43 protein-coding genes and 1 pseudogene (2 of these 44 only partly in view) are annotated in these 57,671 nt (G+C 71.5%); 16 read left to right on the top strand and 28 right to left on the bottom strand.

The features are described from left to right. Positions 1-2,270, bottom strand: partial view of a penicillin acylase family protein gene (locus WMF22_RS11850; protein WP_438035817.1) — the 5' portion only. 712 nt of this gene lie to the left of the window's left edge; the window shows 2,270 of its 2,982 coding nt (coding positions 1-2,270); the start codon lies at positions 2,268-2,270; its stop codon lies beyond the left edge, outside the window. Between the two features lie 308 nt (positions 2,271-2,578). After that, positions 2,579-3,484, bottom strand: coding sequence for a hypothetical protein (locus WMF22_RS11845; RefSeq protein WP_437299208.1), 906 nt, complete (start codon positions 3,482-3,484; stop codon positions 2,579-2,581). A gap of 567 nt (positions 3,485-4,051) precedes the next feature. On the opposite strand from WMF22_RS11845, the gene WMF22_RS11840 reads away from it, so the two are divergent. Continuing rightward, the gene (locus WMF22_RS11840) at positions 4,052-4,732 is read left to right on the top strand and encodes a hypothetical protein (protein WP_438035816.1); all 681 of its coding nucleotides are present in this window, start codon (positions 4,052-4,054) and stop codon (positions 4,730-4,732) included. Between the two features lie 29 nt (positions 4,733-4,761). Here WMF22_RS11840 and WMF22_RS11835 read toward each other — a convergent pair whose 3' ends face one another. Beyond that, entirely contained in the window at positions 4,762-5,853 is a 1,092-nt protein-coding gene (locus WMF22_RS11835) for an SDR family oxidoreductase (protein ID WP_438035815.1), read from the bottom strand. 42 nt (positions 5,854-5,895) lie between these two features. Between WMF22_RS11835 and WMF22_RS11830 the strand changes: the two genes are divergently transcribed. From WMF22_RS11830 to WMF22_RS11820, 3 genes are all read left to right on the top strand, one after another. Then, positions 5,896-6,867 carry a LysR family transcriptional regulator gene (locus WMF22_RS11830; protein ID WP_438035814.1) on the top strand — a complete coding sequence of 324 codons (972 nt, stop codon included), beginning with the start codon at positions 5,896-5,898 and terminating at the stop codon, positions 6,865-6,867. A gap of 419 nt (positions 6,868-7,286) precedes the next feature. After that, positions 7,287-8,771, top strand: a complete 1,485-nt coding sequence (locus WMF22_RS11825) for a glucuronyl esterase domain-containing protein (protein ID WP_438035813.1) — start codon at positions 7,287-7,289, stop codon at positions 8,769-8,771. Between the two features lie 20 nt (positions 8,772-8,791). Further along, positions 8,792-9,862, top strand: coding sequence for a hypothetical protein (locus WMF22_RS11820; protein WP_437299202.1), 1,071 nt, complete (start codon positions 8,792-8,794; stop codon positions 9,860-9,862). 387 nt (positions 9,863-10,249) lie between these two features. On the opposite strand, the pseudogene WMF22_RS11815 reads toward WMF22_RS11820, so the two are convergent. Then, positions 10,250-10,444, bottom strand: a pseudogene (locus tag WMF22_RS11815) (metalloregulator ArsR/SmtB family transcription factor); the annotation flags it as partial. Positions 10,445-10,686: 242 nt separating this feature from the next. After that, entirely contained in the window at positions 10,687-10,851 is a 165-nt protein-coding gene (locus WMF22_RS11810; RefSeq protein WP_438035812.1) for a hypothetical protein, read from the bottom strand. Positions 10,852-11,056: 205 nt separating this feature from the next. Between WMF22_RS11810 and WMF22_RS11805 the strand changes: the two genes are divergently transcribed. From WMF22_RS11805 to WMF22_RS11795, 3 genes are read left to right on the top strand one after another with little or no spacing between them, the layout of a single operon-like run. Next, complete coding sequence (locus WMF22_RS11805; protein WP_438035811.1) at positions 11,057-12,094, top strand: efflux RND transporter periplasmic adaptor subunit; 1,038 nt, start codon at positions 11,057-11,059, stop codon at positions 12,092-12,094. Next, positions 12,091-13,035, top strand: coding sequence for an efflux RND transporter periplasmic adaptor subunit (locus WMF22_RS11800; RefSeq protein WP_437299198.1), 945 nt, complete (start codon positions 12,091-12,093; stop codon positions 13,033-13,035). Before WMF22_RS11805 ends, WMF22_RS11800 begins: the two co-directional genes overlap by 4 nt. Continuing rightward, the gene (locus WMF22_RS11795; RefSeq protein WP_438035810.1) at positions 13,032-15,248 is read left to right on the top strand and encodes a peptidase domain-containing ABC transporter; all 2,217 of its coding nucleotides are present in this window, start codon (positions 13,032-13,034) and stop codon (positions 15,246-15,248) included. The genes WMF22_RS11800 and WMF22_RS11795 overlap by 4 nt, the downstream gene beginning before the upstream one ends. A gap of 364 nt (positions 15,249-15,612) precedes the next feature. Here WMF22_RS11795 and WMF22_RS11790 read toward each other — a convergent pair whose 3' ends face one another. Both WMF22_RS11790 and WMF22_RS11785 read right to left on the bottom strand, forming a co-directional pair. Further along, positions 15,613-16,557: a hypothetical protein gene (locus WMF22_RS11790; RefSeq protein ID WP_438035809.1), complete on the bottom strand. Its 945-nt coding sequence runs from the start codon at positions 16,555-16,557 to the stop codon at positions 15,613-15,615. Between the two features lie 6 nt (positions 16,558-16,563). Next, entirely contained in the window at positions 16,564-16,902 is a 339-nt protein-coding gene (locus tag WMF22_RS11785; RefSeq protein ID WP_438035808.1) for a hypothetical protein, read from the bottom strand. A gap of 76 nt (positions 16,903-16,978) precedes the next feature. Between WMF22_RS11785 and hflX the strand changes: the two genes are divergently transcribed. Then, positions 16,979-18,319: a GTPase HflX gene (hflX, locus tag WMF22_RS11780; RefSeq protein WP_438035807.1), complete on the top strand. Its 1,341-nt coding sequence runs from the start codon at positions 16,979-16,981 to the stop codon at positions 18,317-18,319. 117 nt (positions 18,320-18,436) lie between these two features. Here the strand turns inward: hflX and WMF22_RS11775 are convergent, their stop codons facing one another. Next, positions 18,437-18,826, bottom strand: a complete 390-nt coding sequence (locus WMF22_RS11775; RefSeq protein ID WP_438035806.1) for a hypothetical protein — start codon at positions 18,824-18,826, stop codon at positions 18,437-18,439. 224 nt (positions 18,827-19,050) lie between these two features. On the opposite strand from WMF22_RS11775, the gene WMF22_RS11770 reads away from it, so the two are divergent. The 3 genes from WMF22_RS11770 (at position 19,051) to WMF22_RS11760 (ending at position 21,554) form a co-directional block, all read left to right on the top strand. Continuing rightward, entirely contained in the window at positions 19,051-19,719 is a 669-nt protein-coding gene (locus tag WMF22_RS11770; RefSeq protein WP_438035805.1) for a class I SAM-dependent methyltransferase, read from the top strand. A gap of 114 nt (positions 19,720-19,833) precedes the next feature. Continuing rightward, complete coding sequence (locus tag WMF22_RS11765) at positions 19,834-20,682, top strand: AraC family transcriptional regulator (protein WP_438035804.1); 849 nt, start codon at positions 19,834-19,836, stop codon at positions 20,680-20,682. A 26-nt stretch (positions 20,683-20,708) separates the two neighbouring features. Further along, positions 20,709-21,554 (top strand): NmrA family NAD(P)-binding protein, encoded by an 846-nt coding sequence (locus WMF22_RS11760; protein ID WP_438035803.1) that lies wholly within the window; start codon positions 20,709-20,711, stop codon positions 21,552-21,554. A gap of 463 nt (positions 21,555-22,017) precedes the next feature. Here the strand turns inward: WMF22_RS11760 and WMF22_RS11755 are convergent, their stop codons facing one another. The 11 genes from WMF22_RS11755 to WMF22_RS11705 all read right to left on the bottom strand — a co-directional run bounded on the left by WMF22_RS11755 (position 22,018) and on the right by WMF22_RS11705 (position 36,884). Further along, positions 22,018-22,596 carry a Uma2 family endonuclease gene (locus tag WMF22_RS11755; protein WP_438035802.1) on the bottom strand — a complete coding sequence of 193 codons (579 nt, stop codon included), beginning with the start codon at positions 22,594-22,596 and terminating at the stop codon, positions 22,018-22,020. Positions 22,597-22,768: 172 nt separating this feature from the next. Then, positions 22,769-24,577: an ABC transporter substrate-binding protein gene (locus tag WMF22_RS11750; protein WP_438035801.1), complete on the bottom strand. Its 1,809-nt coding sequence runs from the start codon at positions 24,575-24,577 to the stop codon at positions 22,769-22,771. Further along, on the bottom strand, positions 24,567-25,289 hold the full coding sequence (locus WMF22_RS11745; protein WP_438035800.1) for an SCO family protein: 723 nt from the start codon (positions 25,287-25,289) through the stop codon (positions 24,567-24,569). Before WMF22_RS11745 ends, WMF22_RS11750 begins: the two co-directional genes overlap by 11 nt. Positions 25,290-25,296: 7 nt before the next feature. Then, positions 25,297-25,914: an SCO family protein gene (locus WMF22_RS11740; protein WP_437717017.1), complete on the bottom strand. Its 618-nt coding sequence runs from the start codon at positions 25,912-25,914 to the stop codon at positions 25,297-25,299. Then, positions 25,911-28,154 carry a YncE family protein gene (locus WMF22_RS11735; RefSeq protein WP_438035799.1) on the bottom strand — a complete coding sequence of 748 codons (2,244 nt, stop codon included), beginning with the start codon at positions 28,152-28,154 and terminating at the stop codon, positions 25,911-25,913. Before WMF22_RS11735 ends, WMF22_RS11740 begins: the two co-directional genes overlap by 4 nt. Positions 28,155-28,173: 19 nt before the next feature. Beyond that, on the bottom strand, positions 28,174-32,886 hold the full coding sequence (locus WMF22_RS11730) for a copper oxidase (protein WP_438035798.1): 4,713 nt from the start codon (positions 32,884-32,886) through the stop codon (positions 28,174-28,176). A gap of 331 nt (positions 32,887-33,217) precedes the next feature. Then, positions 33,218-33,688, bottom strand: a complete 471-nt coding sequence (locus WMF22_RS11725; RefSeq protein WP_437299185.1) for a DUF3574 domain-containing protein — start codon at positions 33,686-33,688, stop codon at positions 33,218-33,220. A 137-nt stretch (positions 33,689-33,825) separates the two neighbouring features. Continuing rightward, a complete protein-coding gene (locus tag WMF22_RS11720; protein ID WP_437299184.1) occupies positions 33,826-34,197 on the bottom strand; it encodes a DMT family transporter in 372 nt (123 codons plus the stop codon). Positions 34,198-34,342: 145 nt separating this feature from the next. Beyond that, entirely contained in the window at positions 34,343-34,729 is a 387-nt protein-coding gene (locus WMF22_RS11715) for a nuclear transport factor 2 family protein (RefSeq protein ID WP_437301553.1), read from the bottom strand. Positions 34,730-34,773: 44 nt separating this feature from the next. Next, entirely contained in the window at positions 34,774-35,736 is a 963-nt protein-coding gene (locus WMF22_RS11710; RefSeq protein ID WP_437299183.1) for an aldo/keto reductase, read from the bottom strand. Between the two features lie 56 nt (positions 35,737-35,792). Next, positions 35,793-36,884: a type III polyketide synthase gene (locus WMF22_RS11705; RefSeq protein ID WP_437299182.1), complete on the bottom strand. Its 1,092-nt coding sequence runs from the start codon at positions 36,882-36,884 to the stop codon at positions 35,793-35,795. Between the two features lie 828 nt (positions 36,885-37,712). Between WMF22_RS11705 and WMF22_RS11700 the strand changes: the two genes are divergently transcribed. After that, positions 37,713-38,138: a hypothetical protein gene (locus WMF22_RS11700; protein ID WP_437299181.1), complete on the top strand. Its 426-nt coding sequence runs from the start codon at positions 37,713-37,715 to the stop codon at positions 38,136-38,138. A 228-nt stretch (positions 38,139-38,366) separates the two neighbouring features. Next, complete coding sequence (locus tag WMF22_RS11695) at positions 38,367-39,431, top strand: OmpA/MotB family protein (RefSeq protein WP_438035797.1); 1,065 nt, start codon at positions 38,367-38,369, stop codon at positions 39,429-39,431. A 45-nt stretch (positions 39,432-39,476) separates the two neighbouring features. Here the strand turns inward: WMF22_RS11695 and WMF22_RS11690 are convergent, their stop codons facing one another. From WMF22_RS11690 to WMF22_RS11675, 4 genes are all read right to left on the bottom strand, one after another. Then, positions 39,477-42,113 (bottom strand): VIT domain-containing protein, encoded by a 2,637-nt coding sequence (locus WMF22_RS11690; RefSeq protein WP_438035796.1) that lies wholly within the window; start codon positions 42,111-42,113, stop codon positions 39,477-39,479. Continuing rightward, positions 42,110-42,571 (bottom strand): helix-turn-helix domain-containing protein, encoded by a 462-nt coding sequence (locus tag WMF22_RS11685; RefSeq protein ID WP_438037253.1) that lies wholly within the window; start codon positions 42,569-42,571, stop codon positions 42,110-42,112. Before WMF22_RS11685 ends, WMF22_RS11690 begins: the two co-directional genes overlap by 4 nt. A 132-nt stretch (positions 42,572-42,703) precedes the next feature. Then, the gene (locus WMF22_RS11680) at positions 42,704-43,078 is read right to left on the bottom strand and encodes a hypothetical protein (RefSeq protein WP_438035795.1); all 375 of its coding nucleotides are present in this window, start codon (positions 43,076-43,078) and stop codon (positions 42,704-42,706) included. Positions 43,079-43,131: 53 nt separating this feature from the next. Beyond that, entirely contained in the window at positions 43,132-44,016 is an 885-nt protein-coding gene (locus WMF22_RS11675) for a LysR family transcriptional regulator (RefSeq protein ID WP_438035794.1), read from the bottom strand. A 98-nt stretch (positions 44,017-44,114) separates the two neighbouring features. Here WMF22_RS11675 and WMF22_RS11670 point away from each other — a divergent pair, with 98 nt between their 5' ends. The 3 genes from WMF22_RS11670 (at position 44,115) to WMF22_RS11660 (ending at position 48,586) form a co-directional block, all read left to right on the top strand. Then, positions 44,115-46,070 carry a multicopper oxidase family protein gene (locus tag WMF22_RS11670; protein WP_438035793.1) on the top strand — a complete coding sequence of 652 codons (1,956 nt, stop codon included), beginning with the start codon at positions 44,115-44,117 and terminating at the stop codon, positions 46,068-46,070. 185 nt (positions 46,071-46,255) lie between these two features. Then, on the top strand, positions 46,256-48,043 hold the full coding sequence (locus WMF22_RS11665; RefSeq protein ID WP_437299175.1) for a thiamine pyrophosphate-requiring protein: 1,788 nt from the start codon (positions 46,256-46,258) through the stop codon (positions 48,041-48,043). Between the two features lie 240 nt (positions 48,044-48,283). Next, on the top strand, positions 48,284-48,586 hold the full coding sequence (locus WMF22_RS11660; RefSeq protein WP_437299174.1) for a hypothetical protein: 303 nt from the start codon (positions 48,284-48,286) through the stop codon (positions 48,584-48,586). 42 nt (positions 48,587-48,628) lie between these two features. On the opposite strand, the gene WMF22_RS11655 is transcribed toward WMF22_RS11660, so the two are convergent. From WMF22_RS11655 to WMF22_RS11635, 5 genes are all read right to left on the bottom strand, one after another. Continuing rightward, positions 48,629-51,157, bottom strand: coding sequence for a catalase (locus WMF22_RS11655; RefSeq protein ID WP_438035792.1), 2,529 nt, complete (start codon positions 51,155-51,157; stop codon positions 48,629-48,631). A 106-nt stretch (positions 51,158-51,263) separates the two neighbouring features. Next, positions 51,264-53,537 carry a glycosyltransferase family 2 protein gene (locus WMF22_RS11650; protein WP_437299172.1) on the bottom strand — a complete coding sequence of 758 codons (2,274 nt, stop codon included), beginning with the start codon at positions 53,535-53,537 and terminating at the stop codon, positions 51,264-51,266. A gap of 24 nt (positions 53,538-53,561) precedes the next feature. After that, positions 53,562-55,565 (bottom strand): CmcI family methyltransferase, encoded by a 2,004-nt coding sequence (locus WMF22_RS11645; RefSeq protein ID WP_438035791.1) that lies wholly within the window; start codon positions 55,563-55,565, stop codon positions 53,562-53,564. 472 nt (positions 55,566-56,037) lie between these two features. Continuing rightward, positions 56,038-56,457: a hypothetical protein gene (locus tag WMF22_RS11640; protein WP_438035790.1), complete on the bottom strand. Its 420-nt coding sequence runs from the start codon at positions 56,455-56,457 to the stop codon at positions 56,038-56,040. Continuing rightward, on the bottom strand, positions 56,441-57,671 hold the 3' portion of the coding sequence (locus WMF22_RS11635) for a phage tail protein (protein WP_438035789.1). The gene runs 2,006 nt beyond the window's last position; the window shows 1,231 of its 3,237 coding nt (coding positions 2,007-3,237); its start codon lies off the right edge, out of view; its stop codon occupies positions 56,441-56,443. The genes WMF22_RS11640 and WMF22_RS11635 overlap by 17 nt, the downstream gene beginning before the upstream one ends.

Raw genomic sequence — 57,671 nt, 5'->3', positions numbered from 1 at the left:
GCGTCGATCGCGCCGGGGCCATCCCCCTCGTCCGCGAGCGGCATGGCGGTATCGAGATCGATGCCGGCGGCCGCCTTGTAGTCCGCCTCCTTGCCCCAGCCGTCGAGGAGCGCCCGCAGGGCGACGATGCGCTGCGGGTCGTAGGCGGCGTCCGCGACGATCGCGCTCAGATCGGGGTGAGTACCGGGCGTCTTGCGCTCCGCCTCGGCGCGGTCCACGGCGCGGAGGAGATGAGGCACGAGCCTCGCGCCGAGCGCCGACTTGATATCGCCCTGGATCGCCGCGCAATCCTCCGGCGACAGAGGTCCCTCGTGGGCATCGATCCGCTCCTGGATGCGGCCCTCGCGAAAACCGATGTCGAAGCTGCAACCCAGGTACATGGGGGTGCCGTCGGGGAGCGTGCCGTTCGATGGATCGTTGTCCAGAGAGTCCCCGATGGGGTCGTTGTTCGCCGTGGCGATGTATCCCGCCGGCGGGTTCTTCGCCCGGGGAATGAGGTGCTCGGGGAGCGTCCCCGTCCACTCCGCGGTCCCGTCGCCGGGGAGCACCATGCAGGGGAGGACGCCCGTATAGGTGGCCGCGTCCCAGGCGAACGCCTCAGGAGACCGCGTCGGGATCGCCGCGTGCGTCGTCCAGAGGATGTCGCCCGCGGCGTCGCCCATCACCCAGTTCTGCGCGCCGACGCTGAACTTCGAGAGCGACTCCTGCGCATCATCGACCGAGCGAGCGCGCAGCAGGCCGAAGATGGCCTCGAGCTCCTTCGTCGGCGCAAGCCCCGTCCAGCGGACGCTGAGCGCCCCCACGGCCGGGTCCGGATCCACCACGGCGTGGTCGACGATGGTCGGCAGCAGCGGGCCGTGATGGGGCACGATCGGGACACGGTAGGTATAGGGCTCCCTGCCAGCGATCGCGATGACCTCCTCGACCGTCTGGAGGGGCACTGGATTGCCCTTGAAGAGCACGGCCTTGCCGTCGGGCGTGAGCTCCTCGGCATAGACATCGGTGACATCGTACATCGCGACCGTCGCTCCCCACCCGACGTGCTCGTTGTGGCCCAGGATGATCCCCGGAATCCCGGGGAAGGTGACGCCCCCGACGTGAACATCGCGGCTCGCGTCCTTGCCCTCGGGCGCGGTGACATGGATCGAGACGGCATACCAGACGGCCGGCGCGCTCAGCGACAGGTGGGGATCGCTGGCCACGAGCGCGTGCCCCGTCGCGCTCCGGCTCGCGTGGATGGCCCAGTTGTTCGAGCCGAAGCCCTCCGGGGCGACCTTGCTCCTGGCGCGCTGGACCGCGCTCAGGTAGCCGGTCAGCGACGACATGAGCTTCGCGCGGCCCGGCGCGGCGCGGCCCGGTCGTCGCGCGCGAGGCGCTCTCTTCGCCGCCTTGTCCTCCGCCTTCTGCGCCTCCTCCCGCGCCGGGGAGGCGGGGTAGCCGCTGCTGGTCACCGCGGGCTCGGAGGGGGCGAACCGCAGGAAGTCCCGCTCGAAGCCGGCGCGCTTCTGCGCGAGCGGATCGGCGCTGCTCGACGCGAACGTCGTCCGGGCGGCGTCGAAGAACCGCTGCATGGTGATGTCCAGCTCGGCGTCGAACGACAAGAGGTAGCTGTGGAAGCGGCTGATCACGAGCGAGTCGACGCCGCTCCAGTCGGTGAACGCCTTGGCGGGCATCCCCGTCGCGCCTTCGGGGAGGAGGATGTCCCCGGCGCGGATCTTCCTGAACACCTGGGTCACCCCGTCCGCGTAGGCGTCGAGCATCTGGCGGAGCTCCCCCTCGGGGAGCGCGCCGTACTGCGCCTTGGCGATCCGACCGAGCCCGACATGGCGGAGAGCGATGTCCTGATCGATGGTGGTGGGATCGAGATCGCCGAAGAGCTCTGCGAGCCTCCCCTGGGCGGTGCGGCGCAAGATCTCGAGCTGGAGCGCGCGGTCGCGCGCCGTCAGATACCCTTCGACGCGCATCGCGTCCACGAGGTTCTCGGCATAGATATGGGGCCTACCGTCCCTGTCCTGGACGACATCGACGGCAGAGAGCAGGCCGTCGATGGTGAGCCGCCCGTCGACGGGCAGATCCGGCCGATCGCCGAGTGGACCGAACGTCGCCGAGGAGGGCGGGCTGCCGTCGGGCGCGCCCGCGTCGGGGTCGCTGGGCGCGCCCGCGTCGGGCGCGCTGCTGCCGGGAGCAGGGTCGTCCGAGCACCCGAGCACGCCCGTGAGCCCGGTGACCAAGGCGAGGACGCAATGTGCCGAAGACAATGACAGTCGCATGAACGCTCCTTGGTAGGATGGAAGCGAGCCACCGCGGCGGTGTCGTCGGGCGACGCGGTGGCTGGAACAGCACGTCGTCAAGCGAGGTAGGGTTCGGAGCTCCTTTCGCGGCAGCGTGGGCCAGGGCACGACCGGCAAGAGGGAGCGTGCCTTGGCGCGGTGTCTGGGCCAGCATGACGATGCCATGACGGGAGCGGAGGCGGAAGGAGTACAAGGCATGGCATGAGGCCGCGGATGTGGCGCCGCTCTGCCGCCAGAAGATCCATGCCGGGTGGTGACGGGCGAAGGCGCGCCAGGACGCCTCCGCCTCATTCGGTGGTGCAGTCGGGCGCCGAGCTCGGGTCGGCCACCCACGCCGCGAGGCGCGCGGTCCCGGCGTCGCCCCACGCGTCGTGAGCGAGCTGATTGAGCCGGCACCACTCATGACGCGTCTGCTGGATCGCGAGCGACTTCGCCGCGAGGTGCTGCTCGACGCGATCGGTCAAGGAGGTCTTGTCCTTGCTGAGCTCGTCGTGGGTCATCGCCGCCGGGGGCGGACAGTCGTCGCCTGGCTCGTAAGCGACCGTGCCCGAGACAAGGCCATAGGCGGTCGTCCGCCGCTCGTGGAAGGTCACGATCGCGTACTCCGGGTACGGCGCATCGTCGTCGCGAGTCACCGACGTCCCCCTCGGCTTCTGGCCCTGCACGACGATGAAGCCCGTCGACGGCACCGCGGAGTACGGAGGGAGCGCGGGGAACGCCGCGAGCGACTGGTCCACGAGGGCGTCGCCGCCGAGCTCGACCCAGTTCGTGTGTGCGTAGAAGTCCTGCACCGCGTGAAGCGAACGGGAAAACGCCAGCAATGCCAGCGCATCACCACCCAGCTGCGCGACGCCCGGGCCCAGCGCCGCCACCGCCTCGGCTTGCTTCTCGGCGATGAACGCGGCTCCTCCGCTGAAGTTGCAGTCATCGAAGTGAGCAGCATTGCTGAAGTGGAACGCGGCGTCCGTCGACACATTGCCGATCTTCAGAGCGCTGATCACCGCAGGCTTCAGGAACGCCAGCGCGGTGCTGGTGATCTCTTCGTGGTTCGGCTCACCCGGTGCCGTTGAAAACGCATCGGAGCTCTCTCCGAGCGCCTCGGCCGTTCCAGGCTCGCCGGCGCAGCCGAGCGTCAGCGAGAACCCCGTGACTCCCACGATGAACGCAGCGTGCTGATGAATACCTTGCAGCATGCCTTGTATAACTGCAAAGCGCGGTCCAGGCGTGCGGGCTGAGCGTTCGTCGAGAGAGACGCGCGGAAGGAGCTTGCGTGAACGGGCTCACGCCCGATGAGCGCACCTCATCGCCTGTCATTCCCGTCCACGCGCGAACCGCACGCGTGCCTCACTGCGGCATTCCGCCACACGCTTCCCCAACGACGCAATGGCGTTCCGTCGTTGCTCCGCCGCCTCGGGCGGCCGCCCCTCCGCGAGGGCCCGCCGGTCCTCGAATGTCGGTCACGTAGGTCATCGCGGGCTCACGGCGGTGGAGTGAAAGCGGCCCCCTCGATGCATGGTCATGTGCGGCGGGCGGTCGGGACCTCGTAGGCGAAGAGCCGCGCTCATCGAGGTGGTAGGCGGAGACGTCACGGTCGATCTGCCGCCCGCCGGCGCTCGTGAACATGCGCCGGGGGAAGACGCGCACGCGGGCCTGCGCGGCGCCGGAGAGCAGCTCGAAGCGGCCGGCGCTGAAGCGTCGGCCGCCTCGCGCGCACGGGCGTCGCCCTGGCCGGGCGAGGCCCTCTGAGCGATCATGCCCTCGTGGAAGCCCTGCTCCTCTCCGCGCTGGGTGTCGCGCTGGCGTTCGGCCTCGGCGGGGCCGGGCTTCGATGGGCGCTGAGGCGCGCCGAGCGAGAGCGCCTGCGCCGGGCGCGCGTCGAGTCGATCGCGCAGCTGCGGCCAGCCCGCTTTACCGCCGCGAGAGGCCGAGCGGTGCCCGTCGGCGAGCCGCTCGTTTCGCCCTTCAGCGGGCGCCCGTGCGTCGCCTTCCGGGTCGTGCGCTGGCGGCAGGAGCGCAAGGGCGGCTTCGGCCCCAACGGCATGGGCTTCGTCTGGGTGGTCGACGACGACGCCGAGTGGGCCCCCGACTTCGCCCTCGACGACGGCACGGGCCAGGCGCTCGTCCGCCCGAGCGGCCACGTGCGTTTCGACCTCGCGGACGCGGAACCGCCCCCGGACGCCGCCGACCACATCGACACCTTTCGCAAGCGCTACGGCCACGAGCGAGCGTCGTTCTTCGCCGGCTTTCACGGCGCTGTTCGCTATCGGGAGACGGTCATCGAGGTGGAGCAGCCCGTGCTCGTCGCGGGCACCGCCGCCGTCTCGATCGGGCTCGACGCGAACGACGAGCGGGACGGCCATCGCGCGCCGCCTCGGCCGCTCGAGCTTCGGCCCGACGACGAGCCGCTCTACATCGGCGACGGTCGACGACCGGACGCGTGATCCCTATGTCCACCGGCCCCGATCGTGGATCAGGCGACGGAGGACGCCGGCCGGCGGCCGGGCGCATCCCCGGGTGCGGCGCGGAAGCGCGTCGCCACCAGGTAGTCACACCAGCGCTCCACGCTGGCGTGGATCGGCGGCATCACCAGACCGACCGCGCGGGCGTGGGCTTCGGCCGCGCTGGTGTCATACACATCCTCGGCGAGGAACGACAGGCTCTCTCGCGTCACCCCGGTGAGCGCCTCCGGCAACAGGCGCACAAGGCCGAGGGGCAGCACCCACGCCGGGGGGCTGCGCCTCAGGTGGGCGGCGATGCCGCGGACCAGCGCGGGCAGCCGCGGAGTCGCCTGGTCGAGGACGCAGAGGTCCTGTTCCGCGGTCTCCGGGCGCTCGGGCACGCTCGCGAGGAAGCGCGCCAGGTAGTCGACCGTCACCAGCGGCAGGAAGGTGCGCTCGCTGCCGGCCAGGGCCGGCAGGCGGCCCCGCCAGAGCTGCTCGACCATCTCGCCGACGCCCGTGAGCTGCGTGGTCTCGCCGGTGCGCGAGTCGCCGATGACGGTGCTCGGATGCACGGCCGTCCAGCGCAGCCCGCGCTCGGCCGCGAAGCGGCGCACGGCGAGGAACGACTCGTGCTTCGACCCCTCGTACGCGCCGTGGTGGCGGTAGAGCCGGTCCCGCGCTCGCTGCGTCAGCGCGCTCTCCGCGCCCGACCGGGCGCTCGCGTGCATCATGCGGTAGCCGCCGAGGTAGACGAAGCGCCGCAGGTGGGGCCGCCCGAGCGCCCACTCGGCCGCGTGCAGCGAGCCCTCGACATTGCAGCGCCGCGCCTCCTGCACGCCGAGCCCGAAGGCGAAGCGCGCCGCCAGGTGATAGACGTCGCGCACCTGCTCGAAGCGCTCCGACAGACCGAGCGACGCCGCCTCGACGTCGCCCTCGACCACCAGGAGCCGCCGCGAGTCGCCGCCGTGCGCGTCGACGAACGCGGCAAGCTCGGCGGCCCGCTGCCGCGCCCGGCGCACCGGCGCTGCCACGGCCTTCGTCCGGGTCAGCTCGGCCAGCAGCCAGCGCCCGATGAACCCCGTACCCCCCGTCACCATGACCTCGACATCGCACGCTCTCATAGGCCGCCCAGCATGCGTCGCTGGACCCATGAGGAAAATGGGATGTATCTCATGCCAGGCATGAGCGAGATCGATGTCCGGAGCATCAACCTGAACCTCCTCCCCGCCCTCGAGGCGCTGCTCGTCGAGGGCAGCGTCAGCGCCGCGGCGCGCCGCGCCCACGTCAGCCAGTCGGCGATGAGCCACTCCCTCGCGCGCCTGCGCGAGCTCTTCGGCGATCCCCTCCTCGTCCCTCTCGGCCGCGGTCTCACCCCCACGCCGCGCGCGCAGAAGCTCCGCGCGGCCCTGCCCGCCGCCTTCGAGCACCTCCGCCGCGCCCTCGCTTCCCCCGAGCCCTTCGATCCGCGCACCTCGGCGCGCACCTTCCGCGTCGCCACCGTCGACTACTTCGAGCTCACGACGCTGCCCGACGTGCTCGACCACCTGGGCGAACACGCCCCCTTCGTCCGCCTGGAGATCGAGCGCTTCTCCCCTGACGTCACCCCCGCGCTGATCCTCGGCGACATCGATCTGGCCCTGTTCGGCGCCTCGCAGCCGGTGCCGGCCGCCGGCCTCCGCCGCGCCCCGCTCTACCAGGATCCCTTCGCCGTCATGGCCCGTAAAGGCCACCCGGCGATCAAGCGCCGCCTCGATCTCGACACCTATGTCGCCCTCGGCCACGTCCTCGTCAGCGTCGAGGGCCACCGCGACGGCGCCGTCGACCGCGCCCTGGCCCGCCTCGGCAAGGCCAGGCGCGTGGCCCTGCGCCTGCCTCACTTCATGTCCGCGCCCCTCGCCGTGCGCAGCTCCGACCACCTCTGCACGATCCCGAGCAGCGTCGCCCAGCGCGCCCGCGAGCTCTTCGGGCTTCGGGTGTTCGCGCCCCCCTTCGAGCTGCCCGCCGCCCAGGTCGTCGCCGTGTGGTCGCAGCGCCACGACGACGACCCGGCGCAGCGCTGGTTCCGCGACCTCTTCTTCTCGGGCCGCGCCCTCTCGCCGCGCCTGCGGGCCCTGATCCGAAGGGGCGCGGCTTGATCCGGGGATGTTCTATGGCTGCGCCGCCTGACCACGGCGGCGTCGGCGGGTGCGAGGGTGTCATTCTTGGCAGGGTAAGGAGTGCCACGAACATCGAGGAGCTGACTCTCGTGAATCCATCGAAACAGCGAATCGCAACGTGCGCCAGTCGACACGTCCGTGCGCATCTCGCAAGAATCGACATTTCGCAAGAGCCGAGAACAGTCCATCTGAGCGGTACGCGCGGCGCGCGAACGTTACGAAAAGTAGCACAAAATCAGCTTGAAGACGACCGGCAAAGTGGGGAATAACTTTGGCGGCACTCGCGGGTCGGGCCCTCGTCCGCCATCCCATCGCCCGGCCCCAGCGGGATCCTGTTTCACGACACCTCACGAGGAGCGCTCAACATGCGTCTACGCACTGCACGTCCCACGATCTCTTTGGCTTTGTTCGCAGTGCTGCCCTGGATGCTCGCCGCCTGCGGCAGCGAAGGCGGATCGGGGGATCCCAGCGGTTCAGGAGGAAGCCCTGCAGCCAGCACGGGGGGCGTCGGCGCCAGCGGCAGCGGCACCGGAGGGGCGCCGACGGGAACTGGTGGGCCGTCCTCTTCGAGCGGTACCCCGACCGGGACCGGCGGCGACGCGACGACGGGCGAAGGCAGCACCGGTGGTGGGGGCCCGGCCGGAACGGGCGGAGCGCCGGGAACCGGTGGTGCCGGGGGCAGCGGCGACGGCGGCAACGCCGGGAGCGCCGAGTGGGGCGAGGTGGAAAACCCTGGCGCCGGGTGCACCGTCGGACCGATGCCGAGCGTCGCTTCGCTCACAGCGAACTCGAAGCTGCCGGACCCGTTCAAGAAGATGGACGGCAGCCGCATCGCCAGCAAGAGCGAGTGGGCCTGCCGGCGCGAAGAGATCCTCCAGCAGGCGTACAAGTTCATCTACGGCGACAAGCCCGTCCCGGCAAAGGGAGCCGTGACCGGTACCGTGAGCACCAGCAGGATCACGGTCGAGGTCAAGGACGGCAGCGGCAGCGGCTCGTTCAACCTCACCGTGAACATGAACGGGGCGACGGCGCCCGCCCCGGCCATCATCGGCTACGGCGGCCTGAGCGGCATGCCGGTTCCGAGCGGCGTCGCGACGATCACCTTCTCCGCGATCGAGTCGCAAGGCACGAGCGGCGCGAAGAACGGGCCGTTCTACAGCGTGTACGGCTCGAACCATCCCGCGGGTTACCTCACGGCACAGGCCTGGCAGATCAGCCGCGTCCTCGACGTCCTGGAGCAGAACCCCGGCGTCATCGATCCGCGCCGGGTGGGTGTGACGGGTTGCTCACGCTGGGGCAAGGGTGCCTTCGTCGCCGGCGTGCTCGACAACCGCATCGCCTTGACCATCCCGGTGGAGTCGGGTCTCGGCGGCACGATCGGCCTGCGCCTCGTCGAGGTGCTCGATAGCTACAGCGGCTCCGAATGGCCCTATCATGGCATCAGCTACGTCCGCTGGCTCTCGGAGGTGGCGCTCGGTCAGTTCACCACGGGCAACAACGCCGGGGCCGACAACACGAACAAGCTGCCCGTCGACATGCACGAGATGATGGGCCTCATCGCGCCGCGCGGCCTCTACATCGTGGACAACCCGAGCACCATGTACAACGGGCTCGATCGGAACTCGGCGTGGGTCACCGCCAACGTCGGCAAGATGATCTTCGAGGCGCTCGGCGTCGGAGACCACATGGCCTACACGGGCGCAGGTGGGAGCCACTGCAGCTGGCGCTCGCAGTACACTGCATCCCTCAACGCCATGGTCGACAAGTTCCTGAAGGGCAATAGCGCCGCGGCGACGGGCAATTTCGCCACGGACCTGCCCAACAAGCCCAACCACATGGATCACATCGACTGGACGGCGCCGACGCTCGCCGGCGAGCTTTGATCCAGCGCGGAGGTAAACGCATGAACCCTAGCTCGTTCCTCTCTCTCGGGGTCGCCCTGGCCCTGACGCTGGGCGCCTGCGGCCCTGGCGAAGACGGTGACGCCACGGGCGGCACCGGAGGTGGTGGAGCCTCGGGCGCCACGGTGGGCTCGGGCGGCCAGAGCTCCGCGGGAGGCGCCGGCGGCACGCCGGAGACCAGCGGCGCCTCATCGGGCGGCGCCAGCGGCGGCACGACGTCGACCGCCGGGCCGAGCGGCAGCACCTCCAGCGGCGGTGGAGCCGGAGCGGCCACCAGCGGAGCGACGGGGTCGGGCGGCGCTCCGGGTGGCGAGTGCACGCGCGAGCTCCTGGATGGCCTCCTGGACGACTACTTCGCCGCCCTCGCCGCCGGGGATCCTTCCAGCCTACCCCTGGCACGAGGCGTGAAGTTCACCGAGAACGCCGTGCAGGCCGAGATCGGCACGACGGACTTCTGGAAGAACGCTGGCGAGGTGAAGCATTCCCAGCGTGCCCTGGATACCGAGGCGTGCAGCGTCGGCGCTCAGGCGGTGATCCCGGAAGGCGGGAGGGATCTTCCCATCGCCCTCCGCATCAAGGTGGAAGGCTCGGAGATGACGGAGATCGAGACGATCGTCGTCCGCCCGGGCGACTACACGGCATCCTTCTCCGTCGCCTCGAATCCAGCCGCGATCATCGCCATCGCGGACGACATCGGCTGGCACGACGAGGTCCCGGAGGCCCAGCGGGCCACCCGGGAAGAGCTGACGAGCTGGATCGACAAGTACTTCCGCGCGTTCCCCTCCGGCGTCTGCAACGTCACGGGAGACTGCAAGCGCCTGGAGAACGGGGGCGGCAACTTCGCTTGCGGCGCCGGAGCATCCTGCAGCGCCGGCGATCCTGGGTCCGGCGGCACCTTCACCCCGCGCGTCATCCTGGCCGACGAGGTGCGCGGCATCGCCATCGGTCTCACCATCTTCGACTTCATGACGGACGGGCATCTGGACATGCATATGATCAAGATGTCCGGCGGTCAGGTGCACGCCGTCCACGCCATCCTGCGCGACACGAACGGCAAGTCAGGCTGGGAGTGACGGCGACCTCCCTCGCCGCTCGCGTCGAGCCGCTCACCGGTTGACGCTCAGTAGAACACAGCGATACGGCAAGCAAAGGTCTGGCTTGACGTCTCCGAAACGTTTGGACTTCCTGCTCGCTGGACACGCGCGCGCGGCTGGCTATGCCCGCGTGCGCGCGTCGCTCAGGTAGTAATCGCGCTGCGCCGGATAGTAATCGGCGAAGCTGGGCAGCGGCTCGCCGAGCCGGGAGGCGGCGAGCATGTCGAGGTAATACTCCCAGCCCGGCCCGGTATCGCCGGCGAGCGCGGGGTCGGTGAGGTGCTGGACGAAGGTGAGCTCGGTGGTCTCGCCCTAGGCGGTGACGCTCTGCCAGACATCCTCGATGGGAGCGCGAAAGCTGCGCGTGATGCGGTACTCGCGCTCGCGCTGGACGTCGCGCACCAGGCCCGCCTCGCGCAGGACGCGCAGGTGCCGGCTGACCGCCGGGCGGCTCACCGGAAACGCGCCCGCGATGCCGCCGGCCGAGGCGGCGCGGTCGCGCAGCATCCGCAGGATCTCCCGCCGGATCGGATCCGCCAGCGCCTGGGCAACCGCGTCCATCGGACGAATGCGTAACTGATCTGTTACGCATTAATCAAGCCGCACGACGCAGCTTCTCCCGCTCCCTGCGCGGCGAGGCCGGCGAGGAAGCGCGCGAGCCCCGCCGCCGGAGCCGCCGCCGAAGAGATCACGAACGAGCGCCGTACTCCTCCTGAGCGCGATGCGCGGCTCGTCGAGGAGGACGTCAGAGCTCCCAGCGCCGCCGGGTCCGGTTGAACCCGGCGGCGCTGGGATACCGCATCTCACCGGTTCGAGGCCCCGCAACGCGGGCAGCAGCAGCAGCAGCCGCCGCGCCGATCGCCCACTCCGCCGGCCACGAGGTCGAGCTCGTCGAGCTCGAGCTCCACGATCTCCTCGTCCACTCCAATCACGGTCTCTTCGACCGCTCCAATCGACTTGTCCATCATGGTTGTTCCCTCGCTGCCAGATCACATCGACCCGGCGGCGGCGCCCCTAGCGAGCCGTGTGCCAGCCTTCGAAGCTCGCGCCGCGCGCCGCAGATCCCCGCAATCGCAGAGCCCAGCAAGCCGGCTTGCACACGCGGGCGCTCTGGCCGGCCGAGCGCGGCGTCAGCCGTGAACGTGAGCAACCCGTTGCGCAATTGAGCAACTCATGAGCTCAGCGCCCCCCACGACTGGCGCTCTCCAGCGCGCGCGCGCCGGCACATGCGTTGCAGCCCTGGCCACGATGCTCTGGCCCTACAGGAAGCAGCAGCTCGCCATCGCCGGCGCTGCCCTCGCCGTCCCGCTCGCCGGCGCGCTCGCCCTGGCCGGCCTGCGCGCGCCGGACGTCGCAGCCCTCCAGCCGCATCTCGGCGCCTTCCGCGCAGCGGCCCTGCCGGCCACCCCGGCCGTCACCGGAGCTCGCCGGGACACCGCCTTAAAGGCGCCGCCCGCTCACCGCGGCTTCGTCGGCGTCCTCCTCTCGCATCGATCGGTCAACCTCGCCGCGCGCAACGACGGACGCCTCCGCGCCGTGCACGTGCGCCTCGGCGATCGGGTCGCCGCCGGCGATCTCCTCGCGACCCTCGATCTCCAGACCCTCCGCTCCGACACCGCCGTCGCCACAGCGGCCCTCCGGGGCGCGGAGGTGGCGCTCGACCGAGCCGGGGAGGAGCTCGCCGAGGCCGAGGAGCGCCACCGGAGAAAGCAGGCGCTCGCCGCGGAGGGGCTCGCCTCGGGCGAGGACCTGTCGGCCTCGGAGCACCAGACCGCGGTGGCGAGGCTCCAGGTCGACGCCGCCGCCGCAGAGCTCCGCGAGAAGCGCGCGCGCGTCGGCCAGCTCCGCGGCGTGGAGGCAGACACGGAGATCCGCGCCCCCTTCGCCGGCCGGGTCGTGGCCCGCTACGCCGAGCCGGGCGAGAGCGTCAGCACGACGCTGCCCATCCTGCGGCTCATCAGCGACGACGGGCTGCTCGTCCGCTTCGCCGTCCCCGAGGAGCACCGGGCCGAGGTGGACGAGGGCGCCAGCGTCCGCGTCCGCGCGGGCGGCCTCGAGCTCCGCGGCACCGTCGAGACGATGGCTCCGGAGATCGACGCCGTGTCGCGGGCCCTCGTGGTCGAGGCGCGCATCGAGCCCGGCGACGCGCCGCGCGAGCCGCTCGTGGCCGGCGAGATGGCGCGCGTCTTTCCGGCAGAGGGCGCGCCGTGAGCCGCGCCGCCAGGATCTTCCGCCCCGAGGCGCTCGAGTTCTCCGCGGCCGGCAGGAGCGCCGAGGGCGAGGTGCTCGCCCTCGCCTCCCCCTGGACCGGCTGGGCGTACTGGCTCGTGCTGCTCGCCTTCGCCGCCGCGCTCCTGCTCTGCGCCGCCGCCCAGGTCCACCAGATCGCGAGCGGGCCCGCCGTCGTCCAGATCGCCGGCCGGAGCGACGTGACCGCCGCCGTGGCCGGCTCGGTGAGCGCGATCGAGGTCCGCGCCGGGCAGCGCGTCGAGGCAGGGCAGCCGCTCGTCCGCCTCGAGGCCGCGCGCGAGTCGGCCGAGCTCGACCGCCTCCAGCGCGAGCTCGACGTCCAGCTCGTCAAGCTGCTCCGCGAGCCGGCCGACCAGGCCGCGCGACAGGCGCTCGCGTCGCTGCGCGCGGAGCGAGAGCTCGCCGCCGTGAAGCTCGAGGAGAAGACGATCCGCGCGCCGCACGCAGGGCGCGCCGGCGATCTCCGCATCCGCAGCGGCCAGCGCCTCGAGGCGGGAGACGTGGCGCTCACGCTGCTCGGGGATGACGCGCGCGGCTCGGTCGTGGCCATGCTGCCGGGCCAGTACCGCCCGCAGCTCCGCCCGGGGATGCCGCTCCGCTTCGAGGTGACCGGGTACAGCTACGCCTACCTCGATCTCGAGATCGCGTCCGTGGGCACCGAGCTCATCGGCCCGGGTGAGGTGCGCCGGTCGCTGCGCCAGCCCATCGCCGACACGGTGAAGACCGACGGCCCCGTCGTGCTCGTCGAGGCGCGCCTCCCGTCCGGCAGCTTCCGTGTGGACCAGCGGTCGCTCGACTTCTATCCAGGGATGAGCGGCGTCGCCGAGGCGAAGGTGCGCTCCGAGAGCCTCCTCATCGCGCTGATCCCCGGGCTCCGCCTGGTCGACGGAGGCCGCCGATGACCGCTGCCGGCGACACCGGCGGGCTCGCGGCCCGGCTGCCGGCCTTCAAGCGGCTCCGGATGACCGCGCGACCCAGGCGGATCCCGTTCGTGCAGCAGCTGACCGACACCGAGTGCGGTGTGGCCTGCCTCGCGATGGTGCTCGCCTATCTCGGAAAGAGCGTGGGCCGCGAGGAGGTGCGCGCGGTGCTCGCGGCCGGGCGCGACGGGACGAGCGCGCGGAAGATCGTCCAGGCCGCTCAGCACTTCGGGCTCCGCGCCCGCGCGGTGAAGCTGAAGCTCGAGGCGCTCGCGCACCTCGCCCCGGGGGCGATCCTGCACTGGGACTTCAACCACTTCGTCGTGTTCGAGCGGCTCGGCGGGCGCGGCGTGGACATCGTGGATCCCGCGGTGGGCGGCCGCCGGGTGCCGCTCGAGGAGGCGAGCCGGCTCTTCACCGGCGTCGCGCTCGTCTTCGAGCCTTCGGAGCGGTTCGAGCCGCGCGCCGCGGCGAAGGGCCGTCGCCCGGTCCACCAGGTGCTCCTCGCCTCCGGCAGCTGGGCGCGCATCTTCACCACCTCCTTTTTCCTCCAGCTGCTCGCGCTCGCCTTTCCCCTGCTCACCGGCGCCGTCGTCGACCGCGTCGTGCCCCGGGCCGATCGCCACCTGCTGCTCGTCGTATCCGTCGGGCTGGCCTCGATCGTCTGCTTTCATTTCCTCGCGTCGATGGTCCGCTCGCACCTGCTCCTGAAGCTCCGCGCGATCTTCGACGCGAGGATGACCGCGAGCTTCCTCGACCACCTCATCTCGCTCTCCTACGCCTTCTTTCAGCGGAGATCTGCGGGCGATCTCATGATGCGGTTGAACAGCAACACGACCATCCGCGAGATCCTCACCGCCGGCGTCCTCTCGGCGCTGCTCGATGGAGCGATGGTCCTCCTGTACCTCTTCCTCTTGCTCCTGGTGAGCGCCACGCTGGGCGCCGTCGTGATCGCGCTCGGCGCGCTCCAGATCGCGGCCGTGCTGCTGGTGCGCCCGAAGCAGAAGGAGATCAACGCCGCCTTGCTCACGAAGCAGGCGCGCCTCCAGGGCTATCAGATCGAGATGCTCGCGGGGATGGAGACGCTCAAGGGCATGGGATGCGAGCAGCGGGCCGAGGTCCACTGGTCGGACCTCTTCGTCGAGGTCCTCAACACCTCGTTGCGGAGCGGCCGGCTCAGCGCGCTGTCCGAGTCGGTGAGCGCCACGGTGAGCATGGGCGCGCCGCTCATCGTCCTCTTGATCGGCGCCAGCCAGGTCCTGAGCGGCGCGCTCTCGCTCGGATCGATGCTGGCCCTCAACACCTTCGCCGTCGGCCTGCTCAACCCGCTGTCGAGCCTCGTCGCCACCGCCGCACAGCTCCAGCTCCTGGATGGCTACGCTGAGCGCATCGACGAGGTGATCCGGGCGCCGGTCGAGCAGGAGCCGACCGCCGCGCGCGCGCCACACCAGCTCCGCGGCGCCATCGAGCTCGATCGGGTGTCGTTCCGCTACGGGCCGCTCGAGCCGCTCGTCGTCGACGACGTCTCGGTGCGCGTGGCCCCCGGCCAGCTCGTCGCCATCGTGGGGCGCTCCGGGTCGGGCAAATCGACGCTGGCGAGCCTCCTCCTGGGCCTCTACGCGCCCTCCTCGGGCCGGGTCCTCTACGACGGCGCCAACCTGCGCGAGCTCGAGCTGCGCTCGGTCCGGCGGCAGCTCGGCATCGTCTCCCAGCGCCCTTATCTGTTCGGCACCTCGATCAGGGACAACATCGCCTTCTCCGATCCGGACCTGCCCTTCGAGGCGGTCCAGCGCGCGGCGGAGCGGGCGCAGATCCACGACGAGATCGCGAAGATGCCGATGGGTTACGAGACGCTCCTGCTCGACGGGGGCGGGTCGCTCTCCGGCGGCCAGCGGCAGCGCGTCGCGCTCGCCCGCGCGCTCGTCCGCGAGCCGGCCATCCTGCTGCTCGACGAGGCCACGAGCGCCCTCGACGCGATCACCGAGCGCAAGGTGCAAGAGCAGCTCGCGAGCCTCCGCTGCACGCGCGTCGTCATCGCCCATCGGCTGAGCACGATCCGGGACGCGGACGTCATCCTGGTCATGGACCAGGGCAGGCTCGTCGAGCGGGGGACCCACGCCGAGCTGCTCGTGCAGCAGGGCCTGTATGCGGAGCTCATCGCGGGCCAGCTCGCCGCGCACGAAGAGGTCATCTGAGCCGCCCGGCCTGCCCAGGGCGCGCACGAGAATATAGCGTCGTCTTTCCAGGAGGACCGGATCGCATAGAAGAATGTCATGCCCGCTCGACTCGACCCGGAGGCTGAACGACTGAAGTTTCCTGACATCCACAAAAGCGATTGAACCTCCTGCCCGCCCAGACGGCCACGAGCCCCCTGCCGCGCGCCGCATGATTGACGGCCTCTGGCGGGAGCGCCAATGAATGTACAAGCCTGGCGCCGGTCGCCTCCGTCGAGGGCACGAATGCGTCTCTCCTTCGACGGGTCGCTCGCGCTGGACACATCGGCTTCAGCCGCAGCAGGGCCGACATCCTCGAGCGCATCGATTACGTCAATCAGCCGAATCAGCGCAGGCGCAGCTGCACCCCCAGCATGCCCGTGAAGCCGCCCTTCGGCAGCGCCGCCTCGGGCTTCGGGTGGGCGCGGAGATCGGTCTGGTGGATCCGCACGAACGCCTCGGCGCTCCCGAGGAGGGCAACGCTGCCCTCGGCCGGCCATACGAGGTCGATCGCCGTGCGCGTCCCGAGCGTCCACCCGTGCCCTGTCTCTTCGGGCTTCTTCGGGTCGCCCGGGGAGGCCATCACCCAGTCGGCGGCGGCCTCGATCCTCGCCCGGACGAGCGCGTCGAGCGGCGCGATGGGCGCGGCGATGCCGCCGCCGCCCCCGAGCGCGAGCCACTGGACGGACAGCCCCGGGGCCGGCTCGCGCAGGGCCGTGGCATAGGACGCCGAGAGGGTCCCGAAGAACCCCGAGCGCCGGTCGAGCGCCGTGGCCATGACCCAGGCGCCGGCGCGGGCGGGGCCCGCGGCGCCGGCGGGGCCGCGATCGAGCCCGTTGCCGACGAGCCCGCCGGCGGCGAGGAACCAGCCCAGCAGGCGCGGCGGCGGCGCGGCGGCCGCCGGCTCGATGCCGGCCGCGGCCGCCGCCGCGCCGGTCGGCTCGGGCGGCGCCGGGGCGCCGGCGCGCTCGGACGCCAGGGCCGCGACCAGGAGGCCCGCGGTGCGGTAGCGGTCGGGCAGCGGATCCTCCTCGCGGAACTCGATCTCGCGCGACGACAGCGTGCCTTCCGGGGCGCCGACGGAGGCGACGTCGACCCGCAGGCGGCGGTGGTCCGGGCCGTCCAGCCAGACGACGGCGAGCGCGCGGACCGGGGTCCCGGCGCGCTTCGGGTCGCCGAGCGCGCACCCGCCGCCGCCGGCGGCGCGGGAGCACGCCTCGACGAGGAGCGCCGGGAGCTCGCCATGCACGGCAGGGCCCGACGCGATGTCGACGACGATCGGGGCCGGCACGAGGATCTACCTGGGGCCGACGCTACCGAGCGGGAGGGGCGAAGGCAAGCCGGAGGCGGCCGCCGCCGGGGTGACCGACCCCACGTCGACGCGCAGATCGAGGACGATCCGGCGATCGTCGCGGGTTTGCTCGAGCGCAGCCAGGTTGTCCGTGGTCACCGGGTACGATAGGTTCAGCTCATGGCCACCGCCTCCCTCCGGCTGCGCTGAGCAGGACAGCGCGTCCCACGCCGCGCCCCGCGCGTTCCGCGCAGGCGCGCTGGTCTGCCGCGCTGTCGACCCGTCCCTGAACCCTTGTCGGAGGTCGGGGGCGTGATGCGCGCGCAGACGCGGGGGGGACGCCATCCGGTAGCCCTCGCCGGCATCTGCTCCTGCTCAGCGCTCGACGACCTCCTCGGACGTGTTCGCCGGAGGTCGTGTCATGCCTGCATCGAAGCGCTCGAACCGCGCGTGCCGCAATTCCCCTGTTCACGAGGCGATCGTCATCGCCGTTCAGCTCCCGGAGGCCGCAGAGGCCGAACTTCATCGATCGCTCGCCGAGCTCAAGCAGCTGCTGCTCGGCCTCGACATCACCGCCGTCGCGGAGGTCGTCCAGAAGAGGAGCGTGCGCTCGTCCCCCGCGTATCTCGGCGAGGGGAAGCTCCGCGAGCTCGCCGCCCTCACAGGCGGCACAGGCGAGGTGCCGAGGGGACCGGACGCGCGCCGGGCCGACCGCGCGGCGTCCGAGCCGGCGGAGCGCCTCGTCGTCGTCGCCGACGACGAGCTCAGCCCCGGCCAGCTGCGGAACCTGCGGGCGGCGCTCGGCGTCGACGTGCTGGATCGGACCGCCGTCATCCTGCGCGTGTTCGAGTCGAGGGCCCGCACCCGCGAGGCGAGGCTCGAGATCGAGCTCGCCCGGATCGAGTACGAGCTCCCGCGGATCCGCGACGATCACACGCTCGGCGATCGCGAGGGCGGCGGCGGCCGCGCCTCCCGCGGCCACACGAACGTCGAGCTCGCCAAGCAGCGCGCCCGGGACCGGATGGCCGCGGTGCGGAGGGAGCTCGATCAGCTCAAGGAGAGCGCCGAGCAGCGCCGCCTCGCCCGCGCAGACAGCTTCCGGGTGGCGCTCGTCGGCTACACCAACGCGGGCAAATCGTCGATCATGCGCCAGCTGACGGGCAGCGACGTCCTCGTCGAGGACAGGCCCTTCGCGACCCTCGGGACGACGGTGCGCCAGCTCTCGCCGCCGGCGACGCCGGCCGTGCTCGTCGCCGACACGGTCGGGTTCATCCACCGGCTGCCCCATGCGCTGGTCGCGTCGTTCCACTCCACGCTCTCCGAGGCGCGAGAAGCGTGGCTCCTGCTCCACGTGGTCGACGCCGCCGATCCAGCGTTCCGCTCGCAGATCCGCGTGACGGAGCAGGTCCTCGCGGACATCGGCGCCGCGGAGACGCCGGCGCTGCTCCTGCTCAACAAGGCGGACCGCCTGGGTCGCGAGGAGCGCGACGCGCTCGCCCGCGAGCACCCGGGCGCGCTCCTGATGAGCGCCCTCGATCGCCGGGACGGCGACGCGCTCCGGGCGCGGATCGAGGCCTTCTTCGCCCAGCACCTCGTCGAGCAGACCGTATCGATTCCCTACGATCGTCACGGTGTGCTCGCCGAGCTGCGCGATCGGCTCCAGGTGGTCCGGGAGGAGTACGGCGACGAGGTCTCCGTCACGGTCCGCGGCACCCCGGAGGCGCTCGGCAAGCTCGCGGCGCGGCTCTCCGGCGGAGGATAGCGCAACCCCGCTCGTCCCGATGAACAGGAGTCCACACCCGCTGCCGGGTCCTCGGAGGACGATTGGGTCGAGACGTTTCCCGAGGGAATTCGAGGCGAGCGGCAGCCGGGTCAGTCGTCAGGGGCAGGCCATCTTCTTGGGCCAGCAGAAGTCGCCGCAATGACAGTCTTTCGATGCCGGGCAGGGGCCGCAGCTCTTGATGTCGAGCGGAACACACTTCCCAGGCTGCCAGCCCTCAGGGTGAAACTGGCAGTATTCGTTGCTCTGACACTGACAGCTGCCATAACACGTGACCCATTCAGGCGGCGGACCAAAGTCGACGTTGAGACAAATTCCTTCGCTACAGTACCATCCGAGCGGGCAATCACAGTCCACCGAACAGCTGGTATGCGCCTGAGCGCTCTCGCCGAGACCCTCGTCGCTGCTGTTCGGGTCGATGCTCACCATACAGCTGGCCGACAGAGCGATCACGATGACGGCGCTCATTCTTCGAAGCATGTTGCGCATGCACACTCCTCTCGGCGTGAGAAGACACTACGCCGCGTGCTGGGGGTCAAGTAGTTTGGCCCCTCACGGGCAGGAAATCCAAACGCGATCCGACCGTCGAGCTCCTCGTAGCGGCCATCCCACCTGCCGTACAGCCACGCTGCACGCGCTGGTGAACATAGAGCACCAAGCACGATCCGCTGAACCACCTATAAATCCAATGGATCCAGTTGTTTGGATCGACCATGCAATCTTTCTACACCACGCTGGCGCAGCAGCGTAACCTGCTGCGCATGACCTTCGACCGCGCATACTGGGAACAGCTCTGGACAAAGACGCTGCGCGAGCACCCGGACAAGGTCGCGCAGCGTCCGCCGAACGCGCACCTGATCGCCGAGGTCGCCGCCCTTCGTCCGGGGCGTGCGCTCGACGCGGGCTGCGGTCATGGAGCGGAGACACTGTGGCTCGCCGCACACGGATGGGAAGTCACGGCGGTCGATTTCTCGGCGAGCGCGCTCGCTCATGGTCAGTCGACGGCCGAGGCGTTGGGAGCGGACATCGCAGAGCGCATCGCGTGGATCGAGGGCGATCTGGCCGTGTGGACGCCGCCGCGCGACCACTTCGACCTGGTGGTGTGCCTCTATGTTCATGTCGCGGGATCGGTGGAAGAAATGGTGAGGCGCATGGCGAGCGGGGTCGCGCCGGGCGGCGCGTTGTTCATGGTCGGCCATCGTCCGATCGATCCCGCGACGGGAAAGCCGACGGCGGCGGCGAGTCAGGTGCAAGTCTCCGTCGAGAGCGCGGCCGCCGGGCTCGATCCGAACGGGTGGGAGCGCGTGGTGGCCGAGGAGCGGCCGCGCGCGGTCGCTGGGACGGGCGTCGATGCCGTGATCCTCGCGAGGCGCGTGGCGTGAGCCCACGGGTTGTGACGTGAGCCCGCGGGCGCACGCCTCGCGGAGCATCGCCGAGCCCCGGAACGCCATGCGATAATCCCGGGCCATGCTCGCGCGCCTCCGGGGTTGAACGCCGTGACCGACAGCCACTCCTTCTACCACGCAATCCAGCCGCCGGAGCCGCTGCGCCCGTTCATCCGCAGCCTCTGGATCTACGACAGCTACCGTCCAGCGCACCTCGTCGATCGGGTGCTGCCCACCGGGACGCTCGAGATCGTCATCCCCCTCGGCGGCAAGCGGCTCTCCTGGACAGAGCCGACCGGCCGCGACGGGACATGCCGCACCGCCCTCGTCTCCGGCCCGCGCCAGTCCGCGTTCGACGTGCCCACGGCTCCTCAGGCGCGGCTCGTGGGGGCGCACTTTCACCCCGGCGGCGCGTGGCCGCTCTTCGGCCTCCCGATGGACGCCCTCACCGACCAGCACCACCCGCTCGACGATCTGCTCGGCGCATCCGCGCGCGATTTCGTGGAGCGCATCGACGGCGCGGCGACGAACATGGAACGGCTGGCGACGCTGAGCGCGTATTTCCTCGATCGCGCCCGGGCGCGCCGCGCGTCGCACGCCGCCGTGCTCGCGACGGTCCGGCGCGCGGCGCGCGGCTCCACCGAGGGCGCGATCGCCGCGGAGGTCGCGGCCTCGGGGCTGAGCCACCGCAGGTTCATCGAGCTGTTCCGTCGCGAGGTCGGCCTGACGCCGCGTGACTTCCTGCGCGTCCAGCGGTTCCAGCGGGCGCTCGACATCGCCGCGCGGAGCGGGCGAGCCGGGGCCGATCTCGCCTACGAAGCAGGGTACTCCGACCAGTCGCACTGGATCCTCGAGTGCCGGAAGCACTCGGGCCTGACGCCGCGCGAGCTCCTCGCCAGGCAGCGGGGCGCGCGCCCCATCCCGCCGGCCGAGAGGGGTCAAATGCTTCCTATTCGCTGACCTGGCGCGCGATCCAGGCTGCGCGCATGCACATCATCTTCGGTTCCAGCGGCGTCGTGGGGAGCGCGGTCCTGGCGGAGCTTCACCGCAAAGGGCTGCCCGCGCGCGGCGTCTATCGTTCGAGGAGGCCGGCCCACCACGCCGGCGAGGTCGCGCGCGTCGATCTCGAGACCGGCGACGGCCTCGACGCGAGCCTCCGCGGGGCGACGACGGTCTTCCTCGCGACAGGAGACATGCTCGATCAGGTCACCGCCGAGCTCCGCGTGGTCGAAGCGGCACGGCGCGCCGGAGCCCACCGGCTCGTCAAGCTCTCGATCATGAGCGCGGAGAGCGAAGCGTTCTTCTATGCGCGCGTCCATCGCGCGATCGAGCGCGAGGTCGAGGCCTCCGGGATCGCTTACACGCTCCTCCGGCCAGGCGGCTTCATGCAGAACTTCATCAACTACCACGGTCACGCGATCCGGACGGAGGGTGTCCTCCGCCTGCCGTGCGAGGACTTCGAGGAGAACGTCATCGACGCGCGCGACATGGCCCGCGTGGCGGCCGAGTGCCTGTCATCGGACCGCTTCGAGGGCGAGGCGCTGACGCTTTGCGGGCCGGAGCCGCTCTCGTACGCGTCGATGGTCGCCGAGATCTCCGGGGCGACCGGCCGGAAGGTCACCTTCGCGTCGATCTCGGCGGAGGCGTTCCGCGCGGCGATGCTGCCGTATGCGGTATCCCAGGAGCACGTCGACGGGATCACGGCGATGCTCCGCTTCCATCAGGAAGGTCGGGGGCCGAAGACGAGCGACGCGGTGCTCGACGTGACCGGCGCTCGGCCGCGCTCCTTCGCGGAGTTTGCGCGCGAGCACGCGTCGAGCTGGCTCCCGTAGGGCTGCGGCGAGCTTCCCGGGCGAGGTCGTCAGGGGCGGGCGCCCTCGCCTTCTGGTCGGTCCCAGCGACGTGTCGGCGACACCTGTGGTGCCCTCGACAGCCGCCAACGCTATCCTGCGGGCATGTCCGGAGCCGCTTCCGCCCGTCGCCTCGCCATCGCGGACGATCTGTTGGCCATCCCCGAGCGCGAGCGTTTCCACGAGGTCATCGGTGGCGAGCTCGTTCGCAAGGCCATGTCCCCGAAGAAATCCACAGCAGGGAAGACAACCCACAAGGGCGTGAGGGGCGCAAGAGGAAGTCAAAAACCATCGCGCCTCTGGTCCCTTGCGCCCCTTGCGCCCTTGCGGTTGAATCTTGACGTGATCGATCCTCTGGGATCGGTCTCGCGGTCCGCGCAACAGCCACGGTGGCTACCGATAGGCCGACCTCGTGGCGAATACGGGCGCGCGGCCTCCGCCCACGTCAGTCGCCGGCGAGCTCGAACGCGCCTTCGCACACCGCATCGATCGAGAGGGTAGCGCCGTTCGCCAGCGTCAGTGTGTCGCCGGCCTCCAGCACCCGGTAGCGCCAGGAGCCATCCGCCTCGCGACGATAGTGCTCGACCCGCGCAGACGTCTGCGAAACGAGAACGTAGTCGGTCAGCGAGGCGAGGCGCTGGTACGCCGCCCACTTCTTGCCGCGGTCGTGGGGCTCGGTGCTCTGCGAGAGGACCTCGACAAGGATGCACGGGTTCGTGAGGACATCGCTCGTGCCAGGTTCCGTGTCCACGGGGCCGCACACAACGACCGAGTCCGCATGGACGTAGCGCTGCCCTTGCTCGGCCGAGATCCGCTGATCGGACGTCAGCACATGGCACCCCTTGCCGCGAACGGCCGCTCGAAGCTCCGCGATCATGGCGCCTGACAGCAAGTTATGCCGAGGGCTGCCACCCGCCATCGCGAACACCTCGCCGAGATGGTACTCGTGCTTCGCAGGCTGGCTCCGCTCCCACGCCAGGTACTCCGCGGCGCTCATGTTCCGCATCGCGGCGGGATCACCCATGGCGCCGAGCCTAGCGCGACCCCGCATGGGGAACCAGCCCCGGGGAGGCTCCCATCACCCTGGGTCGCTGAGCTCATCGGCTCGGGCGAGGACGCGCGCGATGGCTGCGCTCGCCCTGGTCACGAGAGCACGGTGCGTGGGCAGGGAGGACCGATGTCGGGATCGCCCCGCCCTACGGGACCACCTCGATCCACTCCGACGCTCGCACGGTGGTGTCGGACTTCGGATCCATCCAGAGGAGGCTCGCTCCGAGGACACCGGTCCGGCGGTTCCGGGCGAAGGTCACGGGCGGCGCCGGGCCTGCGTCGAATTCTCGCAGCCGCTCGAGCGCCGCGATCAGCCCCTCCCGCGTCGCGTGGGCGCCGGCGCGCTTCAGCGCCTCGATCGCGATCTGCGCCGCGACGTAGGCGCTCGCCTGGACCCCGAGCGGCCCCGGCGCCACGCCCGCCCGGCGCAGGAAGGCCCGCAGCGCGTCCTCCGAGGCCCGCTCCCGCTCGCCCAGGGAACCTGGGTGCAGGAACAGCACGCGGCCCGCGAGGTCGCGGGACAGCGCCCCGGCGTGGCCGGCGATCGAGCCCGCCGAGGCGTAGATCGGCACGGCCGATCCGGCGGCGTCCAGCGCGGCCCGAGCGCTCGCGAGCTCCGCGCCGGGGCCCCAGAAGAGCACCGCCTTCGCTCCATGCGCACGCGCCGCATCGGCGACGTCGCGCGGCGAGAGGCGGCCTGGCTCGAAGGGCAGCGTCGAGAGCGGCGGGAGCTCGCGATGGGCGGCCTCCTCGCGCGCGCCCGAGGCCCAGGCCTCGCCAGCGCGGTCGCGCGTGTGCACGACCAGCGCGGCCGCAGCCGCGTTCACCGGAGCACCGGCGAGGTGCTTGACCGCCACGCGGGCCAGCACGTCGGGCCCCGGCAGCACCTGGAACACCATGTCGTCGGCCCCTGCCGCGACATCCCGCGCGCGGCCAGGGGCGCCGCCGGCCAACCCGGGTGCGCCCGCCACCGGGGCGCCGCCGGCCAACCCGGGTGCGCCTGCCCCGCTGGCCAACCCGGGTGCGCCTGCCCCGCTGGCCAACCCGGGTGCGCCCCTCAGCGCCAAGGGCCCCACGAGCGGCGCCCGCTCCTCCGAGAGGCGCGCCCGCAGCGCCGGATCCCCGTCGAAGGCGCTCCCCACCAGCGCCAGCACGCCCCGGTCCAGGAGGCGCGCCGTCGCCCCGGCCTCACCCGACGGCCCGGCGCTGTCCTCCACGCGCAGCTCGAGCCGCCGCCGGTAGATGCCGCCCTGCGCGTTCACCTCGGCGAACGCCGCCCTCAGCACGTCGCGCGCGGCCGCGCCCACCGGCGCATCCGGCCCGGTCAGCGGCAGCGCGGCGCCCAGCGCCACCGAGCCCGCGGTGACGCCAGGGTCCAGATCCCGGCCGACGCAGCCCAAATATTCAACAAGATCCGATAGATCCGCCTCTGCCAGGTGGTACCGCGGCATCACCGGGCTCAGCCGCTGCCCCGCGGGCCCTCGCCCCTCGCCGATCGCCGTCGCCAGGGCGGCGGCGGTCATCGTCCCGTCGCCTGTCCCCCTGCCCTGCCCTGCTCCCCCACCCCGCTCGCCGCTGGCCGCCAGGCGCCGCTCGGCCGCGAGCGGCGGTGCCGTGACGCCCCCCTCGGTCGTCCCCTCCCCGCTGGGGCCGTGGCAGCCCGCGCAGGCGGCCTCACGGCCGGAGAGCGCCGCGGCGCCGCCGGCGATCGCGCCCTCGATGGCCCGGCCGTCCTCGGTCGCGCCGCGCTGGTAGATGCGCTTGCCGCGCCGGGCAGCCGGCGAGAGCTCCTCGCACGACGCCGCCTCGCCCGCCGCAGGCGCGTGCGCCCGGGGCGCTCGCTCATCACGGCCGAGCGCCCACGCCGCGGCCGCGCAGATCCCCACCGCCGGCACCGCAGCCAGGAGGCGGAGCCGCGCCCTGCCAGGACGACGTGCCCCCGGCCTAGCCACCATCCACGCTCCGCGCCGCTGCCCCTTGCGGCGGTAGGAACGCCCGGACCTCGTCCGCGAGGCGCCCCGGCGGCGCGATGCCCTCGACCCGTGTCCAGCGGCCCTCCGCCTCGCGTCCGATGAGCGTGATCGGCGCGTGCCGCTCCTTGATCGGCGCGCGCCCCCCGAGCGCGTCCAGCACCCGGTTCACGCGCTCGCGCCGCCCCGTCAGGAAGGACCAGCCCTTCCGCCGGCCGAACTTCTCGGCGTAGGCGTTCAGCCGCTCCGGCGTGTCCATCGCGGGGTCCAGCGAGATCGAGACGAGCCGCACCTCCCGGTCCAGCGCGCCGCCGAGCTCGGCCTGGAGCCGGCCGAAGATGGCCGTCATCGGCGAGCAGATCGTCGTGCAGGTCGTGAAGATGAAATTGACGGCGAGCACCCGGTCCCTGGCGAGCTCGCGCAGGCGGACGGGGCGGCCGTCCTGATCCACGAGCTCCTCGTCCAGCACCTCGACGCCCGTCGCCGGCGAGGCGCGCACCTCCGCCGCGCCGTCCGCGGAGAGCCCAGGTGGCCCCGCGGCAGCGGCGACGTCCGGAGGGCGCCCAGGCGGCCCCGCGGGAGCGGGGGCGGCGTGCTCGCCAAGAGTCTCGCTCCCGCCCCCGCGGCCGCACGAGGCCGCGGCGAGCGCGCCGGCCAGGACCAGCGCTTTCGATGCACCGAGCAACAGGAAACGCATGTCGGCCTCACCGTGGGTCGTTGAGGTGCTGGACGGCGCGCGCGAGCGCCTCGGGCTCCTCGGTGGCGAACGCTTTCAGCCACATGCCCGTCGACGTGTCGCCGACGAGCAGCGTCATCGTGTGCTCGTCGGGCCGCTTCACCTGGCCGCCGAGGCGCTTCAGCACCGTGGCGACGTTCTCGGGCGTGCCGGTCAGGAAGTACCAGCCCTCGCCCGCCTTGAACTTCGCGGCGTACTCCTTCAGCGCGGCCGGCGTGTCGTTCTCCGGGTCGACCGTGATCGTCAGCATCGTCACCGCCTGCCCGCGCGCCCGCAGCAGCGCCTGCACGCGCGCGAGGTTCGCCGTCATCGTGGGGCAGACGCCCTTGCACGAGGTGAAGGCGAAGTTGATGAGCACCTTCCGGCCCCGCAGCAGCCCGTCGTAGAAGCGGTGCGCGCGGCCGTGCTGGTCGACGAGCTCGGTGTTGGTGAAGTACCGCGCCGCGGCGGCGTCGTCCTCCCGGGAGACGCCGCCGATCTTCATCCGCTCGACGCGCGGCGCCTTGCCCTCCGCGGGCGTGAAGCGCGCGGCCGAGGAGATCGCGAGCGCGAGGGCCGCCGCGGCGAGGGCCGCCCCGGGCCTCATCGCGCACCTCCGCCCTGCGCGCCGGCGCCGCGCGCGGAGACCCGCAGCGGGACGAACGGGAGCGCGCCGACAGGCGCCCCGCGCCCAGGGACGGCGGCGAGGAAGCGGTACTGGCCCGGCGCGGGCGGGGTGAACGCGACGGAGAACGTGCCGTCCCCCTCGGCCCGCGGCGCGCCGCGGAAGCGGTACCCGGCCGGGAACCGGACGACCATCACCTCGATGTCCTCTGCGTCGAGCGCGTCGAGCGGAGGACCCCCTTCGCCGGCGGTCGCGCGGAAGCGCAGCGTCGCGGGCTCGCCCGCCGCGAGCCGCAGATCGGGCTCGAAGAGCGGCGCGATCGCGATGTCCTTCACGGGATCGCCCCCGCAGCCGGACGCGTCTGCCTCGCCGTCGCCCGGGGCGCAGCGCGCGGGCGCCACGGTGGCCTCGAGGCACACCCCCGTCCGCGGGCGGTCGAGGAGGAGCTCGACGTCGTAGAGCCCCCCCTCGCCGAGGCGCACCGTTGTCGCGTACACGCCCGGACGCACCTCCTTGAGCGACCTGTCCTCGACGAGGATCGATCGCGGCTCGCGGCCGTAGCTCGGCAAGGTGCCGATCGGGGCCATCATGCCCTCCACGTAGACGTAGAGCGCTTTGTCGGCCGGGCTCGCGACGAGGGCGCCGTTGCCCTCGGGCAGGGGCGCGATGGGCGTGGCGAGCGCGGCCGGCCCTGGCGGCGCCGCGGCGGCGAGAGGCGGGCCCTGGCCGACAGCGATGTCGACGAGGGGCGGGGCCGCCGGGCCGCCGAGGGCCGACCGGTCGACGAGCGAGACCCGCGCGGCGCCCCGGTTGCGGATGTAGGCGAAGGACCCGGTGAAGGTGACCGCGTCCGGCGCGGCCAGCCCGGTGAGCGTGTGCGCCACCGCGCCCGTCGCGCCGTCAAGAACGGCGACCTCGTTCGCGGACGGGTTCAGCGCGAACGAGAACCGCCCGCGCGGGTCGAACTGGAGCGCGCCGAGCCCGGCCTTCAGGGCGACGCGCCCGGCGACGGCGCGGCGCGCGACGTCGAGGATCACGACCTCGCCGCGCGCGGCGTTCGCCGCGTGGACCACGCCCGCTTCATCGCTCGCCGCGATGGAGACGACCCCCTCGCCCACCGCGATCTCGCCGAGCGGCTCGAGCGTCTCGCCGTCCACCACGGCCACCGACTCGCCCTGCTGGCTCGTGATCCACGCGGCGCGGCCGCCGCCGGTGAAGGCGATCTCGTGGTGGCCCGGGCCCACCGGGAGCGTCTTCAGCACGTCCGTCGAGCGGGCGTCGATGACGCTCACCGTCCCATCGCCGTCGTTGCCCACCCAGACCGTACGCCCGTCGGGGGCGACAACGACGCGCGACGGATCCTGGCCGACGGGGACGTTCGTCCGGACGAGCCCCCGCCGCGTGTCGACAGCGGCGAGGCCGTGCCCGCCCCGGAGCGTGACGTAGAGGCTCTCCCGGTCGGGGTGCATCACGAACGAGACGCCGCGGCCCGCGAGGCTGACAACGCTCCGGAGCTGCGTCCTGGCGAGGGCGACCTGCGGGTTGATGGCCGAGAGGGTGTTGTCCTGGTTCAGCGTCCAGAGGAGGTAGGCGTTCATGTCGACCTCGGGGCGCACGGACAGGAGGCCCGCCATGAAGCTCTTGATCTTCCCCCGGCACGCCGCCTCGTCCGGCACTGCGTCGACCGCGCCGCTGGCGAGGCTCGCCGCGGGCGCGCCGCTGGCGAGGCTTGCCGCTGGCGCGCCGCTGGCGAGGCTCGCCGCGGGCGCGCCGCCGGAGAAGCGCGCCGCGGCGGCGCCGTCCGCCCCGGCGCGGCGCGACATCCAGCCGAGGGGCGTGAGGCCACGGACCGGCGCGCCCGTGGACGCGTCGGTGATGGTGAACTCGGCCACGACGTCGGAGCCCGCCACCGCCGCGGCCGGCGCCGCCCCGAGGCCGGGCCCCCCGCCCTGCTGGCCGCGATCCAGCGGCCGCAGGGCGAACGCGATGGAGAGCCCATCGCGCTCGACCCGGCTCTCCTGCAGGGGAGCCGCCGGCTCCTCGGGCTGCGCCGGCGGCGCGAGCTGCGCCGGCTGCGCCGGCCGCTCGGCCCCCGGGTCCTGCGAGGCAGGGAGCGCCTCTCTCCGGCCGCAACCGAGCGCCGTCGAGGCGCCGAGCCAGGCCAGCGAGAGCCAGAGTCCGCGCGCGCCCATCGAGGCGCCGTCCACCGAGATCCGTCGCATCACAGGCCCCTCCTCCCGCTCACGGCTTGACCCGCCAGATGCCCCAGAGCCCGCCGGTGAGCATGGCGTTCGACTGGTCCATGTAGAGGCGATCGCCGGGGACATCGAACATGCCGCCCGACCTGAAATAGGGAGTCACCGTCCACGCGGTCATGGGGCCGATGCCGCCGTGCGCGCTCACGGCGAAGCTCTTGTTGTTACGGCCCTGGTACCGGGATCCCGAGCCTTGCGCCCACGGGTTGTACGCCCACTCCGTGTTCGAGAGCCCGAACGAGTGCTGGCGCCGGTGCCCCGAGGCCTGCAGCACCCGGAAGCGCACGCGGTCATAACGCCCCGCCGTGAAGATCGGCGTCGCCGGATCGCCGCGCCCCGCCGAGCTGAAGACGCCGCTGACGTCGAGGCCCGGGCGGGCGCCGAGCGGCGCGTCCGGCCCCACGCCGAGCCGCGCCCAGATGGGCTCGGCGCGGTAGTTGAACGCCTTGTGGCCCGTGAAGTCGGGATCGGGAGGGCCAGCGACGTTCGCGAGGGTGGCGCCGCAGCCCAGGGCCGGGTTGAGGCAACGGAAAGCCTCCTGATCCGACTGCAAAGGCACCTCGTCCTGGTAGAGGAGCACGAACTCGCGGAACCAGATCTCGGAGCCGTTCTCGTCCCGGTACTTCACCTGGGCCGCCGCGCGGGAGTCCCGGCTCGGGTACCAGACGGCGCCCTCCGGCTCGACGATCAGCGCGCCGATCCCCCCGTGCATCGGGTGGTTCACCACGTCCGCCATGTCCTTGAGGTTCACGGCGCCGAGCTCGATGGGCTGCCAGCGGACGTCTCCCCGCGCCGTCACGGAGATGTCGCCGGCATACCAGGTGTACGTCCGCTGCTTCCCGCGCTCGACCGTCTGATCGGGGTTTTCGCCCACGTTCGCGCCGTCGCTCGCCGTGACGTCATACGCCACGAGCTGCGGGTGCAGCGAGACGCGGTTCGACGGCTTCACCTGGTTGACGTTGAACCCGTCGACGATGGGAGCGTTGTAGTTCCAGTGAGGCGACTTCGGCGGATCCTCGGGCAGGTCGTTGACGAGCGTGACCTCGACGCACTCGCCGGCCGCCGCGCGCAGGACGAGCGGCTCGGGCGGGCGCGCGCCCGAGCGCAGGGCGGCCAGATCCTCCTCGAGGACGAACAGGATGGCGTTGGGATCGTGGAGCCCGTACGTCGGGTTGTACGTGAGGCGATCGCCCGGCAGGTTGCCCTGCGCGGTGATCGCGTGGACGACATACGCCCTCTTCTGCGCCTCCGGCGGGCACACCTCGACCTCCCGGCGCCTGCCCCTCGGCAGCGACGCGCCCGAGAGCGGCAGGAGATCCGCCTGCCGCTCGCCGTGGACGCGCAGGATGCCCCACCGCCCCTCCCAGAGATCGTCCGTCGGCGCGCCCGCATAGAGGTAGTCCGCGCCGCCCGCCGCGTTCTTCCGGAAGAGGGGCGCCGCGTCGAGCGCGAGGTCCGCCTGCTCCGAGACGCCGATGGCCTGCCCGTTGGCGTAGCCGCTGTCGGGATCGGTCGGCTCGTTCAGCCACTTCTTCCCGTGCACGGTGAACACGTGCTGCTCCGCCTGCGCGCCCTGGGTGAGGCGGATCAGCGTGCGATCGCCGTCGTACGCGCGGAGCAGCGGCGTCGCGGGATCGCCGTGGACGCGCGAGCTGAAGACGTTGTGCATGGCGCCGGCGTCGCCGCTCTTCTGGACGACCGCGCGCGTGCTGCAGTTGCGCTCGGCGATCCGGAGCGGGATCGGCTCGTTCCGGTAATTGATGAGCCCGACGCCCGAGTCACGCCACGAGATCGCGTCCGGGGTGGAGGGCCCATGGGTGATGGCCACCGGCAGCGGCGCCGGCGCCTGCGACGACGGGTTCACCGGCCGGCCGCACTCGTCGTAGACGGGGCCGTAATCGGCGATGCTCAGGTTGAACTCGCGGAACGGGCTCCGGGGGTCGCCCGGGGGAAACAGGATGTCGGCGCGGTAGCTCGTCGGCCCGCCGTCGCTGCGATCGCCGAAGAGCGCTCCGGTCTCCGGATCGCGCCAGATCGAGCCGGCCGGCTCGACGACGAGCCCGCCGTAGAGCCCGTGGTGCTGGTGCGACGAGGCCGAGAAGTGATCGTGGGTGAAGGCCGTGCTCAGCGCGCGGTCCTGGCCGGCCTCGCTCAGGATCGGATCGGCATACCAGCGCTGTGTCGTGGTCTGCGCCCCGAGCGACGGGCTTGCCATGCGCGGGTGGCGCGTCGGGTCGTCGAGCCGCACGCGCGCCCCGGGCTCGCCGCTCCTGACGCCGGCGGCGAGGGCCCCGCCGAGCGCGTTGGCCGCCTGGATGCGCGCCACCACCTCCTCCATCGCGAGGGCCCCGTCCTCGTAGTTGAAGCCGTTCGCCCCACCGTCCGAGGAGGTGACGTCGAACTTCACGAGGTGGATGTGCTGGCCGATGACGTCGGTGGGCGTGAAGACCTGGAAGTCGTCCGCCGCGAGCGCCGCCGGGATGAGGTTCGTCGCGTGGAACACCACGCACTCGCCGGATTGCGCGCGGATGAACAGCGGCTCCGGCGCCCTCGTGCCGTCGAGGGTGGCCTCGACGTCCTTCTCGAGGACGATCATGCGCGCCTGCGCGTCATGCCAGCCGGCCCGGTTCACGGGGGCGTTGGTCTGGACGTAGGCCGCGCGGTAGGTGCGCACCGGCGCGTCCGGCGGGCACGGGTCCGCGAAGGGGGCGCCCGCGGCCGGCGGCTGGCCGTTCACGAGGAAGAGCGCCGGCTTGCCGGCCGCCGTGAAGGCGGGGTAGCCCTTGACGGGGAAGCCGTAGCGCTCCGGCGCCAGCACGGCGCCCGGGAACTCGCCCGCGTGGAAGTTGGCGGCCGCCACCTCCGACGGGGTGCCGTCCTTCGGCAAGAGCTGCACGTCGGCCCTGGAGAGCTGCACGTCGAAGAGGCCGCGGCCGCCGGCCACCGCGCCTCCCGGCGGGACGTTCGCGATGTAGTGGCGCGGGAGCCCGCCGTCGTGCTCCATGTCGCGGGGCGGCTGCGACGGCCGGTGCCCGGCGACCGCGGCGACGTAGAACGGATAACCCGGCATGGGGTCGCGCTCCACGGTCTTGCCGTCGGCCATCCTGACCGACGTCCGCTCGTAGGTCGGCATCGGCGCCAGCGCGACGCCGGGGATCGGCACGACCGCGGGCGTGGGCGTCCCCGCCGCGAGCTCGCCGTCCGGGAGCGAGCGGTCCGGCGTGCCCGCCTCGAAGACGTCGTGAGTGCGCCAGAGCCCCCACATGCCCTGCGCGAAATGGGCATACAGGTGGCAGTGGAGGATGGCGTCTCCCACGGTGAGGTTGCGGTTGCCGCCTCCGCCATAGGTGATGTCGTACGTGTAGGCGGCCCTCGGGCCGATGGTCTGCGAGTCGATGTACGCGCTCTTCTCGTTGCCCGGCGACCGCAGCCACTGGTGGCCGTGGAGGTGGAAGACGTGCGTCTCGCTGGGGCCGGCGTGGAGGTTCCTGATACGGACGGGATCCCCGAGGTAACCGTGGGATACGTTCGAGGGGTCGTCCGGATAGAGGGCCTCTGTCGCGTTGCCGGCGTCGTCCCGATCGATGTTCAGCGCCGGATCCCCGTTGACCCACGAGCTCAGGAAGAACTCCTCGAACTTGCACTCCTCGCAGCGCTTGCTCGGGCCGATCTTCTGCTTGTTGGCGAAGACGGCGCTGCCCAGGCTGGCGGCGCCGTAGTTGATGCCGAAGCCGGTGCGCACGCCGTTGTAGCGCGGGTCCGCCTGGTACTCCGCGATGGGCTGCACGACGCTCAGGATGTCGTGGAAGAGCACCGTGAACTCGCGGAAATAGCCCATGTTCTCGGAGGCCGGGGAGCCGACCTCCGTCTCGTCGAAGCCCGCGATGATGGCGTTGACGTCGCCGTGCACGATCTCGCCGGCGTCGTCGATCATCTTCAGGATCGGCTGACCGGACGCGTCGGCCGCGTTGTAGTCGATGCGCGGCGTGCCGTCGGGGTTCGAGGGGCTCAGGGAGGCGGCCGAGAGCTCGGCGGCCGTCACCTGCGAGCGGTACGCGACAGCGCCCGGCGGCTCGACGGTGACGGCGCCGTACAGCGTCTGGGAGACCCGCCGCCCGGGCCCGGGCTCCGAGCCGACCATGGCGCCGCCGCTGTGCATGAGGAACGTGCCCTCGCGGCCGGCGAAGAGCTCGTACCTGCGCGTCTCGCCCGGCGCGGCCAGCGAGCTCTCGTTGTTCCCGACGTCGCCTGCGAGCGCGTCGATGTTCCGGATCTGGAGCCCGACCACCTGGATCGAGGCGTCGCGGGTCGACGTGGAGGTGCTCGGCAGCGCGCCTGTCGCGGGCGTGAGCCAGTTGGTGAACGAGATGGAGAGCCTGTCGCCGGCGTTGACCCGCAGGACGAGGGGCCTCGGGCGCTTGCCCGGCCGCAGCGTCGCGTTGCCAGGACCGATGGGCCTCGACGGATCGGCGGCCACCACGTCCCGGCGGAGCGCGTACACCATGCCCCCGGGGTTGAACGCGCCGAGGCGATCGTAGACGAACATCTGATCTATGGCCACGACGTCCGCGAACACCGTCCTTCCAGACGCGGATGCATGGAAGTCGTAGCGCACCTCATCCTGGCTCTCCAGGACGCTCTCCTCCTCCGGAGGAGGCCCTTCGGAGCCCGAGCACCCAAGGACAGCCACACTCACCATGGCCCATCCGGACCGCCAGCGAAGCCTCATCAGCACGGGGATCTCCTTGCTCCTTTGGAGCCGAGCAGGAGCGCTCGCGTCGAACGCTTTTTGTATGAACGCCAGGCACGAGCACGCCGACGGATGCGCGCAACGCAATGCGCGGCCACCCGCCGACCGAAGCCTGGCAGTTGTAATAAAACTCTGTCTCCCAGCCCCCAGCTGGTCAAGAATCTTCGCGTTCAGGCCCCCGCCGAGCCGCGAGAACAGGCGCTGTTCCGAACAGACATGCGCGGGACACGCGCTGTCCCCGCGGCGGGCGGAGCTCGCCCCAGAGCGGCGGTTTCAGGCGTCAGAAGCCGACGCAGACGGGCTCGTCGATGCGCAGCACGGATTCCTGGTTGAAGCGAGCCTTGTATTCCTTGCGGATCGCGTCGATGGCGTCCGAGGCGACCTGGCCGCCGTCGTGGAGGAGCATGATCAGCCGGCTGTCCTCGCGGATCAGCTTCCCCGTCGTCGCGAGGTACTGGCCGTCGACATCGAACTGGGTGAGCCCGTCCTTGAAGCGCGGGGTGATCGCCGTGTCGACGAACTGCTGCCACTCCGCCTGCGTCACGGGGGGCAGCTCGAACCGGTCCAGGCCGAAGAAGAGCTCGGTGCGCGTCATCGGATCGCCGCGCCCGCAGGCGGCGCCGGCCGGGCCGGGCGAGGGGTGCGCGGCGTCCTTCGGGGTGCCGTGGCACGCAGTGGTCGCGAGGGGCGTCGCGAGGGGCGTCACGAGGAGCACGGCGAGCAAGGCACGCGGGAGCGTTCGGCTGCGCATGGCGGCGGTCTCCGGGGTGAGGGCGTTCGGGCGCGAGGCGCGCGCCACCGTACCACGGCCCCACGCCGAGGGCGGGCGGACCCGGCAAGCCGGTCCGGCGCGGTCCGACGTCGCGCCGCGGAGGCCGGCCGGAGGCCCTAGGCGATGTTGTACGCGAGCAGCGCGATCCCCGCCGCGATGAGGACGATGCCGCCGATCTGCAGCGCCGTCAGCGTCTCGTGCAGGAAGTAGACGGAGAAGACCGAGATGAGCAGAAAGCCGCCCGACGTCATGATCGGATAGGCGATCGACAGGTTGATGCGCTTGAGCGCCAGGACGTAGAACAGGATGTTCGACGCGAAGAGCACGAGCCCCAGCACGAGGTGGTAGTTCTTGACGAGCGCGAGGCCCTTCTCGACGAGGGACAACCCCTCCATCGAGGTGACGCGCCGCGACGCCAGCTTCATCAGGATGTTCGCTGTCGCGTTGAAGACGAGGGCGATGATGAGGAAGAGGTAACCTTGAGCCATGGCTGACGTGCGGCGAGCGCGCTCCCCGGGGAGCTCGCCGTGCCCGGGAGGGCACCGGCGCGGCGCGCAGCAGTAGCAGATCCGGGAGGATGGCGGGAACGACAAAGGGCGGGGCGAGGCCCTCGCGGCGCGGCCCCTCGGCGCCTCAGGCGGGCGGGGCGCCGCTCTCGTCGCCGAGGAAGCCCATCACGGTGGCCACGTCGTACGCGTTCTCCCAGTGCTCCGTGATCAGGCCCCCGCGGAAGCGCCAGACCCCGCAGAACGGCATCGCCAGGCTCGCGCCGCCGAGGTGGGCGCGCAGCACGCCGAACGCGGCGCCGAAGTGATCGTTGGCGAAGATGTGCTGCACGTCCATCCGCAGCGTGCCGCCGGTCATGCGGATCAGCTCGCGCTCGTGGGTGGCGGCGGCCGCCTTGCCGACGACGCGGCCGGCGGCCCTGTCGCGGCAGAGCTCCCGGTGCGCTGTGTGCAGGACCATGTCGTCGGCGACGAACTCCCCGATGCGCGACAGATCGGCGTAGAGGGTGCGCAGCTTCTGGACGTTCGGGTGGGCGGCGCTGGTTGGCTGCTGGGTGCTCACGGCGTCTCCTTCGTGTGGGCGGACCCCGATTCCGACGCCGAGGGACGCCACGTCTTCGCGGCGGCGGCGGCGTCCTCGATGGCGGCCAGCTCGCTCTCGTCGAGCTTCATGTCCGCCGCGCGACAGTTCTCTTCCAGGTGCTTGATGGACGAGGTGCCGGGGATGGCGAGGATGGACGGCGACCTGTGCAGCAGCCAGGCGAGGGCCAGCTGGGCGGGCGTCGCGCCGCGCTCCTTGGCGAGCCCGGAGAGGACGCTGCCGGGCTTGGCGAGGTCGCCGTGTCCCATGGGGAACCACGGGATGAACGCCATGCCGTGCTGCTCGGCGTACCGCAGCGCCTTCTCCCCGGAGCGGTCCGCGACGTTGTACAGGTTCTCCACGGCGGCGATCTCGGTGATCTCGCGCGCCTTGGCGAGCTGCTCCACGGTGACCTCGGGCTGCCCGGAGAGGCCGATATGGTGGATCTTGCCCTGCTCCTTGAGCCGCGCGAGCTCGCCGAGCTGATCGGCCAGCGGTACGGCCGGGTCGATGCGGTGGAGCTGATAGAGCTCGATGCGCTCGAGCCCGAGGTTCCGCAGGCTCATCTCCACCTGCTGGCGGAGGTACGCCGGACGCCCGCACGGGACGATGTACGGGCGCCCCTGGACGGTCCAGTCCTCCGGTCCGGAGCGCAGCAGCCCGCCCTTGGTGGTGATCACGAGCCCCGCCGGGTACGGATGGAGGGCGCGGCGGATGATCTGCTCGTTGGTGTCCGGGCCATAGGCGTCTGCGGTGTCGATGAAGTTCACCCCGAGGTCGACGGCGCGCCGCAGGAGCCGGACGGCCGCGTCCGGGTCGGCCGGCGGCCCCCAGTAGCCCGGCCCGGTCAGGTACATGGCGCCATAACCCATGCGGCAGACGGGACGGTCGCCTCCGAGCATGAACTTCAGCGACGGCGTCTTGAGCGATGCGTTGGTCATCAGCCTTCCCTTCCCCTTCTCACACGATTTTCATGGCAGGAGCGACAGGGCCGCTGTCACGCCGCGGAGGACGAACGCGCTCCGCCCCTGCTCTGGCCGTGATCGTTCACCCAGGAGCCGACGGCCATCTCCGCCGTGATCCCCGGGCCGAACCCCGCGATCACGCCGCGCGCGCCGTCGGGCATCGGCCTGTCCGCGAACAGGCGTCCCAGGGAGTCGAGCACCACCGCGCTCGCGATGTTGCCGTATTCCGTCAGCGTGGCCCTGCTGTACCGGAACGACTCCTGGGGCACCTCCAGGTACCTGCACAGATCGTTGAGGATGCGCGGACCGCCCGCGTGGACGATGTAGAAGTCGAGGTTGCCCACGTCCCAGCCGTGGCTCGCGACGAGCCGGCGCATCACGGGGGCGAGGGGCTTCATAGTCCCGGGGACCCGCTTGTCGAGCCGGAAGTGAAACCCGGTGTCCTTGACGGCGTACGAGATCCACTCCTCGGTGTCCGGGATGAGATACGCCTCGTTCCGCTCCAGCCGGATGCCGGTGCCTCCGCTGCCCCGGACGACGACCGCGCCCACCGCGTCCCCGAAGAGGCCGTCGGACAGGAGCGATCCGACGTCATCGTCCGTCGGCTGGTAGCAGAGGGAGCAGAACTCGCAGGCCACGATGAGCACGTTGGCCTCCGCGTGAGCCGCGCAGAAGTCGTGCGCGCGGCTGATGGCCGCCGCCCCGGCCGCGCAGCCGAGCTGCGCCATGGGGATCTGGCGCGTGTCGTGCCTGAAGCCCATGGCGTTGATCAGATAGGCCGTCATAGACGGCATCATGAAGCCGGTGCACGAGACGAAGATGATGGCGTCGATGTCCCGCGCCGTGAGCTCGGCGTTCTCCAGCGCCTGCCGTATCACTGGCGGCACCCGACGCTTGGCCTCCCGTTCGTAAATTCTATTTCGGATCTCGAACCCAGGGTGAGCGAGCGCCTGCTCCAGAGGCTGCACGATGTGGCGCTTCTGCACCCCGGTGCCGTTGATGAGCCGCAGCACGAGCTTCAGCTGCGGGTTTCTCGCGTGCAGCCGCTCCGCCAGCTTCAGCGTGTCTTCCCGCGTGATGATGAACTCCGGAACCGCGACCTCCGGCCTGCACAGTGTGGCCATACTTCCCCCCTACACATGATGAACTCGGAACGTCCGCCGTCGGCCGAGCCGCAGCGAACGGCGCCATGGATCGGCACACGGAAGCAAGGACGTCGCGTCGATCGACCGCGCCGCCGGCTCTACAAAGCCCGGAGTTCCCTCCGGACGCCCATGGCGCCGCAGCGTCGGGCCGCCAACGATTCCATCGAATACCGCAGGAAACACACATCGTCAATGGAAGGCGTGCGATTCCTAACAAGCCCTGTCCGACCAGCGAACATCCGACTCGACATCCGTGCTCAACGTCGATTGTGCCTCATCCGCGCGCGATCTGCGTGCGTTCCGCGCGCGTTCCGCGCGCGCGTGCGTCCGCGCTCCCCGGCGGAGCGCAGCGCGGGCGGCGGCGCCCCCCGCCCCGCGCGGCGAGCGCGCCAGACGCACCCGGGTCTGCCCCGGGCAAGCCACCTCTCGCGCTCGCGGCGGACGGCGCCCCCTGCGGGCGGAGCATTGGCGCGCACACTCAGAGTTGCAGTCTCGCGGGAGCGCCCCCTCGGCGTCGGCCGGCGGCGCGCGCGAACATGGGTGTTCGCGCGCGAACGACCGATGAAGTGATGCCCTTTATCGGAGCCCTGCTATCGTGGGGTCAGGGGCCGCTGTGGTCCGCCTCCACACTACCCCGGCAGGTGCCATTCCTGCTTTTTGCCGTCAACTTCGCCTCGCGACGTAAATCCACCGATGCCTGCCGCTGCGACGAGCGGCATGGGCTCGAGATGAACAGCGCCTCTCGCGCGGGGACGAAGGCCGAAGGACGAAGGCGAGAAAACCGTTAAACGACGACGGGGATCCACCGTGAGCGCGCACAACACGACATCGCTGCATACGGACAGCACGACGAGCACGACGACGCCCGCATCGGCCGAAAACCACGAAAGCCACGCGATCGACAGGCCATCGCTCCGGAGCGCAGCGCCTCCGGAGCGCGAGCCGACGCTGCGCCGAGCGCCCGAGGACGGCCAGGGGCGAGGCGCCGACACCCGGATGACCGCGAGCCTCTTCTCGACGTCGACATCGAAGACGCCGGGAGAGATCGACTCGGCGATGAAGATCCTGGCCAAGTCGGTCGCGCGGGAGCTGAGCAAGCATGGATATGGCCCTCGGGAGGCGATCGTCCTCTCGACGGAGCTCGTGCGGCTCATCTCTGCCGAGCTCGAGCACCGCAGGAAAGCGCACCAGGCCTCGCTGCCGAACGGCGCCGGCCACGAGCGGCTGTCGTAGGCAGGCACACCCCCATCGCAAGCGAGCGCGGGACCGCGCGCGGGCGGATCGCTCCCGGAGCGGACCGGTCCCTCGGCCCGGTCCCCTGCCGGGGTCTCCGAGGCCGGGGCGCGCCCCGGCCCGGCCGCGCCTTGTGGGATCACCGCCGCTCGGATAGGCTCCCGCCCGCTCAGCGCACCGGCGCGAGAAGGATGGATCCGGATGATCCGGCGAGAAGGAGCCTGCAAAGTGCAATTGCCTGTTTCGGGTGTCGCAGCGGTGAGCGCGAAGGGGCGCGCCGAGGCCTCCCCTCCCCGCGCCCTCCGGGCCGCTTTCGCCGGGCGCGGCCTGGCCGCGCTGGTCGCGTCTGCGCTCCTCGCCGGGTGCGGCTACACCGAGTTCGAATGGCAAGCTCAGCTCGACCGGTCCGAGCGCCTCCAGCGCGAGCTCGTGGCCAGCCAGGCGCGCGTCCGCCAGCTGGAAGAGCAGGGCCCGCGCGGCGGCGCCGCGGCCGATCCACACTGGGCGAACGATCCGATCTCGGGCCTCGACGTCGGGCCGGGCGCGACGCCGCCGCGCGGCGAGCCGGCCGGGGCCCGCCCGGCGCCGGAGCGCGACAGCGACGTCCTCAGGGCGTTCCTGCCGGTCGCCTCCGGAGACGTCACGGTCGCGCCGCGCGACGGCCGCGTGGTCATCTCGATCCCGAGCCGGGTCCTGTTCAAGGGGAACCGCGACGCGCTCTCCCCGGCGGGGGAGAAGGTGCTGAGGGACATCGCCGCGATCATCCGCAGCAACGAGCCGCTCAAGGGCCTCGACTACCAGGTCGTCGGCCACACGGCGAGCGGCACGCCTGGCGTGGCGTGGCGCAACGGCTGGGACGTGACGGTCGCCCAGGCGCGCGCCGTGCTGCTCTTCCTGGCGCAGCCCAAGGAGGCCGGCGTGCCCCTCGCGCGGCTCAGCCTGGCGAGCTTCGCCGATCTGCCGCCCGCCGACGCGGGCGGCGGCGCCCCGGCGCAACCGCAGGAGCCGCGCGTGGAGATCGTGATCGAGGGGACAGCGCAGCTCCCGGAGGGCCCCGCTCGCCCCGCTGGCGCGGCCCCGGCTGGTGCAGCACCGGCCGGAGCGGCCCCGGCTGGTGCGGCCCCGCCTGGCGCGGCCCCGGCTGGCGCAGCCCCGGCTGGCGCGGCTCCCGCTGGCGCGACCCCCGCTGGCGCGGCTCGTCCGGCTGGCGCAGCACCGGCTGGCGAGCCTCGCCCGGGCGGTGCGACCCGCCCGGGAGCCGGCACGAAGGGCGGGGACGACACGTATCCGTGAGCGCGGCTCGAGGGCTGCCGCGGCCTTCCAGCCGCGGCGAGCACTTCATGCGCCGCGCAGCGCGTCGACCCTTCTCCTGAGCGCCCCGGCGTCCCCGATCTCGCTCAGCAGCGCGCGCACCGCCTCCGGGGCGGCGGCCGCCACGGCGTCGCGGACCTGCGCCCGCAGCCGCCGGCCGCTCGCGACGAGGTAGGCCGCCGCGAGCGCCGCGGCCACCTCCCCGTCGGCGCCGCCGCGCTGGAGGAGCGACGCGGCCAGCGCGCAGAGCGCCTCGATCGCCTTGGCGATCTGGGCGCCGTAGATGGGGTGGGCCGAGTCGACACCCTGGTCATGGCAATCCGCGAGGCACAGGGCCGTGCTGGAGAGCCGGCCGAGATCGGTCGAGTCGCCGCGCTCCCACAGCCCGGACGCGAGCTGCTCCTCGAAGAGGCGTCCCAGGCCGTCGCCCTGGGACGGGCCCCCCTCAGGAGCGACGCTCGGCGCCGGCGCGGCGGCCGGCGCCGGGGCCGGCGGGGGCACGTGGTGCGGCGGCGGGGGGCCGCCCGGCGCGGCGGCGGCCGGGGGCGCGACCCAGCTCGCCGCCCGATCCCGGTCGGCCGAGCCGCCCGCGGCCGCGGCCCCTGCGCTCGGCTGGAAGAGCTGCTTGGCGCGCGCCAGCAGGCCGCTCGCGGCCGGCGCCGGCCTGGGCGGGCCGGCGGGCGCCGCGGGAGCGGGCGCAGCGAGCCTGGACCTCATCACGACGGGGCCGCCCCGCATCGGGCCACCCCCGCCCATCGACATCGAGGCGTACACGGCGGCCGGCGCCACCGGACCGCGGTGGCTCGACATCCCCCACCCCGCCGGCGCGCTCACCGGCACGGGCCGCGCCTCGGGTTGCCCGTGGGCGCGCCGGTCGCCCGCCCGCCGCTCGATCACCACGAACGACGCGTGCTTCGACGCCACCCGGTGCCGGACCGCGAGGTCCACGATGCGCTTCCGCATCGCCTCGGCGCGCTTGCCGGAAAGCCCGCGCTCCGACTCCTCGAGCTCCCGCACCCGCGCGCCCGCCCACAGCGCCTCGAGGCCGGGCCGCGACGCCTCCGCCGCGAGCTCGACCGGCACCTCGACGAGGAAGCGCTCCCCGCGCAGGGTCCCGCGGAGCGAGAGCCGCCCCATCCCCGGCTTCCCGTAGCGGCCGTAGAGCACCCACGGCTCCCCGTCGACGAGCGCCGGGCGCTCGGCCGGCGCGAGCTCGCCGACGTCGACCCCCTCGAAGCGCGCCTCGAGCCCTGTGACCCGGACCGCCGTCGCCCGCGCGAACTGCGCCGTGACCTTCTCGTCGATGCGCTCGCCCGGGTGGATGAACTCCGCCGCGCCCTCCGTCCGGCGCGCGAGATCGCTCACCAGCACGTCGCTCACGTTCGTGCCGATGCCGAACGCGTAGAACCGCACCCCCTTGCCCCGCTGGACGACGCGATCGACGATCTGCGCCTCGTTGCCCACCTGACCGTCCGTCAGCAGCACGACGACGCGGTCTCGCTCCGCGTCGCCGAGCATGTCCACGGCCGCGAGCAGCGGATTCAGCATCTCCGTCCCGCCGTCCGCGCGGAGGCCCTCGACGAACGCGTCCGCGGCCTTCAGGGTCGCCTGCGTGAACGGGGCGAGCGACGGCTCGAGCGGCCGGAAATCGCTGGAGAACGCGATCACCCCGAACCGGTCTCCCTCGGCGAGGTGGCGGAGGCACAGCCGGAGCGCGCGCTTCGCCTGGTCGAGCGACTCACCCTGCATCGATCCCGACACGTCGACGACGAACACGACGTCGCGCCGGGAGGAAGCCCGCTTCGCGTGTGCATGCGTGTGCGTCTCGTCGAAGAGGTCCGGCACCACGGTGAGGGCGAAGGTCCCCTCCTGGCCAGGGGTCCTGTCGCACACGACGCCTGCCTGCACGCCCGGCGCGCCCGCCGCGAGCAGCACGATGTCCCGATCGAGCGCGGCCTTGTCGTTCCGGAGCGAGACCCGCTGGCGATACCCCTCTTCGCGGCGCACCGAGAGCGCGTGCGAGGGGCTCTCGATCGCGACGTCGCGCCCGAGATCGAAGACGATATCCACGGTGATCCCGTAGTCGACCCGCGCGATCCCGGGGGAGATGCGGTCGGCGTCGGGCACGTCGCCCGTGGGCTCCTGGACGCCGTGCGCGGTCCGGTCGCCCCCTGTCGCGCCGGGGATGTAGCGGGGCGCGACGAGGGTCGGGATCATGAGCCGCAGCGCCCCCTCGTCGGCCGTGAGCGCCTGCACGAACGCGACCTCGACGACCGTCTCCTCCCCGGGCAGGAGGTTGCCGACGCTCGCCGTGAACACGTTGCGCCGCTCCTCGTCGAGCAGCGCCGCGCCGTGGCCGGTGGCGATGGCCTCGTCGTAGGCCTGGAACGCCGCTTCGCGCTCCTTGACCTCCCCCTCGAGCCTGCGGCCGGCGCACTCCATGGCGAAGCCGGCGATGCTCGCCTCGCCCGGGAGCGGGAAGGTGTAGATCGCCTCGATCGGCCGGCGCTCCTCGTTCCTGTAGCGCTGCCGCACGACGAGCCGCGCCGCGCCGCCGAGGACCTCGCCCGAGAGGGAGACGCCGAGCAGCGGGACCGGGTGGCCCTCGGAGGTGCGAAGACACGACATCGGCGACGGGTGCGAAGGATCGTGGGAGGGGTTCATCGCGAGCCTTTCGGGGCAAGGGTTGTGTAACGAGACTCGATATCGAGGGCGATGCGCCGCGAGCGGTCCGGGGCGTCGGTCCGCACGTGGAGCTCCACCCCGTCGGCGATCTCGACCCGCTCCCAGCGCGCGCCGCGCGGCGCGCCGGAGGGCGGCGCCGCCGCGGCCTCCTCCGGGGCGGCGCAGCGCGCCTCCAGGCCGTGCGGCGGCGCCCCCGCGGCGATTCGCTCGATCTCTTCCAGGTCTGCGCCAGCGAGGCGCGCCTGGATCTCCTCGAGCGGCAAGTGCGCCTGCTGGAGGACCCTGATGGCGCGGAGCCGCGCGAGGTGCTCTCGCCCGTAGGAGGTGTCCTTCCCGCGGAACTCCGGCGCCGGAAGGAGGCCGCGCTGCACGTAGTACCGCACCGTGCGCGGCGCCACCCCCGCCTCGCCCGCGAGCTCGTCGAGCTTGTACGTCATCACGAGGGGCATCCTGCATCGAGACACTACAACTGTCAAGTATACAGTTATAGTTCCTCCGCGCACCGGCATCTCGAGCGGAAAATTGAACAGGGAGGCGGGGAGACGGGGAGACGGGGAGATCTGGAATTTTTACTCCCCGCCTCTCCGCCTCCCTGTGAATTTTCCCGAATAAATTCGAGTGGATGCTTCAGAGAGAATGGCGCGAACGGCGAACGCGAGCTCACAGGCGTAGCTGGTCCCTGACGCTGCGCTCGCGCCGCAGTCCTTCTCGAGCGGCGACTGCGCGCCTGCGTCGGTGACGCCCGACGCGAGATCCTCCTTGAGCACGGAGACACAGGTGTTCAACGACCGCGGGTCGAGCCTGGTCCACGTCAGCTTGCTGGGCGCCGCGCGCTCGGCGCGAGCGTCGTCGGCGCTCGCGAACCTGTGCAGGAGCTCGATGCCCTGCGTCCCCAGCGGCCTTCTTATCTGGCCCTCGTTCGACGTCAGCCCGACGTAGACCATGTGCCCCGCGAAGCCCGCGGCCTCGTCCGTGACGCTCGTCCGGATCGCGCTGGCTACAGCTTCCCGAGCGACGCGCGCACGTGCCCGATGAACACCTTGATCTTCGGTATCTCCGACAGCGCCCCCGGCACGCTGAGCCGCACGGGCCGCTCCTGCCCGACCACGTCGGGCAGCACCGGCACGAGCACGTCCGGCCCCACGTCGGGGTCGGGCACGAGCGCGTCGGGGACGAGGCCGATGCCCAGGCCGGAGATGCAGCAGTGCCGGATGAAGTGGATGTCCGTCGCGATGAGGGCCGGCTCCACGGTGAACGGCGCCCCCCGCCATGTCCGCCAGGTGCGCGCGTCCTCGCCCGGAGCCTGCCACGCGAACAGCTCATGGTGCTTCAGATCCTCGATCGCCTGCGGCGTGCCGCGCCGCTCCAGGTACGCGCGGCTCGCGATGAGCCACTCGCGGACGCGCAGGACGACGTGCGATATCCAGTGTCCGCTCGGCGCGTCCTCGCCGAAGTGGACAGCGATGTCGATGTCCGTGAGCGCCTCCCCCAGCGGATCGTTGCTGAAGCGGCAGTGGACGTGGAGCCTCGGATACGCGCCGCGAATGGCGGCGAAGAGCGGCGTCATCATGTGCGGCGGCAGCCCCACGGGCAGGATGACCCGCAGGGTGCCCGAGGGCGCGTCGCCCACCTCCCGGATCGAGGCGAGGAGCGCGGCCGCCTCCTGCACCATGCCGCGCCCCTTCCGGGCGAGCACCTGCCCGGCCTCGGTCGGCACGACGCCGTTCCGCACGCTCTCCAGCAGGAGGACGCCGGCGCGCGCTTCCAGCGACGCGACCTGACGCCGGAGCGTCGTGCGCGACGAGCCGAGCGCGCGGGCCGCGCCCAGGAAGGAGCCGGCCTCGACCACGGCGAGGAAGGCGCGAAGCTCTTCGAGGTCCATACACCCTGCCACTGTCCGCATTCTAGCCAGGGGTGACCGTCTTCGGCCATCCACATGCGGCGCCGCTCGATAGTGTCGCGCAAGGAGGAGACAAGTCGATGGCACGAGACGATTCGCACGCGCTCACGCGCACAGGCGCGCTCGCGGCGCTGGCCCTCTCCCTCGCGGCGCCCGCGGGCTGCGGCGGAGGCGAGGAGACGAGCACGACGAGCACGACGCCGCAGACGACGTCCACGTACGAGGACCCCCCCGAGCTCCAGCCGGGCGCGGATGGAGCGTACGAGCTGCGCTTCGGCCCGAGCGAGGTCGAGATCGACGGGCGCCGGTTCTGTCTCCGCGCGTACAACGGAATGACGAGCGGCCCCACGATCCGCATTCCGAAGGGTGAGGATCGCAAGGTCCACGTGACCCTGCATAACGACTTCACGAAGAGCGACTTCCGCGAGATCGCGAGCATGATGGGCCATGGCAACAGGTCGTGCCACGACTTCAACCTGACGAACTTGCACGGCCACGGCCTGCACGTGCAGCCCAACTTCGCGACGGACGATCCCGCGGACCCGTGCGAGGGCGACGGCTGCGCGCCCGAGAGGAGGTATTTCGGCGACCACGTGCTGCACGAGGTGGGGCCGGGCGAGAGCGCCCGGTACCGCTGGGACCTGGACGAGGACGGGATCCACCACGAGGGCACGGACTGGTACCACCCTCACATCCACGGCTCCACGGCCATCCAGGTCATGGATGGGGCCGCCGGGGCGCTCCTCATCGAGGGCGCGCTCGACCAGGTGCCCGGCATCGCCAGGGCCAGAGAGCGGGTGATGGTCATGACGCAGGTGCCCATCGATCACGAGAACACGGTGCCCTTGAAGGAGGGAGAGGCCTGCACCGAGGACAACCTGTCGGTGACCGACTTCCTCGCTGTCGAGTCGCTCCGGGCCACGCTGATCAACGGCAAGCTCAGGCCGCGGCTCACGACGCCGCCCGGGCAGGTGGAGCGCTGGCGCATGGTCTACGCGGGCAGCCCGGACGAGATGGGGATGAAGCTCCACGTCGCGAAGGACGCATCGTGCTCCGATTTCGACAAGGCGCCCATCGAGACGACGCAGATCGCGCGCGACGGGCTGACGCTCCCGCAGCTCTACAGGAGCGACACGGTGTGGGTCTCCCCCGGGTACCGCGCCGACGTGATGGTGAAGATGCCTGAGGGCAAGCAGACGCTCTGCCTCGTCGGGCGCCGGCCGAACGATCTCCTGGGGAGCGTGATCGCGATCGTCGACGTGGACCCGAGCGCGGGCGAGCCCACCGAGGTGAACCTGCCCGCCGAGGCGGACGTGGCCGCGCTCGCGCCGCCGACGTCGTGGACCGGCACGGTCGACGGGAAGGAGATGGAGGTGAGCTGCGATTCGGTCGAGGCCGTGCACCAGAAGGTGGTGCTCCTCGTGCCCACGCCGGGGAGCAAGCCGCCGGATCTCAGCAGCGACGTGGCGCTCATGTCCTGTGACCCGGGAGACCACCCGCACGAGGTCGATCCGGACGCGCCTGTGTGCATCTGCCCGGATCCGAACATCAGCTGCCGCAAGTTCGACGAGCGGCGCGCCCGCGGCTACCGGAGCGATCGGGTCATGACCGTCGGGAGCGCGGAGCGGTGGGAGATCCGCGCGTTCGACGGGCACCCCTTCCATATCCACATCAACCCGTTCCTCGTGTGCCCCAACACGTCGAACAAGGAGCCCAACTTCGCCCACTGGCGAGACACGATGTGGGTCCAGGTCGAGGACGGGCCGCGCGACGTGATCATGAACCCCAGGAAGTTCACGGGCCAGTTCGTGGCGCACTGCCACAAGCTGAACCACGAGGACGAAGGGATGATGGAGCTCGTGGAGATCTGCGCCCCGGGAGATGAAGCGTGCCTGTGTCAGGGGACGGACGAGAGCGGCGCGTGCATCTCCCAGGCAGGGTGTCAGCCGGACGATCTCGCGTGCCAGTTCGCGAAGACGGCGACCGACGCGTACCCGGCGCCGCCGCCGCCGAACCTGGAGCTCTGCGGGCCGTGATGGCGCGGCGGCGCGCCGCGCCCCTCCTCACGTGAGGGAAACGCCGCCTGCCCGCCTGCGCCCGCGCGCATAACGCACGCTCGCACGCGCAGCCGCGGCACGCAGCGCGCGGCGCCGCGAGGCGGCATGTTTGTCGCACGGCGCGCAGGGTCGAGCTCACCTGCGAGCTCGGACTGGGGGAAATCATGGCCCAGACCGTCGGCGAGTTCCTGCTGAGGCGCCTCGTCGCGTGGGGTGTCCGGCGCGTCTATGCCTATCCAGGCGACGGCATCAACGGGATCGTCGGGGCGTTCCATCGCGTTCCGGACCTCCGGTTCATCCAGGTGCGGCACGAGGAGATGGCCGCGTTCATGGCGTGCGCCCACGCGAAGTTCACCGGCGAGGTCGGCGTGTGCCTGGCGACCTCGGGGCCCGGCGCCATCCACCTCCTGAACGGGCTCTACGACGCGAAGCTGGACCACCAGCCGGTCGTGGCCATCGTCGGCCAGCAGGACCGCGCCGCGCTCGGCGGGAGCTACCAGCAGGAGGTCGATCTCCTGACGCTCTTCAAGGACGTCGCGCACGAGTACGTGCAGATGGCGTCCTCTCCCGTGCAGCTCCGCCACCTCATCGACCGCGCGATGCGCATCGCCAGGGCGGAGCGCACCGTCACCTGCGTCATCGTCCCCAAGGACGTCCAGGAGCTCGACGCCGTCGAGCAGCCCCCGCACACGCACGGGACCGTGCACACCGGCGTCGGCTACGCCTCGCCGCGCGTGGTGCCGAAGGAGGAGGACCTGCGGCGCGCGGCCGACCTGCTCAACGCCGGCAAGCGGGTCGCGATGCTGATCGGCCAGGGCGCGCTCGGGGCCGCGCCGGAGATCGTGCGCGCCGCCGAGATCCTCGGGTGCGGCGTCGCCAAGGCGCTGCTCGGCAAGGCGGCGCTCCCCGACGACCTGCCCTGGGTCACCGGCGCCATCGGCCTGCTCGGCACCAAGCCGAGCTGGGAGATGATGGCCAACTGCGACACGCTCTTCATGGTCGGCTCGAACTTCCCCTACCCGGAGTTCCTGCCGGAGGAGGGCAAGGCGCGCGGCGTCCAGATCGACATCGACGGCCGGATGCTCGGCCTGCGCTACCCGATGGAGGTCAACCTGATCGGCGACAGCGCCGAGACGCTGCGGGCGCTCATCCCCTACCTCAAGCTCAAGACGGACCGCTCGTGGCGGCGCAAGCTCGAGGAGAGCGTCGCCGACTGGTGGAAGGTGCTCGAGGCGCGGGCGATGAACGACGCCGATCCGCTGAACCCGCAGCGCGTCTACTGGGAGCTGTCGCCGCGGCTGCCCGACGGCTGCATCCTGACCGCCGACTCCGGGACGTCGGCGAACTGGTACGCGCGCGACATCAAGATCCGGTCTGGGATGATGGCCTCGCTCTCGGGGACGCTGGCGACGATGGGGCCCGCGATGCCGTACGCGGTCGCGGCGAAGTTCGCCTTCCCCGACCGCCCTGTCGTCGCGATGGTCGGCGACGGCGCGATGCAGATGAACGGCATCAACACGCTCATCACGGTCGCGAAGTACTGGCGCGAGTGGAAGGACCCGCGCCTCGTCGTGCTGGTGCTCAACAACCGCGACCTGAACATGGTCACCTGGGAGCTGCGCGCCATGAGCGGCGATCCCAAGCTCGAGGCGTCCCAGACGCTGCCGGACTTCCCGTACGCGGCCTACGCCGAGGCGCTCGGGCTGCGCGGCGTGCGGATCGACCGCCCGGACCAGGTCGCGCGCACGTGGGACGAGGCCTTCCGGGTCGACCGGCCGGTGGTGGTGGAGGCGATCACCGACCCGGAGGTCCCGCCGCTGCCGCCGCACATCACCGTGAAGCAGGCCGCAATGCTCACGTCGGCGCTGCTCCGGGGCGACCCGGGCGGGCGCGGTGTCGTCCGGCAGGTGTACCGCGACATGATCGAGAGCTGGATCCCGCAACGGCGCTGACGGAGCGCGCCGGCCGGCCCCGAGGCGGAGGCGCTCGCGGACGAGCTCCCGCGCGCGATCGACGGTGACGACGGCGAGATCCGCTCCGCCGCGGGCGACCGGGCGCTCCACGCGACCGACGCGTTGAACCGGCGTGGTCCGCGTCGCCGCGGGCGACTGGGCGCTCCACGCGACCGATGCGTCGAGCCGGCGAGCGCGCTGGTGCACCGATGGGGAACGGCGATTGCAAATGCAGGGCCCATGGAACCATCCGGTGTGATCCGGTTCGATCTGGAGAGGGTCTCTCGCTCCCTCGGCGAGCGTGGCCATGTCTGCGCCGAAGCCGTTTCCGCGGCGCCGCCAGGCCTCGCCGAGCCGATCGAGCGCAGCGAGGAGCGGCTCGCGGGCGATCGGGCCACGGCGAAGGCGAACCTGCGCGTGATCAAAGGCGGCGCCGCGCCCACAGCCAAGCGCGTCGCCGCCGCCGCGGCCGTCGCGCTCGCCCTGGGGACCGCCGCGGCCGTGGCGGCGCGCGCACGTCGCGAGCGCCGGCGCCTCTGGTGAGGGGCACGAGGCCCAGACGAGGTCAGGGGGCGCCGAGCCGGGTCACACCGCCGGCGGCTCGGTCTGGCGTTGCCACGCGCGGTGCATGGCGATCGCCTTGACGAACGCCGGCGCCGCCGCACCCACGGCGTCGTCCCGCAGGACGAGCAGGCCCGGGTCGGCCCCCGCGGCGGCCGCAGCGGCCTTCACGCCGGCGGCCTCGGCGAGCGGCGCGGCCGACGCTGGCACGAGCAGCGGCTTGCAGTGGCGGTACTGGAGCTGGACGAACTCGACAGCGAGCCCGTCGCGCGCCAGCGCCGCCGCGCCCTTGCCGGGCAGCAGCGCCGCGGCGTCGAAGAGAACGCTCGGGGCCGCCTCGATCGTGACCTCGACCGGCAGCTCGTCGCCCTCGGCGGTGCGCACCACCCCGAGGCGCGCGCCGACATAGCGGGGCACCGCGCCCGCCAGCAGCAGCGCCTCGTAGAGCGCGCCCGCCTCCGCCCCGCTCACGCCGTCGGCGACGACGAGCGCGACGCGGCGGCCGAGGATACGGCCATCGCCGGGCCGGGCGAACAGCGACAGGGCCGGCGACACCGCGACCTCGGGGTCCTTGACGGGCGGCGCCACCATCGAGAGCGGCTCGGGGAGCGGCATGCCGAGGTCGGCCGCGACGCGCGCGGCCAGCCCCTCGTCGACGTTCCGCAGCATCCGGACCATGCGCTCGCGGATCGCCTGCGTCTGCACGCGCGTCAGCTCGAAGCGGAAGGCGCGCGCGATGTGCGCGCGCTCGACGGGCGCCTGGCTCGCCCAGAAGAGGCGCGCCTGCGTGTAGTGGTCCGCGAACTTCTCGGGCTTCGCGCGCAGCTTGCTCGGCTCGGTCGCGGCCTGCTGCGCCAGGAGCCGCTCGGCGACCGAGGCGAAGCCGCGCGCGCCGGCCTGGAAGGGGCAGCCACCGGCGAGCGAGTTGGGCTCATAGTTCACGCGGCCGCGGTTGATCGCCTGGCGGTGGAACCCGTCGCGCTGGTTGTTGTGCACCTCGGCGACAGGCGCGTTGATCGGGATCTCGTGGAAGTTCGGCCCGCCGAGGCGCGAGAGCTGCGTGTCGAGGTACGAGAAGTTGCGCCCCTGGAGCAGCGGGTCGTTCGTGAAGTCGATGCCGGGCACGATGTGCTGCGTGCAGAACGCGACCTGCTCCGTCTCGGCGAAGAAGTTGTCGGGGTTGCGGTTCAGGACGAGCCGGCCGACGGTGCGCAGGGGCGCGAGCTCCTCCGGCACGATCTTGGTCGCGTCGAGCACGTCGAAGCTCCACCGCTCGGCCTCGGCCTCCGTGAACGTCTGGATCTGCAAGAGGTACTCGGGGAACGCGCCGCCCTCGATGGCCTCCCACAGGTCGCGGCGGTGGAAGTCGGGGTCGGCGCCCGCGATCTTCACCGCCTCGTCCCAGTCGAGCGAGTGTGTACCGAGCACGGGTGTCCAGTGGAACTTCACGAGCGTCGCCTCGCCGGCCGCGTTGACGAGCCGGAAGGTGTGCACGCCGAAGCCCTGCATCGTCCGGAAGCTGCGCGGGATCGCCCGGTCGCTCATGTGCCACATGATCATGTGCATCGACTCGGGCATGAGCGAGATGAAGTCCCAGAAGGTGTCGTGCGCGCTCGACGCCTGCGGCATCTGGTGGTGCGGCTCGGGCTTGACGGCGTGCACCACGTCCGGGAACTTCATCGCGTCCTGGATGAAGAAGACAGGGATGTTGTTGCCGACAAGATCCCAGTTGCCCTCTTCGGTGTAGAACTTCACGGCGAAGCCGCGCACGTCGCGCACCGTATCGGCGCTGCCGCGCTCGCCCGCGACGGTCGAGAAGCGCACGAAGACAGGCGTCCGCTTGCCGACCTTGGCGAAGGGCGCGGCCTCGGTGAGCGAGGTGATGTCCTCGGTGCACTCGAAGTAGCCGTGCGCGCCCGAGCCGCGCGCGTGCACCACGCGCTCGGGGATGCGCTCGTGATCGAAGTGCGTGATCTTCTCGCGCAGGATGAAGTCCTCGAGCAGCGTCGGGCCGCGCAGCCCCGCGCGCAGCGAGTTCTGGTTGTCGCCGACGGGCACGCCCTGGTTCGTCGTCAGCGCCCGACCGAGCGAGTCGACCCGATGCTTCTGCAGAGGCCCCTGGTTCGGATTTTCGCCCGGCGCCGCCTTGGCGCCGTTCTTCTCGGACTCGTTGCTCTCGGTGATCGTGCTCGCTGTCGCGTCGAGGTTCTCGGGCTTCGCCGTGGCACCTTGCGGCGGCTGTGGCATTTTGCCGCGTAGCGCGTACTCGGCGCCTTTGTTCACGTTCTCGGGGATCGCGGCGACGAGCGCTTCTGTGGCGTCGATCTTCGCGTCGAGGCGGTCGGCTGCTGCCGCGTGGCGCCCCCGGGCGTCCTCACTGCTCGTCCCGCTGCCGAGCGCGGTCGCCGCGCGCTCGAGGAGGCTGCGTTTCGTCCGTGCCGCCCGCGGCTTCGCCGACGGGCCACCCATCGATTGCTTCGCGCTGCCCGCGCCCTTCTCGGTCGGCGCCGGCACACTGGACGACGGCTTCGCGGGGTCTTTGCGATCGGTCATGAGATGTCCTCCGGGGAGCCGGGGTTTCAGCAAAGGGCGCACCAACACGCGCCCTGGCAGGGCGGCGGACACAGCCGGATCGGGACCGTTGCCCGCAGGCAGACGCTCACCGCAATCGGGTACACCAGGCGGCATGGAGCCTGCGTCCTGCGCCGTTGAAGTGCAGCACCCTCGCACGTCCACCTCGCCAGCGCGCGCCGCCGCCGTCGGGCTCGGCCCGCTCGGCGTGCAGCTGCACGTTGTAGGCGGGGTCGAGCGCGGCGCCGGCGCCGATGCTGGCGAGGGCGAGGTTGAGCGCGGCCTTGTGACGCCACCTGACGTCGCGGCGCGCATGCACCCATTGCACGATCCCGGCGGAGGAGCGGATCCACCCGTCGACCGCCTCCAGACCCACGCGGTCCGCCACGAAGAGCCCGTCGTTCACGACGTGGGGATACGCCGCGAGGGAGGGGTCTCCGCGCGTAAATGAAGAGAGCTCCCCAGAGGTTCCATGATAGATCGACGTGAAGGCCGCAGCGAGGGTCGCAGGGCCGCGGGGCATGGCCTCGGGCGCGATGAGCACTTTCCCGGCCGGTAGCTGCGCGTGCAGCTCGAAGAGCTCGGCGAGCGAGTCGAGCACGAGCAAATCGGCGTCGAGGCACAGGTACTGCCGCGCATCGACGGCGCGGGCCATCGAGTAGAGCGCGCCTTTCAGCGCGGGGGACGGGGCGCGCGTCGCGCGGCAGCGCACGATCTCCGCACGATGCCGCACGGCCACCCGCTCGCAGGTTGGCGACACCCCCTCGATGAACACCACCTTCATCACGTCGGGGATGCCGCCATTGCGTTCGATGGAGTCGAGCAGCGCGTCGAGGAGGCTCGCGTGCGCCTCCCCCGCGACGACAGCCACGCAACGCTCCGCGCGGAGGGGCGCGTCGGGGAGCGTCACGTCCGCGGCGTCGAGGCAATCGCGGAAGGCGTCGCGCCCCGCCGGTGGCGGCACCTCGCGCGCAGCGGCTGCCCCCGAGGCTGCGGCGCGGTACCGCTCGACGGCGGCCCCCGGCATCGCCGCCGGCGCCTCGACGCGGCACCAGCCCGAGCTGTCGAGGAAACGCCCCGCGTCGAAGCGCCACGCGTTGCGCCCGTGGCGTACATAGACGAACACGCCGCCGTTCCCCACGCGCTCAAGCCGAGCCCCGCGGGTCGTGAGCGCCCGGAGCAGGGCGGCGTCCTCGGCGAGGTTCGTGTCAGGATATCGGACGCCGCCATCGAAGAGGGACCTGCGGAACATCAATGTCCCTCCGTGCACGTCTTCCACGAACATCCGCTGGTGGAGCCGCCTCGACGTGCCCCAGAACTCCCCCTCGGGCAGCTTCAGGGTGTAGGCGTTCTCGAGCCCCGTGACGTCCGCGCGCCCCGCCGCGATGGGCTCGGCCTGGAGGCGCAACCGCTCGGGGCCGTACCAGTCATCGTCGTCCCAGTGGGCGATGAGCTCCCCCGTGGCGCTCTGGCACGCGACGTTGCGCTTCGCGCCGATGGACATCTTCTGCGGGAGGCGCACGTAGCGCACGCCGGGAGCGCCCTCGCAGAGGTCGCCCACGGCATCGCCGCCGTCGTCGACCACCACGAGCTCGCGATCGGGCAGCGTCTGCGCGGCGAAGAGCTCCAGCGCGAGCGTCACGAAGGGCCTCCGGTCGGCCGTGGGCATGATGCACGACACGCGAGGCAGCCTGGGTGAACGCTGCGGCTGCCCGTCCGCGCCCCTCGCCGAGGGCAGCGCGTCGGGGTCCACCCGCGTCCACGCGCTGCTCGCGGGGCGCTTGGGCGACACGTTGCCCGGGTGCACCGTGGCGACGCAGAGGCCCGGATCCGCGAGGTCGACGAGGCGCCCGCGCGGCACCGAGCGCACGAAGCGGGTGTCCTCGCCCACCTGCACCTCGGCGAAGGGGTTCTTCTCCCAGAAGGCCTTTCGATACGCGAGGGTGTTGCCGGTGACGTACGCGTCGGCGCCGCGATACTCATAGCGCCACGCGCGCCCCGTCGCGGGCTCGTGGTACCAGGTCGTGCGGCTGCCGCACGCGTCGGCGTCGCGCGAGCGCAGCGCCTCGAGCTGTACGCGCACGCGCCACGGGGGGTACCAGTCGTCGTCGTCCCAGTGCACGATGACCGCGCCCTGCGCCTCGCCGCAGAGCGCGTTGCGCTTTTCGCCCAGCGAGAGCTTCCGAGGATGGCGCAGATAGCGTATCCGCGGGTGCTCGGGCACGAGGTCTCTCACCGCGTCTGCGCCGTCGTCGAGGATCACGAGCTCGATCGCGTCGATGTCCTGCGAGAGAAAGCGCTCGATCGCGCGCGGCACGAAGGCGCGTCGATCGTGCGTGGGCATGATGCAGGTGGCGAGCATCGGTCGGCAGCGTCGGCGCTCCGCTCACGACGGCGTGGCGGCCTCACGGGTACGGCGGTTCTCGATCACGGCGAGGCCCAGACGGTCATCTTCGTGCACACCCGAGTCCGCCGTCCACAGGCGCGTGACATCATAGCCCGCGGCCTGGATCCGCAGGAGGGCTTTGCCGACCGTGCCGTGCGCATAGATCGCGTCGTGGATCAGGATCAGGCCTCCTGGGCACACCAGGCGTGACGCCAGCTCGAACTCGGCCCAGACGTGCTCCTCGGTGTGGATCGAGTCGAGCAGCGCAGCCTCGTACCGCTCCCCGGCCTCCAGCGCGGCGGCCATCCCCTCGAGCGAGCCCACCGTGCGCTCCTCGATGCACCGGCGGATGGATTCGGGCAGCATTTTCCACAGCTCGCTCCGCTCCGCGTGGCGATAGGGGTCGAGGGTGACCACCCGGCCCTCGGCGCGATGAGCCACCGCCGACGCGAGGCAGGCGGCGGAGATGCCGCGGGCGGTGCCCGTCTCGAGGACGCGCACGCATCCATTGGTGCGCACCAGGTAGTGGAGCAACGCCAGCAGAGGGAACGTCGAGGGGTCGGCCACCCGGGCGGTTGTGGCGTCGGTGACGCCGTAGAACGACCAGGCGAGCGACGCGAGCCCGAAGCGCCCGATCCACGCGCGCAGCGCGTCGAGGAACGCCGCGTAGGGGTCTCCGCCCCCTCCCCCCGTGAGGGGGTCGGAGATTCGCACGAACTGATTGCGCTGCTCCGGGTACTTGCGCCGGCCCACGCCGCTGAAGTGGAGCACCCGCACCGGCCGGCCGTGCCACTCGGCGCGCGCGCGGCCGTCGCGATCGGCCCACTCCACGTCCTGCGCGTGGAGCTGGAGGTTCCAGGTCGGATCGAGCTCGACGGCGCAGTCCAATCGGGCCAGCGCCAGGTTGAAGATGAACTGGTTACGCCACCAGTTGTCGCGTCGCTGGTCCACCCACGCGACCGCTCCGGGGAGCTCTCGGATGAAGCCGTCGAGCGCGAGCATCGCCGAGCGTTCGGCCGCGAACAGCCCGTCGTTGACGGCGAGCGGGTACGCGAGCTCGGCGCCGGTGATCTTCAGCGCCTTCAGGTCGTTCGCGTTGCCCCAGTACGCGTCGCGGAACGCCTGGCCGAGGTTCGCGAGCCCCCGGCTGTTGCCCTCGCGGCACACAAGGATGCTCCCGCTGGGCGCCGCCTCGAGCGCGGCGAAGATCGGGCGCAGGTCGCCCAGCACGAGCATATCGGCGTCCAGGCAGAGGTACCGCTCCGCGTCGACCACGCGTGCGACCGTGTAGAGCAGCGCCTTGCTCGTCGCGTTGATGCGCGCGTGCGACCGGCACGGGACGAGCGTCGCGCCGTACTTACCGGCCACCCTCACGCACTCCGCGTCGGCGTCGAGCGCGAACACGACGAGCAGCGCGTCCTGGCAGCCGCCGTGGGCGTACAGCGACCCGAGCATGTCGTCGAGCAGCTCGGTGTACCCCGGAGACACCACCGTCGCGATGCAGCGCCGCGCGGACGGCACCACGCGAGGCAGGGTGATCTCGGCGCGTCCCAGGCAATCGAGGAGGCGCTCCGCGGCGCGCGCCGGCGGCGCCTCGTCGAGCACCGGGTCGAGCCAGACCGCGTGGCAAAACTCCCAGCGGCTCGTGCGGATCTCGAGCTCCAGGGTGTTCGCGCCGCGCACGTCGGCGACGAGCTCGCGCGGCGGCGCTCGCGCGAGCACCTGGGGCACGACAGCGATGAGGCGGCCGTCGGCGAATACCGAAAAATCCGCGGAGGAGCGGCCCGGCGGCACGTCGTCGTTGAGCGCCACGTGGCAGCGGAGGGCGCCGTAGCGCCCGCCGAGCGGGAACCGCACGCGCGAGGGCGGGTGCGCGCTCAGGGCGTGCGAATACGAGCGGTCGGCGACGCGCACGGGCTTGTTCTCGTAGCCGAGGCTGCCGTGAAGACCGAGCTGGCCATAGCCGACGCGAACCTGGGTGGGCGTGAGGTCGGTGAGATACACGGGAAGGGGCTCCATCGCCGCGGGGCGTCTCGTGGCACCGATGGTCGTTGAAATGCCCCTCGCGTTCAAGCCACAAGGTGCTCCAGGCCCGAGCTTGACCGCGGGCGTGACGATGCCTCCCGCGGGCTTCGGCGACGGAGGTGACCGCCGCGCGGCGCCGGGCATCGTTCTCAGCGCCCTTTTGCCTTGCCACGATCGCCAGGTGTTGGTGCTCGCGCAGCACCGCGGTCTTGGCCTCGCCGACGTACTTGGGAAGGCTGACCGGCGTACAGCTCACCGATCGGTCGCGACGGGTGGCGCTGTCGCTGCGCGAGCGGGCCGAACAACCCGACGTACTCATACAGGCGGCAGGCGCGCTCGGGCAGAAGTGGGATGCCGCCTGGGTAATGGGCGATGAGGTGTACGGTGACGACAGTAAGCTGCGCGCTGACTAGAGGCGCGAGAGCAGCCGTACGTGGTTGCAGTCATGCACTCACGGCAAGTCGCCCCTCGCGATCGCCAGCTTGACCTCGCGCTCCACCAACTCTTCGAGCTGCGCAACGAGCGTCGAATCAATAACTGGCAGCTCATCTTCTTCCAGATCGATTCGACTCAATCGCTCGGGACCCAGCTGCTCGATCAACGACTCCATAATAGAGTCGCAGATCCGCTGATAATCGTCACCCTGCTGAAGTACGCGAACGAACCACCTCGCACCTGGCCCGGCAAACCACGGCTTCTCGTCATAACCGGCATTCACCTCTCCGAGAGCATCAGGGTGCCGCTCGTGAATATAGCGCCAGACCGCGACTCCGCATGGAAAGAGGTAGCGCCAGTGGGTTGTTGGGAGTGCCGACAACTCTTTCCGAAGCAACCGCATCAGCGAGAGTGGCGTATCAGGCGTAGGTGACATATGGCAGCTTCCTTGATTGCAATCGAGCGGCGAGTTCGGAGCTCGGGGGCGCGTTGGCAAAGACCCACTGTACTACTCGCTGTTCCGGGGGAGTTTTGCGCCGGCCGGCGCGGATCCAGAGCGTATCTTTATCGATCTGGGCACTGATATCTTTCGACAGCGGCACCGTGCGCGTCTCCGTCGCAGCGCTGCCGTCCTCCTTTTTGACGCGGACGTAACGCAGATAATTCTTGCCTTCGAGCCGGATATCGGTTTGCCCGACCGGGGGCAGCTGAAGATCGTGACGGCGTACACCCAGGCGGGTCTCCTCGACCACCTCGCGTTCACCACCGAAGGACTGCTGCAGGTGCTCTTCAAGCGCGGCACCGCGCTCCCTTCCCGTACCACGAGTGGTCGCAACCTGCGCCATTGTCTTTCTCGGAGTCCCTCCAGACGCTGGCAGCAGCCTCGCCGGATCGGTGATCGGACCTTGCGGCGCCGGCGCAGGCGCAGAAGCCGCGGCCGACGCCGCACGAAGCTGTGCCGCTTCCTGTTCGGTCACCGCGATCTGAACCAGATCGATACGCACGGTAAATGTGGGACTAACCGCCTTCGGATTGATCTCGCCGACCAGATGCTCGCGCGCCTCAAGCTCGGACTTCGAGTCGACGACGACCTCGAGCACCGTCATCTTGTACTTGGACTTGATCTGCTGCAGCTTGGAGGCGAGCTTCTGCTTCGTATTCTTGGGCTCTCGTGCAGCCGCCGCAGCTTCTGCCAGGCCACGTTCGAGGTCAGCCTTCTTCTGCGCGTCCGTGCGCTCGTCCGGCTTGCCGTCCTTCTTGTCCTTCCCGGTGACCTTCCCGACGAGCTTCTTGACGACGTTGAAGACCTTATCGATCACGAAATCCACGGCCTTGCCGACCTTGGCCTGCACCTTCGTGATAAAGCTCTTCACCTTCGCCGCAAGCCCCCCGAGGCCGAGCAGGCTCGCGAGGAACCCGATGAGGATCGGGATCATCCTCGAGAGCGCCTGCTCGATCCACGCCGCGGCGCCGCCCACGTCGCCGTTGGCGATGCGGTCGACCGAGTTCACCACCGACTCGATGAAGTCGAGGATGCGGCTGAGGTTCGCCGCCAGCCAGGCCCCGACGTTGTAGACCATGATGATGGCCTGAATGATCGCGCCCGCGGGGTTGAACATCGACGCGATCTTGGTGATCGCCGACGTGATC

The sequence above is a fragment of the Sorangium sp. So ce204 genome, assembly GCF_051526795.1.
Classification (GTDB): Bacteria; Myxococcota_A; Polyangia; order Polyangiales; family Polyangiaceae; genus Sorangium; species Sorangium cellulosum_B.
This window is presented reverse-complemented; position numbering and strand designations above follow the sequence as displayed.

Coding starts and splice junctions, on each gene's coding strand:
- WMF22_RS11705 (WP_437299182.1), bottom strand. CDS start 36,884: ATGGCCACACTGTGCAGGCCGGAGGTCGCGGTTCCGGAGTTCATCATC.
- WMF22_RS11770 (WP_438035805.1), top strand. CDS start 19,051: ATGCAATCTTTCTACACCACGCTGGCGCAGCAGCGTAACCTGCTGCGC.
- WMF22_RS11820 (WP_437299202.1), top strand. CDS start 8,792: ATGAACCCTAGCTCGTTCCTCTCTCTCGGGGTCGCCCTGGCCCTGACG.
- WMF22_RS11725 (WP_437299185.1), bottom strand. CDS start 33,688: ATGCGCAGCCGAACGCTCCCGCGTGCCTTGCTCGCCGTGCTCCTCGTG.
- WMF22_RS11675 (WP_438035794.1), bottom strand. CDS start 44,016: ATGGACCTCGAAGAGCTTCGCGCCTTCCTCGCCGTGGTCGAGGCCGGC.
- WMF22_RS11750 (WP_438035801.1), bottom strand. CDS start 24,577: ATGGTGGCTAGGCCGGGGGCACGTCGTCCTGGCAGGGCGCGGCTCCGC.
- WMF22_RS11845 (WP_437299208.1), bottom strand. CDS start 3,484: ATGCTGCAAGGTATTCATCAGCACGCTGCGTTCATCGTGGGAGTCACG.
- WMF22_RS11640 (WP_438035790.1), bottom strand. CDS start 56,457: ATGTCACCTACGCCTGATACGCCACTCTCGCTGATGCGGTTGCTTCGG.
- WMF22_RS11665 (WP_437299175.1), top strand. CDS start 46,256: ATGGCCCAGACCGTCGGCGAGTTCCTGCTGAGGCGCCTCGTCGCGTGG.
- WMF22_RS11670 (WP_438035793.1), top strand. CDS start 44,115: ATGGCACGAGACGATTCGCACGCGCTCACGCGCACAGGCGCGCTCGCG.
- WMF22_RS11720 (WP_437299184.1), bottom strand. CDS start 34,197: ATGGCTCAAGGTTACCTCTTCCTCATCATCGCCCTCGTCTTCAACGCG.
- WMF22_RS11655 (WP_438035792.1), bottom strand. CDS start 51,157: ATGACCGATCGCAAAGACCCCGCGAAGCCGTCGTCCAGTGTGCCGGCG.
- WMF22_RS11710 (WP_437299183.1), bottom strand. CDS start 35,736: ATGACCAACGCATCGCTCAAGACGCCGTCGCTGAAGTTCATGCTCGGA.
- WMF22_RS11745 (WP_438035800.1), bottom strand. CDS start 25,289: ATGCGTTTCCTGTTGCTCGGTGCATCGAAAGCGCTGGTCCTGGCCGGC.
- WMF22_RS11690 (WP_438035796.1), bottom strand. CDS start 42,113: ATGAACCCCTCCCACGATCCTTCGCACCCGTCGCCGATGTCGTGTCTT.
- WMF22_RS11650 (WP_437299172.1), bottom strand. CDS start 53,537: ATGCTCGCCACCTGCATCATGCCCACGCACGATCGACGCGCCTTCGTG.
- WMF22_RS11660 (WP_437299174.1), top strand. CDS start 48,284: ATGGAACCATCCGGTGTGATCCGGTTCGATCTGGAGAGGGTCTCTCGC.
- WMF22_RS11740 (WP_437717017.1), bottom strand. CDS start 25,914: ATGAGGCCCGGGGCGGCCCTCGCCGCGGCGGCCCTCGCGCTCGCGATC.
- hflX (WP_438035807.1), top strand. CDS start 16,979: ATGCCTGCATCGAAGCGCTCGAACCGCGCGTGCCGCAATTCCCCTGTT.
- WMF22_RS11775 (WP_438035806.1), bottom strand. CDS start 18,826: ATGCGCAACATGCTTCGAAGAATGAGCGCCGTCATCGTGATCGCTCTG.
- WMF22_RS11805 (WP_438035811.1), top strand. CDS start 11,057: ATGAGCTCAGCGCCCCCCACGACTGGCGCTCTCCAGCGCGCGCGCGCC.
- WMF22_RS11755 (WP_438035802.1), bottom strand. CDS start 22,596: ATGGGTGATCCCGCCGCGATGCGGAACATGAGCGCCGCGGAGTACCTG.
- WMF22_RS11830 (WP_438035814.1), top strand. CDS start 5,896: ATGTATCTCATGCCAGGCATGAGCGAGATCGATGTCCGGAGCATCAAC.
- WMF22_RS11795 (WP_438035810.1), top strand. CDS start 13,032: ATGACCGCTGCCGGCGACACCGGCGGGCTCGCGGCCCGGCTGCCGGCC.
- WMF22_RS11735 (WP_438035799.1), bottom strand. CDS start 28,154: ATGCGACGGATCTCGGTGGACGGCGCCTCGATGGGCGCGCGCGGACTC.
- WMF22_RS11680 (WP_438035795.1), bottom strand. CDS start 43,078: ATGGTCTACGTCGGGCTGACGTCGAACGAGGGCCAGATAAGAAGGCCG.
- WMF22_RS11810 (WP_438035812.1), bottom strand. CDS start 10,851: ATGATGGACAAGTCGATTGGAGCGGTCGAAGAGACCGTGATTGGAGTG.
- WMF22_RS11760 (WP_438035803.1), top strand. CDS start 20,709: ATGCACATCATCTTCGGTTCCAGCGGCGTCGTGGGGAGCGCGGTCCTG.
- WMF22_RS11730 (WP_438035798.1), bottom strand. CDS start 32,886: ATGGTGAGTGTGGCTGTCCTTGGGTGCTCGGGCTCCGAAGGGCCTCCT.
- WMF22_RS11785 (WP_438035808.1), bottom strand. CDS start 16,902: ATGGCGTCCCCCCCGCGTCTGCGCGCGCATCACGCCCCCGACCTCCGA.
- WMF22_RS11835 (WP_438035815.1), bottom strand. CDS start 5,853: ATGAGAGCGTGCGATGTCGAGGTCATGGTGACGGGGGGTACGGGGTTC.
- WMF22_RS11685 (WP_438037253.1), bottom strand. CDS start 42,571: ATGACGTACAAGCTCGACGAGCTCGCGGGCGAGGCGGGGGTGGCGCCG.